Source organism: Bacillus sp. FSL R10-2780, from assembly GCF_038006125.1.
GTDB lineage: Bacteria > Bacillota > Bacilli > Bacillales > Bacillaceae_G > Bacillus_A > Bacillus_A cereus_U.
Map to the genome: position 1 here is coordinate 3,882,564 of NZ_JBBOUQ010000001.1, position 57,671 is coordinate 3,940,234.

Sequence of the window (57,671 nt, forward strand, 5' to 3'; positions counted from 1 at the left end):
GTCCCATACCAATTAAAAAGCGTAAAACGAGGAACATCGCGAGTGTCGTCGTTAAAGCCGTTAAGCCACTACCGATAGAAAATAGTAATAATGTAATAATAAAGACCGATTTCCGTCCTATTTTATCTGATAGTATCCCAAAAACGAGCGCTCCTACAGCCATACCAATTGAGTTAATACTACCTATCCAACCCATCTCTTGAGTACTTAATCCCCACTCTTTTTGCAACGCCACTATTACAAATGAAAGCATTCCAACATCCATTGCGTCAAATAGCCAACCAAGTCCAGCTATACCAAGTAGCTTTCGCTTCGAAATTTCTTTTACCTTGCTCACAAGAAGTCCTCCTTACACAGGTGTCTTTACACATCATTTTACATGTGTGTATTGCATAAGTAAAATACTTTCGTATAAAAAATTCTCCTTCATCATTCCCAAAAAGTAAAATGTTTATCAAAAATAAACAAATAAAAAAAAGTAGCGATGTTCCGCTACTTTTTTGAACGCATTACTTCTTTTAAAAACTCGGCCAGTACTAACTGACGACGCCAGCGTGTTGGATTACTACATAATCTGTAAAACCACTCTAAATGAATAGCTTGTATCCATTTTGGTGCACGCTTTACCTCTCCAGCCCACACATCTAAACTACCGCCTACTCCAACAGCCATTTTCGTTTCTAAAAGATGCTTATTGTTTTGGATAAAGTTTTCTTGCCTTGGGAAGCCAAGTGCAACAAGTAATAGGTCTGGTTTTGCCTCTTGAATACGTGAAACAATATTCTCTTCTTCTTCTTGTTTAAAATATCCATCTTGTGTACCCACGATAGATGCAGCCGAATATGTCTTCGTTAAATGATTAGCCGCGGCTTGTACAACATGTGGTTTTGCACCTAATAAGAAAACAGATACTGATTTATTCTCTTCTGATAACTTTGCAAATAAATTGCTCATTAAATCAAATCCCGCTACCCGCTCTTTTAAAGGTGTACCAAGCATACCACTTGCTTTTACAACCCCAATACCATCAGGTGTAATTAAATCTGTATTTAATAATATTTTATGGAATTTTTCATCCTTTTTTGCGCACATAACAATTTCAGGATTTGCTGTTACCACCTGAAAAGTATGAGCTTGCTCTAATTCTAGTTGCTTCTTTAAATGTTGGATCGTTTCATCCATTGTCATTGTAGAGAAAGGAACACCTAGAATATCAACCGTTTGTACTTCCATATTTAACTATCCTCTCTATCATTAAAGGTTTTTTGTTATTAATTGCTTATATGTTTCTTTCGTATCTTCATATAATTTTTGAAGTGAGAAGTTCATAGTCGCATGCTCATAAATATGCTTGCCCATTACTGATAACTCTCCAGTTTTCCACTTATCATACGCCTCTTCTAATGCCGATGCCAATGCTTTGCCATCACCAGTTGGTACAATCCACCCATAAGTTTCATCTGCAATTAACGGTTCGATTTCTCCCGCTCTAGTCACAATTGATGGTACACGTTGATTTGCCGCTTCTAATAAAACTAATGGAAATCCTTCGCTATGGGAAGTTAACAAATTGACATGTGATGAAGCAAATAATTGTTTCACATCTTGACGATGCCCTAAAAATTCAACTTTATCATTAATCCCTTTTTCAGTAGCTAATGCCTTTAATTCTCCTTCTAACGGCCCATCACCAACTAATAACACTTTAATTTTTTCCAATTTCGTTTGTTGTAACGCATCGAATAAAACTTCATGTCCTTTAACAGGATGCAGACGCGCTACTTGGATTGCCGTAAACACATCTTCGTCAATATTAAACATTTCCTTTTTATTATAGCCATCTGCTTTTTCCTGATCATATTCAATCCCGTTATAAATAACATGCATCTTTTCATTTGAAATACCTAATGCCGCTAAGCTTTTTTTCAACCTATTCGTTACAACAAAAAATAAATCTATATTTTTTAAAGCTTTCAAATTTAACTTAGTGAAAATCCAGCCTTTTAAGCCTTGTTTAGTAAAGTCTTGAAATGGATCACTATGAATTGTCGTTACCCATTTTGCCGCGAATTTCTTCTTTATTAGAGAAACAAAGAAATTCGCCCTAGGACCGTGTGTATGAACTACATCAAATTTTTCTTTATTAATGAATTCACTTATGTTCTTTAAAATGGATAAATCATAGCGAGATTTTTGTGAAAACACATGAACTTTTATTCCTAGCTCTCTTGCTTCTTTCGCAACAATTCCATCCTCAAATACTGCTAATTCTACTTCACCAGTTGGGAACTGATCGAGAAGTGAAATAATATGTGTTTTTCCTCCACCATCTTCTGCTCCTGCATTCATATGCAATATCCTCATATTTTTTCCTCCTTTAAATCCTCGCTACATTTCCATCTATCTTTATTTTACTGTACTAAAAAATAAAAGCTAACAAAAGTTAGCTTTTATTTTTATCATTCAATTTCTAAGTCTACAATTAGATAAGCTAACAACACTACAAAGTAAATCCCAACTCCTGGTGCCGTCAAAATATGTCCTGCGATATATGCAATACCTAGTGCTAATACTAAGCTTGCTGAAATCATTCCATATTTCACATTGAATATTTCCTTAAATCTTGTAACAAATGCTATTAAGATTCTTAAGCCGTAATAAATAAATGGAATCATCATTAACGCAAAACCAATAATTCCGAAATCATAAAACCAATCATGGAAGTCCATTTCAATTAACTTCGGATCTGGTTGCTTTTGTTCATTATATTTATAGTTACCTGCATAACCCATTCCTAATAACTTTTGTGACATTGGCGCTTCTTTAAAGAACTGCTTATGTCTCTCTTCATATACTTGACGTCCACTGAAAATAAGATTTTCTTGATTTTCTTTCTTTTGCTCTTTCTCAAGCTCTTTCTTAACTTCAGCTTCTACCTTCGCCTTTTCTTCTGGTTTCTCAACTTTATGTTGTTGTTTTTCTTCTTTTTTAATTTTCTCTTTAATTTCTTTTTCTTTTTGACCTTGCTGCGCTACATTTTGTTCTGATAAATAGTTGTTATGAATACCCATATTTTGTGCTAATGGCGTCATTTTAAACGTTCCAACAACACCAGCCAATAGGAAAATAGCAATTAATCCATTAAGTACAAGAGACCTTTTGTTTGGATTTCTTCTATCAAATAATAATTGTAGTACAATAATCCCGATTGCTGCCGCTAACGTAGCACCAATTGAGCCCATCCCTACTTTCGTACCAACTTGAATTAAAGAGTAAATCATTAACAGCGATGGAATCCAATATAAAATGTGTTTCACGCTCTTTGTTTTTTGAATAGAATATAGTACCACAATAGGGAAAATAATAGCTAAGATTGACCCTAGTTCATTACCTGCATAGAACCATCCTCGGGAACCAACTTTCATCCACTCATAACTTCCAAAGTCTGTAGAAGTTGTAATAGAAATAACCATAATAGCATTAATAATTAATGTTGAATACACAATGTTATTTCTAACTTTATCGCTAATATTTACTGTCTTCTTCAGTGATTTTAAAGCTAAAATATATGAGCCAAGCATAATATATATATACAATGCTTTTCCAATGAATTTAACTTCTTCTGTGATTACAATAGGACTCTTGATTAACTTGTTATTAATAAATCCTATTCCCAATATAGCTCCTAGTAATACAAGATAAATCAAAAACTTCCTATTTTCTCTTTCTTTTGCCTGAATTAAAATGTAAATACCACCCATTGCCATAATGAGGAATCTCACCATAATTCCAACTGTCGCATTTACTTTTAATAACTCAATGCTAAGAGAGGTTAATAAATCCAAAACAGGCTGTAAAATAATAAAAAAGAGCAAAAAATGCTCAAATCTAACCCTAGCTTGATTTGCTAACATTCCAAGACCTCCATACAAAATCTTTACATTATCTTTTAATCATAGTTTTCTATCGTTTAAACACACCCAGCAATTATAACATAACTCATATTTAAATTGAGAACTATTTTTTATGCCTAAACAAGTCAAATCAAGCATTATTAATAACAGAAAACATTGTCCTTTAACTATCCTTCCCTGCTCCAATAAAAACTATCTAACACACCTTGACTCATTTTCGACAACAACAAAATACTCATTATCATTTTATAATAATATATAAATCACTCCATTTGTAACACCCTTCAACTAATCCACGGTAAAAACTACAAAATTAACCTTTCCGCACTTTTTTCAATTTAATCAATTGCTACTTTCTAAACACTTTCAAACGCTTTCTTTATGTATTTCATCCATTTTTCTACATGTAGCGAAAAGTAATTGTTATTTCCAAAACTTTAGTGTATATTTTTTCTCTGGAACATCTTTAAGAGGAAGGAATTAAAGCCATGTTATTAATCGATATATTTACGTTTCTTGGCATTATCGCCGCTGCCATTTCTGGTACATTAGTTGGTTTGAAAAAAGATCTAGATTTATTTGGTGTCCTTTGTTTAGCTGTAGCTACTGCGCTCGGCGGCGGTATTATTCGTGATATTATGATTGGTAACCTGCCTCCTGTCGCATTTGTAAAACCAATTTACTTTTTCGTAAGTGTACTATCAGCATTATTCACATGTATGTTTTTTGAGCGCATTAATAAACTTCAAGTTGTTATTATGCTTTCTGATGCTGTTGGTTTAGGTGTATTTACAGCTATTGGTGCAAATGCAGCAATGTCACATCACGTTGACGCCTCGTTTTTAGTCGTTTCAATGGGAGTTATTACAGGTATTGGGGGCGGTATTTTACGCGACATTTGTGCTCAAGATATCCCGTATGTATTCCGAAAAGAGATATATGCAATTGCTTCTATTTTAGGAGCAGTTAGTTTCCTAATTACACATGCAATGGGGGCACACGTATTAGCTTTCTATGTTTGTTTATTAATAACATTCGTTATTCGTGTAGTCACCGTAATATATAATGTACATTTCCCAGTTTTCTTTAAAACACATGCAAAAATTAATAAAGGCCATTAAGAGAATTCTACATAGAATTCTCTTAATTTATATACAATTCCACATACTATAGAGTAATTGTATATAAAAATATATAATTACATTAGAATACAAAAATGAAAACGTTTTATAAACAGGGGGAAGAATGATGCTTGGGGTTTTTAAAAAAAATAAAACAAACACCAGTATAATCGAATTAAGCAAAGGCCAACAAATCATATTTAACGTGCCTGCTAATTCTGAACTAAAAACTCAAATGGATATGCTACATATTTCAAAGGAAGATTTACAAATTGTAAAAGTATTACAGCCATTTATTTATGAAGAAATAGATTGGATAACAGAAAAATTCTACACCAACATCACAAAACAACCTAATTTAATTGCTGTTATTGAACGCTACAGCTCTATTCCCAAATTAAAACAAACTTTAAAGACACATATTAAAGAATTGTTCAGCGGGAATATGAATGAAGATTTTATTGAACAACGTGTTAGAATTGCAAAAAGGCACGTACAAATTGGTTTACATAGAAAATGGTATACTGCTGCGTATCAAGAATTATTCCGCTCCGTCATGAAGATTGTGCAAACGAAAATTTCAACGCTAGACGATTTTTCTTATTCTATAAACGTAATAAACAAATTATTCACATTAGAACAAGAACTTGTTATTGCGGCTTATGAATCCGAATATGAAAGAATCCAAAAAGAACATGAAAAAGAAAAAGAACTGACAGCTATGACGATTACACATATTGCAACAGAACTAGCCGCAGTATCTGAAAAAACAAGTTCTTCTATTCAACAGTTAACATCTAAATCAGAAAGTATCGTAGGAATTGCAAAAACAGGTACATCATTAGCTACGACATCAGAAGAAAAGGCCAACAAAGGAAAAGAACAATTAAATCTGCAAAACAAACGGATGGAAAGCATTCAAACGAATATGGAAACTATTATTACTGATACCCGTGAACTTCTTGATATTTCTAACAAAATTAATGAAATCATTGATATTGTAAAATCAATCGCCGAGCAAACAAATTTACTAGCATTAAATGCCGCTATTGAATCTGCACGTGCTGGCGAATTCGGTAAAGGTTTTTCAGTCGTAGCGGGAGAAATCCGAAAATTATCAGAGCAAACGAAAGAATCCATTTTCAACGTTACAAAACTCGTTGAAAAAACGAACGAACAAATTATACACGTCTCTTCTTCCGTGGAACAAATAAGCTCTCTCGTATCTGAAGGGACAGATAGTATGCATGCGACAGATCAATATTTCCAAGAAATCGTAAAAGATATGTCTAACTCTAAAGAACAAAACAAAAAAATTGAAAATGAATTAGAAACTATTTCACAAGTAATGAAGAGTATTCAAGACGATTCCTCGAAAATGGCCTTAACAGCGGATAATTTACAACTAGAACTAAACCGATAGGCAAATCGATACAAAGTGGAGATTCTTCATCTCCACTTTGTATTCATCCTTATCATCCATCTACAAAAAAAGAACCCAAAATGGGTTCTTTTATTTTCTGAAAAAGATTTTTTGGCAATAAAAACAACTCATATAAACACCAAAGCTTTGTAAAATAAACAAAGCTGGCATAATAATATTATAATATGCCATATCAACTCGAAAGAGCCTTAACGATACATATCCGGTAATTAATAATACAAACAACATATATCCTTCATTTTGCTGTTTCTTAATTAGAAAATGTAATAAAGCTATGGCCATAAATAATGTCACCACTATATATATAAGCTTTTCACATTTAAAAATAATAGAATTTATTCCCTCATCTGAAAACTGGTTAATAACTGGTTTTAACAGTTTAAATCTTTCTACTTCCATTTCTTTTAACTCTTGATCAATGTGTTCTTTTACACTTTGAATTTTGGATGTTTTTTCTTCATTTTGACCTTTTCCAATTAAAACAGATTGAACATAAGTCTGATTAGAAATTGTATACTGTGACATTCCCATCATCTTGATACCATAGCTCACACCAAAATGAGTACTATAAAACAGAATAAGTATTCCTATCATTTTTAATAGTAATTTTTGTTTCGTTGCTGATTGAAATAATTCAATTAACAGCACATATACAGCTATAAAAATAGGTAAAAATAACCCCATCGGGAAAATCATATTGCTGAGCGCAAATAAAACGGCTGAAATTACCCACATATAAGGATGATCTAATCCTTTATATAAAAGTATGTAACAAGCACAATAAAATAAAAATATTGCGAGTGATTCTGCCGTTAATACAGAACTCATAAATATATTTGGAATATATAAAGCGTAAAACATTGACGCAATACGACCACACTCTTCCCCAAAGACCATTGAAGCAATGCGATAAATGAAAAATGCAGTTCCTGTACAAAATAAAATATTAAATAGTTGTAAAGCGAATACCGTATCACCAAATATACGGATGATGATCGATTCATAAATAATAAAAGGTAACTGTGCTACATTCTCTATATTATTACCAATTGCAATCTGCTTTGCAGACTCATACATAGCTTTCATATCACCTATCATTGGACCATCTACAAATAGAACTGTGATAAGTCTTACAACTATAGATATGCTTATAAGAAAAATAAGAAATTGCTTATCTGTAAAACGATATTGCAAAATCGACGCTACTAACAAAATAAGAATAACAAAAATCACTAATACGATTGTTATACTTGTTGTACTTCCCCCAAAAAATTGCTTACTTGTTTCAAAAGCCGACCAACAACTATAAACAAAAAATGCGAGCATCGCACCAATCGTTATTTTACTGAAGAAGGACGAAAAATTTGTTTGTATATGATTCATATGTCCATTGCACCTCTACTTCCATTCATAACAAAACGATTCTATCATGAATAGGCACAAGGTTAATAGGGAATTTCTATGACAAATACATAGTCATTACTTTTTCACTTGCAATGTAAGCGAATCCTCTTTTAAACTACATTTTATATACGATAAATTTTCTTTCAGTTACATGAATACAAATACAGAAATTTCAATAAAGTGAAGCTTTAATCCGCGGGGGGTTTGTTCATCTTCCACTGACTATTATCCCGCAAATAGCGGGATAATCCTCTTGGAACACTTTACTTCATTAAATATCTAATATGAGTACTCCACTTACACATGTCACTCTGATTGAAAACAGAAAATAGGGGCTGAATATATGGAAAAGAAATTCATGCGAGAATCAAAAGCAATTAAAACAACACGTGTTTTTCCTAACGATTTAAATAATCACCAAACACTTTTCGGGGGGAAATTATTAGCAGAAATTGATAGTATCGCTTCAATTGCAGCTGCAAGACATAGCCGTAAACATTGCGTAACAGCATCTATCGATTCCGTTGATTTTTTAACTCCAATTCACCAAGCAGATTCTGTTTGTTATGAAGCATTCGTATGTTATACAGGAAAATCTTCAATGGAAGTTTTCGTAAAAGTAATTGCAGAGGATCTACTAGCAGGCGAGCGTAGAATGGCCGCAACATGTTTCATTACATTTGTCGCATTAAAAGACGGAAAACCTTCATCTGTACCACAAGTAATTCCTGAAACAGAGGAAGAACATTGGCTACATACAACTGGTTCAGAGCGTGCAGAAAATAGAAAAAAAGGACGTTTGAAAAGTAAAGAAATGGCTGAAGTGTTAACTTTGAATAAACCTTGGAGTATTTAATAACTGATTTACCTTCCTTTTTTCTAATCAAAAAGGAAGGTTTTTTATATGAAGCATTTGTTTACACGCTTTTCATATAAAATACCTAGAGTTGCGTTATAAAGTTTATATGCGGTAAACTTATACAGATGTTCTTCTGGTTACTCCTATACTTTAAAAGTAACTATAGATATTTTTAATCTATTACACAAATAAAAACATATGTGGAAGGATTCTATTATGCAAAAATCAATTGCTAAAAATATTGTATACAAAATTTTATTAAACGTTTTCAATGTCATACTTCCAATTCTTGTTGGTCCCTATGCTTATCGTACACTAGGTGCCTCTTCAATGGGAAAAGTGAACTTCTCTGAAACAATTTTCACTTACTTTTTTATCTTTGCTGTATTCGGCATTCATCAATATGGATTAAGAGAAATTAGTGCCATTAAAGATAATAAAAAGAAATCTGAACAATTATTTACTAGTTTATTTATATTAAGTATCTTTACTAATTTATTAACATTTGGGGCATACTTACTATTTAGTTACTTCGGATATGCGGAAAAAGGACTGTTTTATATCCTCCTTATATTCGGATTTAACTTTATTGCAAATATTTTTTATGTAGAGTGGTTAAATGAAGCCTACGAAAATTTCGACTTTATTACATTGAAAACCATCATTGTAAAATTAATTTACGTCGTAATGCTCTTTATCTTTGTACAAACTTCTCAAGATTTTTACCAATTTACAGGACTATTAGTACTTTCTAATTTCTTAAACAATATTATTAGTTACATATATATAAGGCGTACTGTAAAATTTGATTTTTCAAATATCACTATCAAAAAACATTTAAAACCATTATTATTAATTGCCATTTTTTCAAATGCGCATATACTTTATACTCATTTGGATCGCTTCTTCCTTGGAGAATACGTAGGTGAAAAATATGTTTCCTTCTATGTAATGGCTTTTCAAATCATGTCTATTATTAACTTACTCATGTTAAGCGTTATACAAGTAACCTTACCAAGACTTTCTTACTTATCTGAAAGTGATGATGAAAAAGCATACGATAAATTATTAAATACAATATCTCAACTTTATTTCATTACCTTATTCCCAGCAGCAATCGGACTTATCATTGTCTCGAATTTAATTGTTGTAATCTATGGTGGAGCACAATATGCAGCTGCTGGACCTACATTGGCTATTTTTTCTGTTTATATGGTTGTGTTAGGTATTCAATCCATTCTTGGAAACCAAATTATGTATATTAAACGTAAGGAACATATACTAGTACGTGCGCTATTAGTATTTGGGGTTATAAATATTATACTTAAAGTAATATTGCTGAAGCTCAATTTATTCACACCAACGACAGCAACTTTGACAACAACAATTGCAACGCTATTGCTTGTTGCGTATATATATTTTTATATCAGAAAATCCTTAAAGGTAAACTATCGCCTGTTTACGATGGCCAACTTTAAATATTTATTATACTCCCTTACATTCTTACCAATTTCTTATGTAGTTCAACTATACGTATCAGGAACAATTCCTTTATTTTTAGCATTAGTTTTCGCAAATGGACTTGCATATACTCTATTGTTATTCCTGACAAAAGATGAAATCTTATTCATGGCTCTTTCTAAATTTACATCCAAATTCAAAAAATCTTAAAGGCGTAATAAAAAGCGACGTGCCATTCACTCTTGAATAGCACGTCGCTTTTCTTATTTTTAACTTTATAAAAACTATTCTCATTGTAATATATCAACATTGGGTTGCATTCCAATTATTTTTTCAGTAAACTTTTCGCAATTATACGTGTCAGAAGGCCTTTATCCATCAATGAAATAGAACAAAATTTAGGAGAAAACAGCATTTTTATATTCCATAAACCATGATGCGTTCCTTTCAGAATCATATCAAGCCATAGAAATTGAAATACTTGTTTAATATTTTGATCCTCTCTGTTGGCCTTACAATATTGTTCTTCTAATTGGCGTTTTACTTCTAGTAGTTCTTCTTTTGTTAATGTATTCCTTGCATATGGTACACGATCAAATTCAATTCCAATGCGAGAGAGAGCCTCTGTAGAAATCTTTGCGGCCATAACCTCTTGATCAGAAGCATTAAGACTACTTACACTTGTTTCTGACCATCGATAATTCAATAGTGGCTCCTCTAAGTTAACTACCTTATACTTCTCACTTAGCCTCTGGAACAACTCATAATCTTCAGCATGTAAATAATTCAAATCATAGTAAATGTTATTTTCTTTTAAAAATTCCGTACGCATCATCACAGATGGATGAATCATACAGCTTCGAACATATAAACAATTTCTAATTAAATCTGGTGAACCTGAAATTTGCCACGGTTTTCGATTCTGATCTATAACCTTAACGCCAGTTCCACAAACCGCAACATCAGGGTGCTTCTCCATATACTGCAATTGAATTTCTAGACGTTTTGGATCTGCTATATCATCACAATCCATCCTAGCAATATACTCTCCTGTTGCTAAATCGATTCCTTTATTTAACGTTTTAATCAATCTTAAATTTTCTTCATTTGTCACTATTCTTATTCGTGAGTCATTATAAGAATTCAACATCTCCATACTACTATCTGTTGATCCATCGTTTATAATCAGCAATTCAAAATTTGTAAAAGTTTGGTTTAAAATACTATCAACAGACTCTCTTAAGTATTTCTCACCATTATATACAGGCATTAGCACCGTAATTTTAGGCATTGTTGACCTCCAAAAAAAGATTTTAAATTTTTTCATATTATATAATAGGTACTTTACACCATTCAAGAAAGGCTCCCCACCTTTCCATTTAAACCGAATACACCTATTTCCCATATATATAACCGTATCCTGTAAGCCACAAATATAAAATTCTTTGTATTTTCCCAGTCTTCACTTAGTATAACAGGTTCCCCTATTAAATATAGCATCTCTACAAATTCTTTCATCTACTTACCCAGTAACCTAATCAGTGTCAACATACTTATTTTTTATTTGTTCGTTCCAGTATACATTAACGCATTGTTCCAATTAATGAACTCCTCCTGTACACCTATAAAAACATAATAACCAAGCAGATTTCCTGTATTTTATCCATAAAGATTTGGAAAATGAATAATGTACCTTTTTGAAATGATAGCATTATACGAAAGAATTTAGTATCATGATTCAAGACACTATTTTGAAATGGACGGAGGACACTATGAGCTTATTAGCAGTCGAGAAATTAGGCCATACATTTGGCGATCGCACATTATTTAAAGATGTATCCATGCGTTTACTAGCTGGAGAACATGTTGGATTAGTCGGAGCAAACGGTGTTGGTAAATCAACATTTATGAATATTATTACTGGTCAACTTATCCATGATGAGGGCCGTGTAGAATGGACACCTGGTACAAATTACGGTTACTTAGACCAACATACAATTTTAACGCCTGGTCGCACAATTCGTGATGTATTAGCTGACGCGTTTTTACCTTTATTTGAAAAAGAAAAAGCTTTAAATGAAGTTGCCGAAAAAATGGGAACTGCAACACCAGAAGAATTAGAGGCACTTCTTGAGGAGATGGCGGAAATACAAGATGCTCTCGAAGCAGGTGGTTTCTATTTACTAGATATGAAAATTGAAGAGGCAGCAAGAGGTCTTGGAATTGATGCAATCGGTTTAGATCGTGATGTTTCAGCACTAAGTGGTGGGCAACGTACAAAAGTATTGCTTGCAAAGCTATTACTTGAACAACCAGAAGTGTTATTACTCGATGAGCCTACTAACTATTTAGACGTTGAACATATTCATTGGTTAACGAATTATTTAAAAGAATATCCACATGCATTCTTATTAATTTCTCATGATACGGAATTTATGAACAAATGCGTTGATGTTATTTTCCATCTAGAATTTACAAAAATGACGCGCTATACAGCGACATACGAAAAATTCCTAGAGTTAGCCGAAATTAATAAAAATCAACATATAAATGCTTATGAAAAACAAAAAGAGTTTATTAAAAAGCAGGAAGACTTTATTGCAAAGAACAAAGCTCGTTATTCAACGACAGGTCGTGCAAAAAGTCGTCAAAAACAACTTGATCGCATGGAGCGTATTGATCGCCCGGAAACAGCAATTAAGCCAGAATTCTCATTTAAAGAGTGTCGTGCAAGTAGCCGTTTCGTCTTTGAAGGCGAAGATGTAGAAATCGGATATACACATCCATTACTACCAAAGCTATCAATGACAATTGAACGTGGTGAAAAAATTGCTATCGTTGGATGTAACGGTGTTGGTAAATCAACATTACTAAAAACAATTTTAGGCAAGATTAAACCATTAAACGGTAAAACAAGCCTTGGTGATTTCCTAGAGCCAGCATACTTCGAACAGGAAGTAAAAGCTGATAACATAACACCAATTGATGACGTTTGGAACACATTCCCTAGCATGGACCAACATCAAATTCGTGCGATGTTAGCGAAATGCGGATTAAAAAATGAACATATCTCTCGCCCACTAAATCAATTAAGTGGTGGCGAACAAGCAAAAGTACGTTTATGTAAGCTAATGGGTGAAGAAAGTAACTGGCTACTATTCGATGAGCCAACAAACCATCTTGATGTTAAGGCAAAAGAAGAACTCCAAAAAGCCCTGAAAGCGTATAAGGGAACAATCCTTCTTGTATGTCACGAACCAGACTTTTATGAAAACTGGGTAACAAAAGTTTGGAACATAGAAGAATGGGCACAAAACAAAAATTAATATATATGGGATAATTGGCCATATTTTTTATGATATAATATACTTTGCGTGATGACACCTTATTCTGTTGTCACGCTTTTTATAGAAACAAGATTTTATTTATGCCGGAGGCAATAGTATGCTTTTTAATTCTTATGAATTCATGCTTTATTTCTTACCTGTAGCAGTAATTGGATATTTTATATTGCAAAAATTCAATCAAAATATCGCGAAATGTTTCTTAGTGGGCATGTCCCTCTATTTCTATGCATATTTTGAAGTGAAATATCTATTACTAATAGGAGTTTCATTATTTACAAACGCCTTTATAGGCCAACAAATCATACAAAAAACGAATAAAAAAACTCGAAAAGTATTATTGACAGTAGGTTTATTGTTTAACATTTCATTACTAGTATATTTCAAATATTCCGATTTCTTCTTAGGCAATATAAATACTATATTTGGAACTGATATACCTTTATTAAAGCTGTTATTGCCTTTAGGAATTAGTTTTATCACCTTCCAAAAAATAGGGTTTTTAGTAGATTGTTATAAGAGAGAATTAACAAAGTTTAACTTTATTGATTTTTGCTTATTCGTAACGTTTTTCCCGCAACTTATTGCAGGACCAATTGTTCATCATAGTAAGGTTCTTCCTCAGTTCCAGGATGAGTCTAAGAGAAGACCTAATATTGAAAATATTGCAAAAGGACTTTATATATTCGGGATCGGCCTTACTAAAAAAGTAGTAATTGCTGACTCACTAGCACAATGGGCCGATTTTGGCTTTAGCAATGTAAATCAACTATCTACGACTGATGCATGGATTTCATCGCTTGCATATACATTACAGCTGTATTTCGATTTTAGTGGATATTGTGATATGGCAATAGGTGCCGCGCTATTATTCAATATTACATTACCAATTAACTTCTTCTCTCCTTATAAATCTTTAAGTATTCAAGATTTTTGGAGACGTTGGCATATGACATTAGGGCGATTTTTCACTCAATATGTATATATTCCATTAGGCGGCAGTCGTAAGGGACAAGTTCGAACTTATGTAAATTTATTTACAATCTTCCTTATTAGTGGGATTTGGCATGGCGCTGGATGGACATTTGTTATTTGGGGTGTGTTACATGGATTGGCTATTGTAATACATCGATTATTTAAAAACTTAGGTGGAAAAATGCCTAAAGTGTTTGCATGGATTTTAACAATGGGATTTGTACATGTAACTTGGGTATTTTTCAGAGCAACTTCAGTAGAAGATGCATTAACCATGTTAAATCGCATGTTCAATGTAAATTACTTGCACATCCAAACAGCACTTATCCAATTCCGTCCAGAAACATTAACCGGTGTTTCTACATTGGATAATTTAATTTATTCAATCGCTAATTTATTCCCATTCCAAGTAACTGGTAGTCAATTTAACTTCCAAACTATCTTATACCTGGCAATTGGAATGGCTATTGTATTATTTACGAAGAATTCTATAGAAAAATTAGAATCTTTTCGTCCCAAACCGATTTATGCTCTTGCATTAGCTAGCATGTTTATACTGTCTTTAATGTATTTAAATCGTGTAAGTTCATTCTTATACTTTAATTTCTAATAACCGTAGGTGAAAAATATGTATAAGCGTTTTATATGTTGGTTTATTATATTCCTATTCATTTTATCTGGAATAGTTTGCTCTATTGTCTATAAGATTGATCCATTATACGTATATAAATTTAAGAAAAACGATTATTTTTATGCTACTGAACGCTATCAAATGCCTGGACTTGTTAAAAATATGGATTATGATACTTTATTTGTAGGAACTTCTATGGGCAGAAATTTCCTTGAACCTGATGCTGATAAATTACTCCATACTACAAGCTTTAACGGCTCTCTTCCAGGTTCAACAGCCAGGGAGCAAAATATGACAGCTCAGTTAGCTACGCATTCAAAAACTGTTAAAACTATTATTTGGGAGCTTAATTTATATTCATTCTCTGGAAAACCTGAATGGGTATCAGAAGGAACTTCACCGTTCCCAACTTACATGTATGATACAAATAAATTGAATGATATCCAATATTTCCTTAGCCCATATTCTCGAAAAACGGCATTACAGAACATGAAATTAAAATTAGATCCAACAAAACTTCCACAGGATCCTCATTGGCTTTATAAATTTGGAGATGACGAGCCAAAATTCTCAGTAGATATAGCTAAAAAGGTTGTCGATGGAACACCTCCTCAACCAACCAGTGAGGGTTGGTATCATGAACAAATGCTTAAATCTTTTGATTCTAATATTATTGAACTTGTAAAACAAAACCCGGAAGTACAGTTTACATTTTTCTATGCGCCGTATCCAGTAACATATCACGTAGTTATGGATAAAAACGATCCAAAGCATACAGAAGAAAATATGTTATTTAAAAAAGAAGTATACAATAAATTAAAAGAACTAAAAAATGTAAAACTCTATGATTTCCAAGATCAAAAAGAAGTTACATATAATCTTTCTAATTATATGTCCGATCAAACGCACTATTACAGATATATAAATGATTGGATTGTAAAACAATTAGCGACAATTGAGCCTATTACTAATAAAAAAGATTATGACCAAAGGCTAACTGATTTCTCTAATGAAATAAAGAATTTCGATACTTCTAAACTAATAAATTCAGATGAAAGACCTAAATAATAAAAAGGGCCCATCACAAATGGTGCCCTTTTTATCTTAGAAATTTATTCCTATTTTAATTTCGCACATTGTAATACTCAGTCAACCTTCGAACAGGAAGTAAAAGCTGATAACATAACACCAATTGATGACGTTTGGAACACATTCCCTAGCATGGACCAACATCAAATTCGTGCGATGTTAGCGAAATGCGGATTAAAAAATGAACATATCTCTCGCCCACTAAATCAATTAAGTGGTGGCGAACAAGCAAAAATACGTTTATGTAAGCTAATGGGTGAAGAAAGTAACTGGCTACTATTCGATGAGCCAACAAACCATCTTGATGTTACAGCAAAAGAAGAACTTAAAAAAGCTATGAAAGCATATAAAGGGACAATTCTTCTTGTATGTCACGAACCCGACTTCTATGAAGGCTGGATAACAAAAGTTTGGAATGTTGAAGAGTGGGCAGAAAAAAACAACTAAATTATTTCATGTCAGTAAAAAAGAGCCGTTCCTAAAAGATATTTAGGGACGGCCCTTTTTTATACACAAAGACTTTTTTCTACCTCTCACAATATAAAGAAATTAAAAATGTAAATTCTATCCTAAATTTTCTATTCTTACATTATGAAGAGAATTTTGGTATCATTTAGATAAAATAGGAAAGGAATTAATTAAAATGGTATTTAGTAACCTTGTCTTTTTATGTTTATTTTTACCTGCTGTACTCATAATTTATTATGCTGTACGCAAAGAACTACAAAATATAGTTTTATTATTTTTTAGTTTAGTATTTTATGCTTGGGGCGAACCCATTTATGTTTTCCTAATGCTGTTCTCAATCTTTGTTAACTATTGGTTTGGTATCTTGTTAGGGAATAGTCGCTTCACAAATGGGCAAAGAAAACTATTATTAACATTTGCAATTGTAATGAACACAGCTATTTTAGGGTATTTTAAATACGCAAACTTTTTAGTGGATAATATTAATTCTATCTTCCATACCAATATTATTCTTGAAAAAATACCTTTACCAATTGGTATTTCATTTTTCACGTTCCATGCGATGAGTTATATTATCGACATTTATAAGAAAAAAGTCGATGCTCAACGAAATATCTTTGATTTGGCTTTATACTTTACTGTATTTCCACAATTAGTAGCAGGACCAATTGTTCGTTACAATACAATCTCTCACCAATTACACCAGCGAACTGTTGATGCCGAAAAATTCTCTGAAGGAGTTCGCCGATTTATTATTGGTTTAGGTAAAAAAGTTTTAATTGCTAACCAATTAGGTGCTATAGCCGATGAGATTTTCGCAATGAATCCTTCTGATATGAGTGTATCATTAGCTTGGATGGGAGCCATTGCCTATACACTACAAATTTACTTTGATTTTTCTGGGTATAGCGACATGGCAATTGGATTAGGAAAGATGTTTGGATTTGATTTTCTAGAAAACTTTAATTATCCATATATCTCAAAATCCATTTCTGAATTTTGGCGTCGTTGGCATATTTCGCTCGGTTCTTGGTTCCGCGATTATGTCTATATTCCTCTTGGAGGAAATCGCGTTACAACTTGGAAAGTTTATCGTAACCTCTTCATCGTATGGGGATTAACCGGTTTTTGGCATGGTGCCAGTTGGACCTTTATGATTTGGGGTATTTATTATGGCGTTCTAATTGCACTTGAAAAAGCAGGACTTGAAAACCTACTTCAAAAATTATGGAGTCCTCTCCAACATATTTACGTTATGTTTTTAGTTATTATTGGATGGGTATTTTTCCGCGCAGATAATTTCAGTTATTGCCTTGAATTTTTAAAATCCATGTTCGGATTTAACGGTCCGTTAACAGATATTAATAGTTATTTCTATATAATGAATTATTGGGGCGTTTTCCTATTAGCTATTATTACTGCAGCACCCGTATTTCCGTGGTTACAAAAAGTGTTATCAACAAAAAGATTTTCTATTTTATCGCCCGTTTATTATTTAAGTATTTTAGTCATTGTTTTAGTATTCCTAACAAATGCAACTTATAATCCATTTATTTATTTCCGTTTTTAAAGGAGGTTCACTATGAAAAAATTTCAAAACCTCACTTTAATAATGGGGTTTCTTACAGTTATTTTTGGAGTGGGTATTTGGACGACAAAAGTTATCCTTATAGATAAAAAGACATTTTCTGAATTTGAGAACAGAAACTTAGCAATTAGACCTGCTGTAAATGCTTCCACTATAAAAACTGGAGAATTATTTAAAGGTATCGAAACATATTTTACAGATCATATTGGACCTAGAGATTTCTTTCTTGAAAGTTATATAAAGTTCCAACTGTCTATGAATCGAACATTTGTAAACAACATTCATGTTACAAACGATCAATTTATTTTTAATAGACCTAATATGGAAAATCATTTAAACGATGTTGATGCTGGGGTTCATGAATTAAATACTTTGAAAAAAGATTTTCCACAAACAGAATTCTATTTTTCTTTAGTTCCTAGTAAGCAAACAGCGTTACAATATAAGCTTCCCTCTTACCTAAATCTTGGGTACGAACAAATACTTAGGGATCACCTTGCTGAGAAGTTGGCAGAAACGAAATTCCCTATTATTGATGTATTACCAATGTTTCAAGAAAGATTTACTAACAAAGAACTAGAACGAATGTATTTAACTACAGACCATCATTGGAATATGGAAGGTGCCTTTTATGCGTATGAGGATACGATGAATTTTATTAATTCTCATTCAAACAAATATAAAGGACAACCAATAAAGAAAGACGACTACACCATTAACTGGGAAAAACCGAAAGGAAAGTTTGTTGGTAGCTGGAATAATCAATTGTACCGCTTAATTGATACTTCATCTGTACAAATTCCATATGTCCATTATAATTCGGGTGAATCTTGGGACGACTACACAGTTTACTATGGTGCTATTAAAGAGGATACCGCTAAGGAATCTATGGCTCAGTTTTACGGAAAAGAAAAAGATATTCCTGCTCCTGGATATGCTAGTTTTTATCAAACGGATTTCCCTGAAATAAACATCATTAATGAAAAGGCAGACAACGATTTACACCTTGTTATCTTAAAAGATTCGTATGCTGATGCTACATATCCTTTATTTGCACGTAATTTTGCTAAAACAACTTTTATTGATCCTCGTTACACGCAAGGAAAAAGTGTGAAACAGCAACTAGAAGAACAAAATGCAGATATTGTATTGTTTATATACAATGACACCAACGTTTATGGTGACATGTATAAATTTCAAAATGTAAAATAAAAACTTATTTTCAACTGTAATCAGTGGGATTAGAATCCCACTGATTACAGTCTCAATTTATATAGTAATATCGGGCTAACCTCAATCTAAAATCATTCAAATCATTATACGCTTCCAAATTCGCTAACATCCCTCGAATAACTGGAATCCTCGGATTTTGAACTCTCATTTCAGATTCTAAAACATCTAAAGTGACTAAAACCTCATCATTTTCCAGTTGGTCTGCTAATGTTCGTTTTAATATAATAATTTCATTTAAAAAATGCTCTTTCACTTGTTCTTTAATAAGCTCTGAGCTACAAAAAAGCTCCCCCATCTTTTCTTCATTTAAAACAGGCTCCTCCGAAGATTCTAGAAGCCCTTCTACTAAATCGTCTACTCTTTTTAAAATAAATGAAGAAACATGAGAGAAATCAATTTCCGGTTCATTTAAAATAATTAATTGTAAATAACCGTGGCATATCCCTTCCACCATAATTACCAAATCTAATAAATATGGACTGACCTTTTCACCATAAATAGACAGTAGGCTATTCCGATAAAATGCATGAGATTCTAACTTCATCCGCACCATAAACTCTTCTACTTCTTTATTAAATGGAATCGCATTTTCTCTTGCATGCATAATAATAAATTCTTTATGTTTTTGCACATCAGTAAACTGAAAATATAATTGTTTTTCAAATTTTTCACGTGGTAATAACGACTCTTTTTCAATATCCAGCATTTTCTTTTGGATTTTGTCATAATAATATCGAAGTGTTGCTAATAAAAGCTCATCTTTCGATTTAAAATACAAATAAAAAGCCCCTTTTGATATACCACAAGCTGTGACGATCTCTTGTACTGATGTTGCATTTACACCCTTAGTCGCAAATAACTTCATAGCCATCTCTATAATTAAGCGCTCTTTTTCTTTCATATCTTCTCTCCTAAACTTAATTTCGCATCTTATGTAAATTTAAATTCAATTTAATCTTATATTAGCAAGTAGCAAGACCCCTACCCAAAAATTTAACGTGACAAAAAAATTATTTTGAGGCCTATTATCTATATAGAAGCTCAATTAATAAAAGCTAATGATTCAGTAAGGAATAGTAAAAAATCTCCCCCCTTACAGTTTAACTTCATTATACCATCTCTTTTCATTGACTACTGACCGACCAGTCAGTTATATTATGTATTAGACTGACCAGTTGGTCAATACAATAAAAAGGGAGCGCAAACATGAACAAACTCATCAATTTCTCATTAAAAAATAAGTTCGCGGTTTGGCTACTAACCATTATTGTTACCATTGCAGGCATTTATTCTGGGATGAATATGAAGTTAGAAACAATCCCTGATATTACAACGCCTATTGTAACAGTAACTACGGTTTATCCTGGTGCTACACCAGAAGAAGTAGCTGATAAAATTTCAAAACCAATGGAAGAGCAACTCCAAAATTTAAGTGGTGTAAACGTTGTTAGTTCATCATCTTATCAAAACGCATCTTCTATTCAGGTAGAATATGATTTTGATAAAAATATGGAAAAAGCCGAAACGGAAATTAAAGAATCGCTCGCAAACGTGAAACTGCCCGAAAGTGTGAAAGACCCGAAAGTCTCACGAGTAAACTTTAATGCCTTTCCTGTTATTTCATTAAGCGTAGCAAGTAAAAATGAATCTTTAGCTGCCTTAACAGAAAATGTAGAAAAAAATGTTGTTCCTGGATTAAAAGGACTTGATGGTGTCGCATCTGTTCAAATCGCAGGTCAACAAGTAGACGAAGTACAGCTTGTCTTCAAAAAAGATAAGATGAAAGAATTAGGTTTAAGTGAAGATACCGTAAAAAATATGATTAAAGGTTCGGACGTATCGTTACCACTTGGCTTATATACATTTAAAGATACGGAAAAATCAGTTGTTGTCGATGGTAACATTACAACAATTAAAGCATTAAAAGAATTAAAAATTCCAGCTATCCCTTCATCACCGAATGGTCAAGGTAATCAAAATGCTGGTGCTGGAACACAAGCACCTCAGATGAATCCAGCCACTATGAACGGCATACCAACGGTTACATTAGAAGAAATTGCTGATATTAAAGAAGTCGGAAAAGCAGAGTCTATTTCTCGAACAAATGGAAAAGAAGCAATTGGAATTCAAATTGTAAAGGCTGCTGATGCGAATACAGTTGATGTTGTAAATGCGGTTAAAGATAAAGTAACAGACCTTGAGAAAAAATATAAAGACTTAGAGATTATTTCAACATTCGATCAAGGTGCGCCTATTGAAAAATCAGTCGAAACAATGCTTAGCAAAGCTATTTTCGGTGCTATCTTTGCGATTGTTATTATTATGTTGTTCCTGCGAAACATTCGAACAACGCTAATCTCTGTCGTTTCTATACCACTTTCTCTATTAATTGCAGTTTTAGTCATAAAACAAATGGATATTACGCTTAACATTATGACACTTGGAGCAATGACAGTCGCTATCGGACGTGTCGTCGATGACTCCATTGTTGTTATTGAAAATATTTACCGACGTATGTCGTTATCAGAAGAAAAATTACGTGGAAAAGATTTAATTCGTGAAGCTACGAAAGAAATGTTTATCCCAATTATGTCTTCTACAATTGTAACAATCGCTGTATTCTTACCTCTTGGGCTTGTAAAAGGTATGATTGGTGAAATGTTCTTACCATTTGCTTTAACAATTGTTTTTGCCCTACTCGCTTCCTTACTTGTGGCAGTTACAATTGTACCGATGCTAGCACATTCCTTATTCAAGAAGGAAAGCATGAGAGAAAAAGAAGTACATCATGAGGAAAAACCAAGCAAATTAGCAAACGGCTATAAACGTATACTTGAATGGGCGTTAAATCATAAAATTATTACATCAAGTATCGCTGTCCTTCTATTAGTTGGTAGTCTTGCACTTGTGCCGATTATCGGTGTAAGCTTCTTACCATCTGAAGAAGAAAAAATGATCATTGCAACATACAATCCTGAGCCAGGTCAAACATTAGAAGACGTTGAAAAAATCGCAACGAAAGCTGAGAAGCATTTCCAAGATAAAAAAGACGTCAAAACAATTCAATTCTCATTAGGTGGCGAAAACCCAATGAGCCCTGGTCAATCAAATCAAGCAATGTTCTTCGTTCAATATGATAACGATACGAAAAACTTTGAAAAAGAGAAAGAACAAGTCGTTAAAGATTTACAAAAGATGTCTGGAAAAGGTGAATGGAAAAACCAAGATTTCGGAGCAAGTGGCGGTAGTAACGAAATTAAGCTATACGTTTATGGAGATAGCTCTGAAGAAATTAAGCCTGTCGTGAAAGACATTCAAAATATCATGAAGAAAAATAAAGATTTAAAAGACGTAGACTCTAGTGTTGCAAAAACATATGCAGAATATACTTTAGTCGCTGATCAAGAAAAGTTAAGTAAAATGGGGCTAACTGCTGCTCAAATTGGGATGGGACTTTCGAATCAACATGATCGCCCTGTTCTAACAACAATTAAAAAAGACAGTAAAGATATAAATGTATATGTAGAAACTGAAAAACAAAACTATGAAACGATCGATGACTTAACAAATCGTAAAATTACAACGCCACTTGGTAATGAAGTTGCTGTTAAAGATGTTATGACTGTAAAAGAAGGTGAAACTTCTAACACAGTAACACATCGTGATGGCCGTGTTTATGCGGCGGTTAGTGCGAAATTAACATCTGATGACGTTTCAAAAGCATCTGCCGCTGTTCAAAAAGAAGTAGATAAAATGGATCTTCCTTCTGGTGTAGATGTTTCTATGGGCGGTGTTACACAAGACATTCAAGAATCATTCAAACAACTTGGCTTAGCGATGTTAGCTGCGATTGCTATTGTATACTTCGTTCTTGTTGTTACATTTGGCGGTGCCCTTGCACCATTCGCAATTTTATTCTCGCTACCATTCACAATCATTGGTGCACTCGTTGCCTTATTAATCTCTGGCGAAACGTTAAGTGTATCTGCGATGATTGGGGCTCTTATGCTAATTGGTATCGTTGTAACAAACGCTATCGTGCTCATTGACCGCGTTATTCATAAAGAAAATGACGGCCTATCAACACGTGAAGCATTATTAGAAGCTGGTGCAACACGCCTGCGTCCTATCTTAATGACTGCAATTGCAACAATCGGGGCTCTTATCCCACTTGCATTAGGATTTGAAGGTAGCGGTTTAATTTCTAAAGGACTTGGCGTAACCGTAATTGGTGGATTAACAAGTTCAACGTTATTAACACTTCTTATTGTTCCAATCGTTTATGAAGCACTAAGCAAATTTAAAAAGAAAAAAGTAAAATAAAAAATAACCTCGCTGACTGCGAGGTTATTTTTTATTCCCAAACAAGATTAGAAAATCACCATATCCTTCTTTTTCTAACTCTTCTTTTTGAATAAAGCGTAGCGCTGCTGAATTAATACAGTAACGAAGGCCATTTGGTCCTGGACCGTCTGGAAATACATGCCCAAGATGTGAATCTCCTTCTTTACTTCTCACTTCCGTACGCGTCATATTATGGCTAACATCCATTTTCTCTTTCACACTAGCTGACATAACTGGTTTCGTAAAACTCGGCCATCCACAGCCGCTATCGAACTTATCGAAAGAAGTAAATAATGGTTCACCCGAAGCAATATCTACATAAAGCCCTTCTTCTTTATGATTCCAATATTCATTTTGAAAAGGCGGTTCAGTTCCATTTTCCTGTGTTACATAAAACTGCATCTCGTTTAATCTTTCTTTTAAATGAGCATTATTCTTTGGCCAATGTTGTTTAATAAAAGTATCTCGTCCTGATCCTTTACGGTATAACTCATAGCGGAATGTGTTTTTCTTATGATAGCCTTGATGATATTCTTCAGCCAGATAAAACGTAGTAGCTGGCAATATTTTTGTAGCAACCGACTTCGAAAAACGTCCACTCTTCTCAATCTCTTCTTTTGAAACCTCTGCCTTTTTATGTTGTTCTTCATTATGATAAAAAATCACTGTTTCATAAGACTGTCCACGGTCGTGGAATTGCCCCCCCATATCAGTCGGGTCAATCTGTCTCCAATATATATTTAACAACTCTTCATACGGCATTTTATTTGCATCAAATGTAATTTGTACTGCTTCATAATGCCCAGTTGTTTCCGAGCACACTTCTTTATACGTTGGATTCTCTTTATGGCCACCTGTATAGCCTGAAACAACCTGTATAATCCCTTCCATCTCTTCAAACGGCGAAACCATGCACCAGAAACACCCACCAGCAAATGTAGCTAATTCCTTCTTTTCATTTATAGCCATTATTTCACCCCAATTGTATATTCTTCTTACAGTATGGCATAGAATACCATACTTTATAAAAGAAAAAGCATCGAATATCGATGCTTTTTCTTACTTTATTTTTTAGAAAAATCCTTCTCAGTTTCATCACTTGTCACATCTAAAACATCTAATAAGAATATGAAGATTGGGATACCGATAATAAGCCCCCATACACCTAAGAAATGCTCAGAAAAAATTAACACCATAAATGTGTAGAAGATTGGTAAATTTGTTTTTTGTGACATAAACTTCGGATTTAATACATAACTTTCAAGCGCATGAATTACTGTTACGATAACTACAATATAAACGACATACATAATACCGCCGATATTGTAAGCAATCATACAGAGTGGGAATAACGAGATAATAACACCCGCCACTGGAATTAAACCAAGCAAGAAAATCATTAACGCTAAACCTAGTAATTGAGGGAATCCTAATATCCATAATGCGATAACAGATAAAACACAGTTAACAATTGCAATTAAAAATTGTGCTTCGATTACTTTTCCGAATGAACGTGCAAATTTCTTTCCGAAATACTCTATTTCGTTATAAAAAATTGCAAGTCGACTTTCTTTAAATTTCGAAGTAAAAGCAACGATACGTGCTTTTTCAAGTAAGAAAAATAAGCTTAAAATTACAGAAAGTAAAACTTGAAGGCCAAATTTCCCAACATTCGTAATAGATTTATACAAAATGTCTACGCCTTGCCCTACATATTTAGAAAGCTCCATATGATTCACAGCATTAACTGCATACTTAATTAATTCACTATCAGGTGGATTTCTTAAAAATACATTGAATTGATAAATCAATTGTGAAATTTGTATTGTTAATACCGGTAAATATTTAAATAGCGTAATGGCAATTCCTGCCACTAACATTACATATAAAAGCGCTATAATAATTTTCCGATTAATTGGCATGAAATGATCTAATTTACGAGAAATAAACTTTTGGAATCGATCCATTAAATACGTCAACATAAACGTAATTAAAATTAAATTTAACATACTTTGCATCCCATACAATATGAGAGCAAGTAATACTAATACGATTAACCTCTGAAATCCTTTGCTTTGAAACAGGTTTTTTATTTGCATAATCGGCGAGTACTCTCTCCTGTCCTATAAAGTAAAACTTTAATAAGTAGCTCTCTCTATTCTCTACTTATAATTATCCTTTAATATTAAAGCCATTGCGAGCAATTGATCTTCAATCCTAACCGCCCATTAATTGTGCTAATATATTATGTTACTTCTTATTTTACAATACAATGACCTATTTCAAAACGCATTATGCTTAGTATTAATGAAGATTTAAGGAAACTTTTATTCTTATAAAAATAGGTCTTACCATTACTGTAACATAAAAAGCAAGCTATCAGTAGAAATCCGTCCTACAAATAGCTTGCTTTTATAATTTTTTAAGTAAGTTATATTACCCAATGAATGGCATAAACATCGGAATGACAACTACTGTTACAACCCCAACTACTGTTACAGCAATACTTGCCATAGCTGCCTCTACTTCACCCATTTCGATCCCTACAGCAACCCCTAATGCATGTCCCGCTGTTCCAAGAGCTAAACCTTTAGCAATCGGATGTTTAACTCTAAATGTTTTTAAGAATAAAGCTCCTAATGCGTATACGATAACTGCATTAAAGATAACTGCAAATGATGTAATTGCTGGAATACCACCGATACTTTCAGAGATTGGTAATGCAATTGCTGTTGTTGCTGCCTGCGGTAACATTGAGTTCATTACAGCTGTATCTAAACCAATTGCTTTTGCGACAATGAACACAACAACCACTGAACAAATAGATCCAACCACGATAGCCGATAAAATTTGCCACCAATATTTTTTTAACTTATCAACTTGTTTATATAATGGAATTGCAAATGCGATTGTTGCTGGTTCTAAGAAGAAACTAATCATCTTTCCGCCCGTATTATATTCCTCAAAGGTAAAGTTACCTACCTTTAAAAATACAATCCCTAATACCATTGCTACGAATAATGGTGTAAATAAGAAGAATCCTTTTGAGTGTTTGAATAAAAACGTTCCGATTCCGTATGCAATTAATGAAACGACGATTCCGAAATATGGAGTCATTGTGCTTGTCATGTTCATTACCTCCTAACCATGTATGGTCTAAAATAGTTACGCGACTTTTCCGTGTTTGCTTCCTTTGTTTACAACTTTCAACTCTTTTGTATCTTTTGTTTCTTTGTCATCTTTACCTAAAATCAATTGTGCAAATAAACCTGTTACAGCAAGTAAAATAATTGTTGCGACAACGATTACAGTTAAAATTTGTACGAAATATTGGCTCATTACACCAAGAGAGTTAATAACTGAAATACCTGATGGGACGAAAAGGAATCCGATAATACCTGTTAAAGCTGTTCCGAGTGATTCAACTTGCTCCAATTTAATAACCTTTAAACATAATAGACTAAATAAAACGACTAACCCGATTACTGATGAAGGCATCGGAATTGGTAAATGGGTTGAGATAATATTAGAAACTAACATAATAGCTGAAAAAACGAATATTTGTGATAGAAAACCATATACTTTTTTTGTGCTCATTTTGGCCACCTCTTTTGATTTGGTACCTTTATTTTATAGGATATAAACATTAAAGTAAGCGTTTACATAACGGGATGTCAAATATATACAGCCAATTACAATAATCATACGGTGAAATACAAAAGCTGCTTCTTAAATACGAAGCAGCTTTTTAAGTTCTTTTGCATATGTACGGCTAACTGGGACTTTGGATCCCTCTTTCATAATTAAGTTATAAGTCGAATTAAACCACGGCTGTATTTCAGAAATATGATTAATATTAGCAACGAAACTACGATGAACACGCATAAAAATTGTTTGTGGTAATTTCTTTTCCAAAATGACAAGCGTATCATGTGTTACATATGTTTCTTTCATTGTTTTTACAGTTACTTTCCCATCTACAAGCCCCACATAAATAATATCTTCAATGTTAACAAGTACAATTGATTCCTCAATCGGTAATGCTAATTTATGCATTTCGGTCGTTACATCTACACTCTTTACATCTTGCTTTGTTTCTAATTTTATTTGCTTTTGTTTTTTATATTTCTTTAATGTCTGTACGATACGTTCTTCATCAAATGGCTTTAAAATGTAATCTAATGCATCTACTTCAAATGCTTGCAGCGCATATTGATCATATGCAGTAGCAAACACAATTGAAGGTGGATTTTTCATTTTCTTTAATATATTTGCGATTTCAAATCCGTTATCATCAGATAACTGAATATCTAGAAAAACAATATCTGGTTTGTTTTTCATTAATTCTTCTAATGCATCCTCTACACAATCCGCCTCACCAATTATCTCTACTTCTTTTGTTTGCTCTAATAAATATTTCAATTCATCCCGTGCTAACATTTCATCATCAACTACTAATACTTTTAACACTCCGTTTTTCCTCCTCTACTTTTTTCGGAATTACAAAGAGGATCTTTGTCCCTTGCTCCAATTCACTTTCAATTTGAAGCATTGTCTCTTTCCCAAATAACCCGATAAGTCGTTCATTAATATTATATAAAGCTGTTCCAGTCCCTTTCTTTGATGGAACTACCATTTTTCCTAATTGCTCTAGACGTTCAATCTTAATCCCTTGTCCATTATCCTTCACTTCAAAGTGAACCATTCCTTCTTTTTCAAACACATGTACCTCGACTTGGCACACTGGCTGCTTTTTCGGAAAAGCATGGCGCAATGCATTTTCAACTAATAACTGAAGCACAAATGGTGGAACTAAAGTCACCTTTAGCGCCTCTTCAATGTACATCTTCACTTCATACTTATTCGGAAATCTCGCTTGCTCTAACGATAAATATGCATGTACATGATTCAACTCTTGTTCTAATGGAATAAGTAATTGTCGTGCCCCTTGCAAATTACAACGAAAATAAACGCTAAGCTGCAATAATAATTTTCTCGCCTTCTCTACATCTGTTCGGCATAAAGCTGATACTGTATTAATTGCATTAAATAAAAAATGCGGATTGATTTGTGCTTGCAGCGCTTTTATTTCGGCATCTTGCAATAACTTACTTTGTAACTCAGCTTCACCTAACTCAAGCTGTGTGGAGAATATTTTCGCTAGCCCTTCCGCTAACTCTTCTTCAACACGACTTAATTGATTAGAGTTTTTAAAATAAAGTTTTAATGTTCCTATCGTATTTCCATGTGAAGTTAATGGAATAACAACTGCCGCTTGTAATGGACACCCTTCATGTTGACAATTAATAATCTCACGTGATTTCGCCTTCATTATTTCCCCTGTTTTTAATACTTCTTTTGATAAACCTGTTATTAAACTGTGTGAAGGAATATGATGATCTGATGCTAATCCAACGTGAGCTAAGATTTTCTCTGTATCTGTTAAGGATACCGCATCCGTTCCCGTAAAGCGGTGAATAATTTGTGCCACATGTTTACAAGACTCTTCTGTTAACCCTTGGCGGAAATATGGTAACGTCTTATCAGCAATTCGTAATACTTTATGCGTCTGCAAAGCTTTTGCGTTTTCTTCTTGTCGTAAAATGGCTAGTATCATCGAAAGTAAAATAAAACTGCCAAAACTATTTACAAGAATCATCGGTAGCGCAATTGTTTTCACAACACTAAGTCCATCTTCTATAATTAATAGAATCATAAGCATTTCTAAAGTAACGATAAAAACACTTAAAACCGCAGAAAATTTAGGTGTAATAGTACGGTTATATTTTTTGAAGATGTATCCAATATAACCTGTTATAATCCCAGCCAAAATTGATGAGATTGCACAACTTACTGCCGTGGTCCCGCCAAGCATATAACGATGAATACCCGCAATAGAACCTACTCCAATTCCGACGATAGGACCACCTAGCAACCCACTAATTCCCACACCCATAATTCGTGTATTCGCAATTGTGCTGGATGATGAAACACCTTGTAACCAATTTTCATTCATAATAGTATTTCCTGCTATTTCAATCCCTGTGTAATTGCTCACAATTGTAAACACTGAAAAAATACAAATAAGCTTAAACTTATCTACATATCCGTCTTGCTTATGAAGAAGACGCCGGAACGTTTTAATATGAGAAAGTAAAAATCCTAAAATAACAATAAGTCCGACGCGTTCAATCATCATAAGTACTAAATTTAGCATCTGTGATTCATTCCTTTTTATATTAGTTAGTTTTATTATGGGAAAATAATGAAGTGGGCGTCAAGAAGAATGAAATGTTTTTTGAAATATTTTACACATAACAATCTCTCCTTTATTTGACAATCTAACAGAAGAGTGCTAAAAATAAAGTAATATAATACAGTCCTTTAACCCAACCCCGTGAGGTTGAGAAGGAAGTCGGAATATAATATACGTATGTTCTTTTTTAGGGGATACGTATGCTTTTTTGGCCTTCTCATCATATCAGGTGAGAAGGCCTTTTGTTATTCTTCCATAGCGACTGTAGAAGAAAATAAGGAGGAGTAATAATGAACATTACTACTGATGTACAATCATCAACAGAGGAGACGAAAGAGAAAAGATATAAAACATTATTTGGTTCTGCGCTAGGATACGCTGCAGAAGGACTAGATATGTTGCTCTTATCTTTCGTACTTGTCTACATTCTAAAAGAATTTCACCTTAGCCCTGTCGAGGGAGGGAACTTAACATTAGCCACAACAATTGGGATGTTAATTGGTTCCTATTTATTCGGATTTATTGCTGATTTATTCGGTCGTATTCGTACAATGGCCTTTACAATCTTACTATTTTCACTAGCAACCGCACTTATTTATTTCGCAACAGATTATTGGCAATTATTAATTCTTCGCTTTTTAGTTGGAATGGGCGTTGGTGGTGAATTCGGGATTGGAATGGCCATCGTAACAGAAACATGGTCTAAAGAAATGCGCGCTAAAGCGACATCAGTTGTTGCACTTGGCTGGCAATTTGGCGTCCTGGTTGCTTCACTCCTTCCAGCATTTATCGTCCCGCATTTTGGATGGAGAGCTGTTTTCTTATTTGGACTAATTCCAGCTTTACTAGCTGTCTATGTACGTAAAAGTTTAAGTGAACCGAAAATATGGGAACAAAAACAACGCTACAAAAAGGAATTGTTACAAAAAGAAGATGAAGGTAATTTAACGACTACTGAAGCAGAACAACTAAAACAAATGAAAAAGTTCCCACTTCGAAAGTTATTTGCAAGTAAAAAAGTAACAATAACAACAATTGGTCTTATTATCATGTCATTTATCCAGAACTTCGGATACTATGGAATTTTCACATGGATGCCAACTATTTTAGCGAATAAATATAACTATACATTAGCAAAAGCAAGCGGTTGGATGTTCATTTCTACTATTGGTATGCTAATTGGAATTGCAACCTTTGGTATTCTAGCCGATAAAATTGGCCGCCGCAAAACATTTTCATTATATTATATTGGCGGTACTATATACTGCCTCATTTACTTCTTCCTATTCACAGATGCGACATCATTGTTATGGGGAAGTGCCCTACTTGGATTCTTTGCAAATGGAATGATGGGAGGATTCGGAGCGATTTTAGCTGAAAATTATCCTGCTGAAGCTCGCTCTACGGCAGAAAACTTTATTTTTGGCACAGGGCGTGGGTTAGCTGGATTTGGACCGGTTATTATTGGATTACTCGCTACGGGCGGCAATCTACTTGGAGCGTTGTCCCTAATTTTTATTATCTATCCAATCGGATTGATTACGATGCTATTATGTGTACCCGAAACAAAGGGAAAAGTGTTAGATTAAGCATAAAAGAGGAAGCATCTCACTTAAGATGCTTCCTCTTTTCAATGTTTGTTTATTATTTACTTTGATTTACTAGCTTTCTGGAATAAGAAAGCTGTTTTATCTTTTTCTTCTACAATTCCTTGCTTTAATGCTAATTCCCCTGCAACTTTAGGTGCTAGCCACAGCATCGGGAATAATAGAATTGATACAGGAACAGCCGTCACTACAATAAAGGATTGTAGTGCATTAATACTTCCCTCACCCATATATAAAAGAATTGCTGCAACTGCGCCCATAATAAGCGACCAAAAAATTCGCAAGCTAATTCTAGGATCTCCATCTCCGGTCACTGCCATTGAAATGGAATAGGCCATTGAATCTCCTGTTGTCACTACAAATAAAATTGTTAATAAAAGAAATGCTGGTCCGATAACATTAGAAAGTGGTAATTGTTGCGTAATTGCAATCATAGCTGCTGGCATACCAGATTCACTTAATGCCACCGAGATAGAGCCTGGCTTCATTAACTCATAAAACACACCAGATCCGCCCAGTATAGTAAACCAAAACGTTGTAATAATAGGTGCGATAATTCCAATTGCAACGATTATTTCTCGAATCGTTCTTCCTCTTGAAATTCGGCTCACTAAAATTGCCATCATCGGTCCATATCCAATAAACCATCCCCAGAAGAAGATTGTCCACGACCCTAACCAGCCTGTATCACCACGATATGTGCTTATTGGAATAAATTCATGTATATAAAATCCAAACGAAGAAACAAATGAATCAATAATAAATCCACCTGGTCCAAATAATAATACGAATGCCATTAATAAAATTGCTAGTCTAACATTTAAATCACTTATAATTTGAATCCCTTTATCAATCCCCGTTACCGCAGATATAGTAGAAACAGCTACTACACAAACAATAATGGCTAATTGAGTAGTAAACACATCAGGAATTCCAAACAATGCTTGTAATCCGTAACTTGCTTGTAGTCCTAAAAATCCAATTGGACCAATTGTCCCTGCAGCTACCGCAATAATTGCAAACACATCGATCATTGTTCCAAGCCAACTCTTTCGCAATTTCTCCCCAAAAATAGGATATAAAAGCGTTCGAGGTTTTAACGGCATACCTTTATGATAATGCCCATACATCATAACTACTGCACTAATTGTCCCTAAAATCGTCCATGCTAAGAAACCCCAGTGCATATAACTTTGTGCTAAAGCAGGCATGACTGCTTCTTGCGTTCCAGCGGATACACCTTCATGTATTGGCGGAACTGTCATAAAATGATACATCGGCTCTGCTGCTGCCCAGAAAACACCACCGCCAGCAAGTAGCGTAGCCATAATAATTGCTAACCATTTCGCCGTACTAATCTCAGGCTTATCTAGCCCCCCGAGTTTAACCCTCCCATATTTTGAAAAGGCCATACCCATCGCAACGACAAATGTACCAATTAATAAAACTTGCCAAAAAGCACCAAAATATTTAATTGAAGCTGTAAAACTGCTATTAATGACTCCCTCTACGTAACTTTTATTTAAAATAACTGCAATTACAAATAATAAAAGTGAGCCACCACTAATAAGAAATACAGGCCAATCAGTTTTTTGACTCTTCATCCTCATTTACCTTCCTCCTTCCTCAGCAATCTAAAAAAACAACTTCATTATGTTTTATTGTTTATATTCCACACACAATAATTATATAAGTATAATGTTTTAGTGATTTCACACACTTATGTTGTCCCTAAAAATATGCTAAATCCTTTATTTTAAAAGAATATTCTATTCCTCTTACATAAAAACGCAAAACAAAAGACCTTATATTTCTATAAGGTCTTCGAAACAGAAATTTGATTATAACACAAGGAAATGGCCGTTTCAAAAAAGGGCGTGCTAAAAGAGCTAGAAGTAAAGGCTTCCAACTGCTATCTAATAGGAATTAAAAAAAATTTAAATTTCACGATTGATACCTTTATATTACAAACTACTTATGGAAGAAATTAGGAGAGATAATGTCATTTGGATACGGTTTATGATAAATATGAGTTGCAGCAGGTGATAACGGAGGAATTAACCATACCCAGTTGCCAGTTACAACCCGTCCACAAGCAACTTCTTGCTTCTCAAACTGCTGAAATTGCTGGGCGGCAGTATGGTGATCTACAATGCTAACCCCTTGTTTTTTGAAAGAATGTAAAACAGCTATATTTAACTCAATTAACGCTTTGTCTTTCCATAACGTACTATTTCTAGAAGTATCTAAATTCATCATCTCTGCAACTGCTGGAAGCAAATTATAACGGTCATGATCCGCTAAATTACGAGCACCAATTTCAGTCCCCATATACCATCCATTAAACGGGGCTGCTGTATAAGAAATACCACCAATTTCTAAACGCATGTCTGAAATCATCGGTACCCCATACCATTTTACTTCTAGTGATGAAATTGGGTACTCTGGATGTTCAATTGGTACCTCTTTCACTTCTTTTTTAGGAATTTCTTTATATACAGGATCCTTTCCATCAACAGAAAATACAAGCGGTAATACGTCAAAATGTGTACCTTCTCCTTGCCACCCAAGACCTTGACATAAATCAGTAAATGCGGCGGAGTGTGAGTCACCAATCACTCCCATTTCCGTTTTGTATCCTGCATATCGAATTAATTGATGATTATAAAGTCGTATATTATTCTCTTCACCTTGATATTGCTTAAAAATCGTAATTGTCGGTTTAACTTTCCCATCATTCGTCGCATATTTAATATGATGAATTAATGCATTATATACACCTTCTTCATCATTTACTTCACGCGCATCTAATATGTGCATCTTACTCCAAAATAATCTCCCAATGCATCTATTACTATTACGCCATGCCATTCGTGATCCATGAACAAGCTCTTCAAATGTATGCTCATACGTTCCAGTCTTTTCTATCTCTATTAAAATTTCGTTCATACGCTCTTTTATTAATTTCTCTTTATTAAGTTCCTTATAGCAAACGGTAATAAAATTACTTGCTTCCTCTATTAATTGTTTCGTTTTGCTCATAAACAATCTCCTTCTATCTCAACAAGACACTACTACTTTACAGTATAAGCAAAAAGGATAAGAGTCACAAACGAAATCAAAAGTGTTACTTTTATCGTAATATTTTTCAGAAAATTTTTATATTTTTTGTTGACTTCCGAAAAAAACAAGTGTATTTTTGACTTAAGTAAAATATTTTTACCTAGAACAACTTTTCAGGTAGAAAGGAGGTAATTTCACGTATTCATTTCAATTGCCCAACCTTTCATATGACTATGATGAACTAGATCCATATATTGGTATGATACATTAGTATTCATCATGCATGTAAGGTAAATTTGGTGATGTAAAACTAGTATTGTTGAAATCCTCCAGAATCCCCTGGATTGCCACCGGGGGATTTATGATTATTTCAGTATATTTATGTAATGCTGTAACACATTTTTGATTTCTGTATTTAATTCTCGGAACGGAAATCCTAATTCGCGAGCCTTTCTATTATGTAACGTACAATTAATTATTTCATTATAAGGTGCTATATTCTCTCCCGCTTCTTGAATAAGAGCTTTTGTCCCACTGTTGTCTTCTATGAAACGAATAACTTCTTCCATGGAAATCACTCCGTTACTACAAGCATTAATTGGACTTTCTATATTTTCCATTCCGCACCATGCTAAAAACTCTCCTGCTTCTTTTTCATGTATGAACGATAACTGTCCATCTACATCATCGACAACAATACACTCTTGTTTCACAACATTTTCAACGTAAAATTGTAATCTCTTCGTATAATCATTTTCTCCAATAACGACGGGAAATCTTACCGCAACGACTGGGAATGCTGCCTGTTGAAACAACACTGCTTCCGCTAATTTCTTTCCCTCACTATAAGTGAAATCCCCTCTATCTCCATACGTAATCGAATATTCATACGGGTTGAACTCTTCTTCTTGCAAGTTTAATGCAGGCTCATATACCGCCATTGAGGATGTCATAACATATTTTTTCACTCTACCACGTAATACTTTACATATAACTTTCGCGGCGTTCGGGCTATAACATAAGTTATCGTATACAATATCATAACTTTTACCTTCTACGCGCTCTTCCAGTAATTTCTCGTCTTCTCTATCTACTACAATTCTTTTTACCGTATCCCCAAAAGAATCCTCCGTAAATCCTCGTGTTGCAATTGTTATATCGTGCCCCTCTTGTAAAAGTGCTTCTACTAATTGCTTACCAAAAAACCTTGTTCCCCCTAGAACCAACACTTTTTTCACTTTCGTCATCCCCTATTTTGTAAAATACTACCTTAATTATAAACATGAATATAAATAAAAGCATGGAATCATTATACAGATTCCATGCTTTCTTACATACGATACTTTAACGTACTCGATATTTAAAAATACAATAGCAGCAATATAAAATAGAAATTACTGATACATAAACCCATAGTTCATATACGAATCCCTCTCCCCATACTCCCATAAAATAAAAGAGTGAAGGCAACGTCAATGTTACCCATGATTGTACAAAAGCAATTCTGCCAAGATATTGATTGATATTCTTTTTTTGTGCATTTAACACAAAGAATAAATACCAAAGTAATGCCCACATAAACCATGTTAACGCATTAACAACATCGTGGAATTGAACAAATGAAACAACCATATAGAATAAAGCAATAATTGCTACCCAAATACAGAACCAACCTAGTCCACTACTATCCATTCCTTTAATAAAAGTAACGCCTACATATAAATAAGTTAAACCAAATAAAAAAGTAGCTGCATATGAATATACCGTCCAATTACTTTGATCAGAAATCATAATCAAATAGAACGGAATGATAATTTGTAATGCCCCCACAAATAAATTAAAGACACCTGCACTTTTCATCTCTACTTTTCCTAATATGACAAGACTATTTAAAAATAAAGCTGCACCTGAAAGTAATAATCCTACGTAACCCATATATATTCGTGTGAAAATCTTTCCCTTTCACACTTTTAACCTCCCCACAATATAAAGTAATCCTTTATCCCGCATTAACGGGCAGTAAAACTCCCACCTCAAAATTCAGCTGGAGCAAAGAAGTTAGGTGGGAGATCAACTGCCCGTAAAAGCCCGATTGGTTCAACTAATAATCAGTGGGGGATGAACAAAACCCCCACTGATTAAAGTTTCACTTTATTATTTTTCTTCCTATTTAAAACTACATACATAATTTTTAACCTGAATAAGTCAGACTTCCTACCTTAAAAAAGAACAGATTTAAAACGCTTTCAATAATAAATAACCCTATCAGAACATTAAATAGGATTCCTTGATTATAAACGTACTCTAACCATGATACAAGTATTGGAATTCTTTTCAATATTACGTTTTTTATTTCTATGAAAAATTAGTAGGATGATGCATTTCCCCTACCTCACTCTACTAATTTCTAGCATAGAATATTATAAAGTGAAACTTTAATCAGCCCTCACCAATCGGGCGTTTACGGGCAACCTAACTTCTTTGCTCCACCTGGATTTTGAGGTGGGAGTTTTACTGCCCACAAATAGCGGGATAAAATAGGCTGGTCAGTCATAGTCAATCTTGATAGTCTCTTATTCCGAACAATTGCTATTTATCATAAATATCATTCGGATTAATTGTGGGAATAAATCCATTTATAGAACTATATTTTTTAGATACGGTATTTGGAGTAACGGTAAACGTTACAATTTTATTACTTTGTTGTTTAAAATAGCGCATCCAATTTTGACTCCATTCATCTTTCGCAATAACTTGTTTATTGAAGTCTTCCCACAATACACCATGTATAAAATTCAAGGATGTATTTTTGATTGTTTCAAATCCCCAATTCTGTATAAGAAGCAGGTTGGAATCAACACTTTTAATTTCTTTTAATAAATTTACATATGCTTCTCGAAATTTCCCTTGTGTAGCTGGCTGATCATAAAAATAGTCATCAATATCACCAGCCGTATCTAAAAACACCCCATCTATGCCTTTGCCAATAATTTGCTGTTTTACTTTATTAACAACAATCCCACGGTAATGTTCATCAGCTAAGTTCATAATATATGTATTCCACTGCTCAATCTTCATTTTCTTACCGTCTCTATAATAATAGTCTGATTCAATTACTTGCGATTTATGCCACACTTCTAATTCTAAAACACTAACATAACCAAGGACTACCGTTCCTGATTTTTTTAATTGCTGAACCTGTTCTTTCGTAAATGCATATGGCTCTATAATAACCATGTCATACTTTGAAAGTCTCTCAATTACTTGCTCATTTGCTTCACCATAATAAATTTTATAACTTCGTACATTTTTTAAAGCTGGTTCCACAACATTTGCTTGTGCGGATGTACTTGAGGAAAAAATAAAAGAAAATATAGCTAAAAAGCATATAGAACGTTTCCACTCCATAGTAATATTACCCCCTATACAACTGTAATTTTCTATCGTTTAAATTTTAACATCTTTAAATACTAATACAAACATAGTAATTCCATAACATTTTACATTTTTTTAAACTCGATATTTTTATGAAAATCCCAATAAATACAATTCATTAACAAAAATTAGAATTTATTTCACTTGAATTTACTACATCCCTGTTGATAAAATGATTTGGGCTTTATATATTATATATCTCAAAATAATTCTTTTAAATTATGTATTTTATTTCAGTGTACTATTCCTTAAAATTAAATTTGCAAATGAAAGAAGGAATTTATTTATGTACTATAAGCAATCCAATTCATTCCAAAAAATGATTGAACCTACAGTTTTATTTGTTGCACTATTTTTTCTCTCAATACTAACTGATTTTCTAACACCAACGTATGAATACTTCTTAATCTTATTTATTACATTAATTATTTCTAGCCGGTATGGCATATCTATTGCCCTTTTCGCCTTTCTGGAAGCAATGATTTATATTTTTATAAGCGGTATATATAAAGAAAATGATATATTGCTGTACTTTTATTCATTAGATTACTGGATAAGTTGGATTTTCTTACTTGTTATTAGTTTATGTTGTGGACTAATGAGTACTGCACAAAAAGAACGTTATGAAGATGTACATATGATAAATAATGAGCTGAAAGCCGAAAATAAAGAATTAAAATATGTTGTGAAACAATTGGATGAAACACGTATTACACTACGTTCTCGTGTACTTGAATCAAATAACCACTTATCTAAAATGTATCATATGTTTAAAGCTTTAAATCATACACATCCTGAAATTGTACTCGATGAAGGAATAAATGTATTAAAGATGTACTTTGGAGCAAAAAAAATTGGTATCTATCACGTCGATAACAATAAACAATCGCTTCGTATTAAATTAAGATCAGAAACTGGTAAAAGTACATTATCTCAATCCATTTTTGTTAAAAACGCTTCGTTAGTCATCAAAAATGCTCTAGCACATAATCGACCTTTTTTCCGTACAGATGAAGATTTTCAAGATGCTCCACTTTTAGTTGGTCCCGTCCTATTCCAAGATGATGTACAATACGTCATTATATTAGACGAAATCGAGTTTTCAAAAGTAACTTCTGAGCAATTCGAACTTTTCACATGGTATTTACGCTGGATGGGTGATCGTTTACAGAACGCTTCTAATCTTTGGCTATCGAGTCAAGAGGATCGCACATTCCCTAAAACAAGCATTTATTATGAAGATGAATTTGAACATTTACTAAAAATAGAAAAAAAACGTTACGAAACATTATCTTATCCATATTCCTATTTTGAGTTCAATGCTCCGCAAGATTCTTTAGAAATGATAAATTCTATTTTAAAAGATCATTTACGTGATATCGATATATTCGGTTATAGTACGACCGGACAAAAAATTATGATTTTATTACCTGGCACTGAAGAAAAGTTTTTACTACAAGTTCAAACTCGTATACAAAATGCTCTTTCTTCTAAAGGAGTGATATTCTAATGATTTTACTCCTTCTTTATTTTATTTATGCTATTTTGGTTTTTCTTTTATTTCGATTTACGAAAAGTTTAATTGCTAAAGATAAAAAAGGAATTATTGAATTTTGCTTGATTATCTCTCTTCTTTTCCCGCTTATCGGACTTATTGTATCAGTAATCATGTTATTACTTAATATAAGACGATCAAAAACCGATTGGTTACAGCAATACTCTGAGTATGTTTCCTTTCAAGTTGATAATTACGAAGATATTTTAGAATCAGCAAAACAAGATATGGACTTAATTTCATTTTCTTCTGGATTAGAACTAGATAAGCCTGAATTACATAAACAACTCATTGTACAGTTAAGCTCCTCCTCTATTTCTAATGAAGGAGGCTTATTGAAAGAAGCAATTCACCATAAAGATCCTGAAACTGTACATTACGCAGCAACTACTATTAATTTACTAAATGAACGGTACGAAAAGCAGATCGAATACTTAAATAAGCAATTTCTACAAAATCCACAAAATGAAATTGCAAAAGAATTGGTTTCTAACTATTTAAGATATATAGACAGCGGTCTTCTTTCTAATCAGCAAAAAGAAAAAATAATCGATGAATTTATGAATTTTATTACACAAGGTGTAGAACTATTCCCTAACGAACCTCTTTACCCTTTCCATCTTGGAAATCTGTTTCTACACACAAAACAATATGCAAAGTCTGAAGAACAATTTTTAAATCTTATTCATTTCTATCCTGAATCATATTACGGCTATGTTGGATTACTTGAAATATATTATGAGCAACAGTTATGGGACGAGCTCTATAACTTAATCAATAATCTAACAGATGTAAAAAGAGTTCATATACTACCGCGTAAATATCAATTATTTGTAAGGCAGTTTGGAGGCGCACACATTGAAAAAGGGGATTAATATATATATCGGGATTATTAGTATCATTTTATTTCTCTTAATTTTATCCATCCTTATATATCGAACAGAAAATTTTTATCAAAAGTTTTCTGTTCCTAAAACTAAAGAAACAGATACTGTTAAAACACTCAAAGCAAAAGATGTAACTCAAAATGGACAAAAAATGCAATTATACGTTTTAAAAACGGATAATACATTAGGGCAACAAGTCGAATTTAATACGAAGAAGGCAATGGATTACGCACACCTACACTATAAAGATATTACAGCTAATGAAATTAAGGGACTTACTCCTTCTCCCTATACAGGGATTATTATTACAGGTGAAATAATGGAGCAACTTCCACAAGCTGATATTCAAAATTTTGTACAAATGGGCGGAAGGATTATTATCGCAAACCGACTTGATTCAGATCCTTCCTGGAACACATTATTTGGTATTACAAAAAAAGAAGGTTTCAAAGATGCGAAAGGATTAACCTTTGAAGAAGTTTTATTCCCTGGTTATCCAGATCTCCCAAGTTCTTCTCCATTGTTTACTCATAGCTCAATGAATATTACGCTAGATGAGAATACAACTAATACTTGGATTACAGCGGAAGATACTCCCATCCTCTGGACCAATGACTACGGTGAAGGAAAAGTCTTATATTGGAATACAACAGCATTGAACGATAAATTAGGTAGAGGTATGTTCGTTCAATCACTGGGTACTATTTTCCCGACTTTCGCTACAGCACAACTTGGAGCGGAGATTATGTATATCGATGACTTCCCATCTCCAATTCCAAGTGGAGAACTAAAAAACTTAACAACAGAAAAAATTTCTGTTGAAGAATTTTATAAAAAACATTGGTGGAAAAATATGAAGGATATCTCTGAAGAGCTTGATATTAAATATACGGGTGTTGCAATTGGGACATACCAAAATAAAGTAACGCCACCTTTTGAAGATTTCACAGGTAAAAATAGAAATACCTATTTATTATTTGGGAGAGAATTATTAAGTCACGGCGGGGAAATAGGCATTCATGGCTATAACCATCAACCTTTATTATTACCACCGGACCCAGTAGATAAAGCACTTGAATATGTTCCATGGAATTCAAAAGAGGATATGGAGAGCTCCTTAGATGCTCTACAAAAACTCGTGTATAACTTCTTTCCAAATGAAAAGTTAAAAACCTATGTACCACCATCCAATATTATAAATACAACTGGATTAAGTGCATTAAACGACGCAGTTCCAACTATAGAAACAGTTGCTTCTCTATATGTGGGGAGTACAAGTAACGGCAGTTTAATTCAAGAATTTGGACCAGATGAACATAACAAAAACATTTATCACTTCCCGCGTATTACGAGTGGCTATGCTATCACAGATGAAGAGCAATTTATCTTAACTGATGTTACCGCAAATTTAGGGGTTATCTCACATTTCGTCCATCCGGATGATATCCTTGATGAAAAACGCTCGGGTAACTTAACATGGGAAGAATTATTTAAGGCTTATAAAACGACAATTAAAGAAATACGAGAAAGATATCCTTATATAAAAAGTATGACCCAAAGTGAAGCAACTGCTTCTATGAAAATTTATCAAACTGGTGACCTAGATGTCTCTTATGAAGATGATGCTGTTCACATTGCATATAAAGGGTTATCAAATCATACTTCAACAATTATACGTGTAGAAGAAGGTAAGAAGATACAACCTGGCTCATTCTCTTACGGTACAGTTAAAAAGCTTGATTCCCAAATTTATAGCGTTACGTTAACGAAAGCCAGCGCTACGATCCCAATTAAAGGAGAATAACAGATGAGAATAGGTTTGGTCGTTGAAGGCAGCTACCCCTTTGTAAGTGGAGGGGTAGCAAGCTGGGTTCAAATGATTATCCAGCAGTTTAAAGAACATGAATTTACGATTTTTGCGATAGTCCCTCAAGTAAAAACAGAAGATGAATATCAATATGAAATTCCAAGCAACGTAAAAGATATCATTATGATTCCTTTGCAATCAGAAAATGAAGCAAAACATATAAAAACTAATTTAACTGAACAAGAAGTGCAGACACTTCAAAAATGGTTTACATTTCAAGCCAACGATACAACAGCATTACAAATATTAGGGAATAAACAAAAGCTAGGAACACTCCATTCCTTCTTCGAAAGCCGTGAGTTTTATGAGATTGTTAAAGAAAGCTATTTATATGAAGAAAGTAGTGGATCCTTCTTAAATTACTTTTGGATGTGGAGATCTATGTTCACACCAATCATTCAAATTTTACAAATTGATTTTCCTGAACTAGATCTTATTCATTCTGTATCGACAGGATATGGTGGATTACTTGGTGCTGCAATTAGTGCCAAGTCCGATATACCATTTATTCTAACTGAGCACGGTATTTACTCCCGGGAGCGTGAAGAAGAAATACTACAATCTACTTGGATACCAATTGAATACAAAAAAAGATGGGTTTCTTTCTTTCATCACTTGTCTCATCAAGCATACGAACAAGCTGCTGATGTAATTACGTTGTTCGGCCGAAATAGTGCATATCAAAAAGAATTAGGTGCCCCGGCTCATAAACTAAAAATCGTTCCAAATGGCGTTACTTTATCTGACTATAAAGGGTTACGTAAACCAAAATACAATTCGGATAAACTCATCATTTCCGCTATTATACGAGTTGTGCCAATTAAAGATGTAAAAACAATGATTTATGCAGCTAAATTATTATTGGAAAAAGACATTCCATTTATATTTTACTTGCTAGGTCCTGATACGGAAGAAGCAGAATATGCTCAGGAATGTCGTGATTTAATTCAACAATTAGGATTAGAAGAGCATGTAATAATGACCGGCAAAGTAAATATTAAAGATTACTTAAAACAAACAGATCTTCTCGTATTAACAAGTATATCTGAAGGACAACCATTAGCTATGTTAGAAGGAATGGCAGCAGGATTACCATGGGTTGTTACAGATGTCGGCTCTTGTAAGGAATTAATTTACGGACAAGATGGAGATCCTTACGGACAATGTGGATTTGTTGTACCACCTGTATCTCCTGAACAAGTTGCCATTCATTTAGAGTGGTATTATCGTCACCCTGAATCCATTCAACAATTTGGTGATAATGGGCGCAATCGTATTGAAGCGCACTATCAATTATCAGGCGTCGTTGATAGTTATCGTAAGCTTTACTTAGAAAGAGGTAAAAAAACATGGCAGGAATAGGATTTCGTTTACAAAAATTATTCCAAGAAGACTACTATTCTTCAAGAATAAAGGCGTACGGATTTTCATTATTTGTTACAGCTGGTCCGTGGTTAGTCGTTATTTTAGCAGTAACAGCTATTCGATACATTTTAAGTTTGTTCCATTCTATTCCAACCGAAGAACAGCGCCTTTTCACAATTTCAATTTCATACTGCTTTATTTTTTCTCAAATCATATATGGTGCCTTGCAACTCATCGTAACTAGATATGTGGCTGACCTTTTATACGAGCAAAAAGCTGATAAAGTATTTTCTTCCTTTTTAGGAATGACGAAAATCACACTTTTCTTAGCTATTATCTTATGGCTTTTGTTTGCAATTTTTACACCATTAGCCTTGTATTATAAAATCGTGATGCTATTTTTATTTTTAGCTTTAAACATCATTTGGATTCAATCCATTTATTTAACAGCAGCTAAAGATTATCAGTCCATCGCTCTTGCATTTTTAATTGGTTCCATTTTCTCCTTATCTGGAATTGCGCTTATCGCTTACTGGCATCCAACACTTGGAATAGAACATGGATTTGCCCTATTACTTTTAATTTCTTTTACAATCGGGACCTTCATTACATTAGTGTGGTTAAGTATAGTTATTGTACGAATGTTTCCAAATAGTGATGCTACCGAACAATTTACCTTCCTTTCTTACTTAGATAAATATCCGGAACTATTTTGGTCAAGCTTACTTTACAATATTGGCATTTGGGTATGTAACTTTGTTATTTGGTTCGGAGAAGGGCGAGGAAATATTGAAAACACGTTTATTTATCATCAAATGTATGATACCTCTGTTTTCTGGGCTTATTTAAGCATTATCCCAACCTATATTTTCTTCGTAGTATCCATTGAAACAAGGTTTTATGAACGGTATAAGAAGTTCTTCGGTTCAGTTAACAATGGGGCGACATTAAATACAATTTTACAATTAAAAGAATCAATGAACTTTGTCCTAAAGCAAGAAATGGAACGCATACTTCGTAATCAAGGTATTTTTTCTTTACTTATTATTTTTATAATATGGATGTTTAGTTCACAATCTGGGAACGTGACACTTGAATACTCTATTTTGCAACTGACTATAATTGGTGCTTATGCAAACGGGATGGTCCTTGTTATCACGTTACTACTCTTATATTTTGAAGATCGTAAAGGGGCATTTCGAACATCAGCCCTGTTCTTTTTTGCAAACCTATTATTAAGTCTTCTTCTACTTCCATTTGGATTCAATGGTTACGGTATTAGTTTTGCACTCGGATCTTCTATTACATTCTTATATGCTATTTCTAGACTCTTTACTTATATTAAAGATATTGATTACTATACATTTTGTCAGTCAAACGCTCCTATAAAACGACGAACTTTCTTTACTACATTTGCTAATAAACTTAATGGAAAATAAACAGATAAAAAATGACCTCTTGCTTATGCAAAGGTCATTTTTTTTATCTGTTTATTAAACTTCTAGATAGCCATTTTTGTTATTTGATTGCCATCTCCAAGAGTCTGCACACATCTCTTCTAATCCGAGTTTTGCTTCCCATCCTAATTCACGCTTCGCTTTCGATGCATCTGCAAAACATACTGCAACATCACCAGGGCGACGATCCGTAATTTTATAAGGAACTTCCTTGTCTGAAACCTTTTCAAATGCTTCAACCATTTCCAATACACTATAACCAGTACCTGTACCGAGATTATACGCATCTATCCCAGTAGTGCCAAGTACCTTTTCAAGCGCCTTTACATGGCCACTCGCTAAGTCTACAACATGAATATAATCACGGACACCCGTGCCATCTTTTGTTGGATAGTCATTTCCAAATACACTTAATTCCTTTAGCTTACCTACTGCTACTTGTGTTACATATGGCATTAAGTTATTTGGAATTCCACTTGGATCTTCTCCAATACGCCCACTTTCATGCGCACCAAATGGGTTGAAATAACGAAGTAATGCGATACTCCATTCTGCATCCGCAAATGCTACATCACGCATAATTTGTTCAATCATTAATTTCGTTTGACCATATGGATTTGTTGCACTTAATGGAAACTCCTCCGTAATTGGTGATGTTTCTGGGATACCATACACTGTTGCAGATGAACTGAAGATCATCTTCTTCACATCATGCTTCTGCATCACTTCACATAGCACTAATGTGCTTGTAATGTTGTTATGATAATACGTTAATGGGATTGCTACTGATTCCCCTACGGCCTTAAAGCCTGCAAAGTGAATAACAGCTTCAATTGTATTTTCTTCAAAAATCGTATCCAGTGCTTCTCGATTTAAAATATCTTCTTTATAAAACTTAAACTGTTTTCCTGTTATCTCTTTCACTCGATTTATAGACTCTACTGAGCTATTCGAAAGATTATCTACTACTATAATTTCGTAACCGTTTTTTAGTAATTCTACGCATGTATGACTACCAATATATCCTGCTCCACCTGTTACAAGTATTGCCATAATTATAGTCCTCCATATTTCATTCATTATAAACTTATCAAAGTATATCACATATTTCTTATCATATGTTTATTATGCGAACACAGAAACTTACATTTTATCCCATACTTATTTTGTACAATATACGATTCCAATTAGGTAATAAAAAAACGCCACATAACAGACATCGCGTGGCGTTTTTTTATCAAATTACGTAACAATATACACTTAGAAAATGTGCAAGACTACCTAACAATACAAAAACATGAAAAATTTCATGGTGTCCCATATATTTAAACTCCAACCATTTTGGCTTCGCACCGTAAATAAACCCACCAATTGTATAAAAAATGCCTCCAAGTACTAAGAAAATAATACCTCCTGTACTTAAATTCTCAGCTAGCGGTGCAAAGAATAGAACAATTAACCAACCCATCAGAAGATAAATTGCTGTCGATAACCATCTTGGACAATTAAACCAAAACATTTTAAAAACAATACCCAAAATCGCAGTTGCATAAACTAAACAAAATAATAGTAAACCATTTGCCGAGTTTAATGTAATTAAGCAAAAGGGTGCATATGTACCTGCAATTAATATAAAAATCATAGAATGATCTAGTTTCCTAAAGAAATAAATAACACGTTCACTGGCTACAACACTATGATACACAGCTGACGCCATATAAAGGACCATCATCCCGATACCAAATAAAATAATGGCTGTAATTGCAGCAACAGATGGCATCTTAACAGAAACCTTCACAAGCATAGCTAATAATGCAATAAATGATAATACAGCTCCTCCTAAGTGAGTAAATGCATTAACTGGTTCTCTTACATAAGCATTCATATAAACACCCCTCATATAATTACATGTAGTTTTCATAACTACATGTAATTATATACATATTATTCGTGCGGGTCAACATTTACAATTCATTTGTTTCGTAATACCATATTTAAAGATATACTAAACATTAAGTTCCACTAAGTTATAAAAGTGAGGGGTTCTACGTGGAAAATATAAATAAATTACTTGAATCATTACATTTAGAAAAAAGTATTAAACTTGAGGATATCCCAAATGTCGACTTATATGTAGACCAAGTTGTCCAACTATTTGAGAATACTTATGCGGATACAACGAGAACTAATGATGAAAAAGTATTAACAAAAACGATGATTAACAATTACGCAAAAGGGAAATTATTCATCCCTATCAAAAATAAAAAGTATTCAAAAGAACATATGATTTTAATCAGCTTAATTTATCAATTAAAAGGAGCTCTTTCCATTAATGATATAAAAAGCTCCTTAGAAAATATAAATGCACCGTTAATAAACGATGATACATTCGAATTAAATACTCTATATAAAGATTACCTTTCTCTTACTGACACCAATGTGGACAGCTTTAAGCAAGACGTGAATAACCGTGTTAAGGAAGTAAACGAGGTTTCTTCCTTAGAAGATCCAAAACTAGAAAAATTTTTATTACTAACATCCTTCGTGACTATGAGTAATATGTATAGACGTTTAGCAGAGAAACTAGTTGATGATCTCAAAGAATCGTAAACAAAAAACTATCCACCTGTTAGAGTGGATAGTTTTTTTGTTTACTTAATTGCTTCATGAACCTTTAATTGTTTCCCTTTAATCGTTGTGTTTTTCATGATTTTTAAAACAAGTGGTCCTTTTCCGTTTAATATTTCAACGTAAGAAACATTGTCTTGTATTGTAATAATTCCTATATCTTCTGCCGTAACACCTTTAATTTTAGCAATTGTACCGACGAAATCTACCGCCCTAATTTTCTTTTTCTTCCCGCCATTAAAGTACAATTTCATAATTCCTTTGTTTAGGTCTGCATTTTTATCTTTCTTTATAATTGGTTTAGCATGTATCTTTTCCTCAAATAATGCTTTCCCCTTCATAACTTCTTCTTTTGAAGGTGCAAGTGCCTTTGGAATTTCAAAGCCAATGTACTCCTCAATCTCTTCTAAAAATCTATTTTCATACGGCGTCATGAATGTAATAGCTTTCCCGTTATTACCAGCTCGTCCCGTTCTTCCCGTACGATGTACATAACTTTCTTTTTCTAATGGAATGTCATAGTTAATAACATGTGTAATATTATCAATATCAATTCCTCTAGCAGCTACGTCTGTCGCTACTAAATAACGGAACTTTCCTTTTCTAAAATCGTCCATAACTTCAAAACGATCTTCTTGTACCATACCACCATGTATTTTGTCACAAGGATAGTTAACCCGCTTTAACTGTTGAAATACGTGATCTACATTTTCCTGCGTACGACAAAAAATAATACAACTATCTGGATTCTCAATCGTTGTTACATCTTTAAGAAGTGAAAGCTTCTCCTCTTCTCTCATCTCAAAAAGTGTATGTTCAATTTTATCTGTTGTAATCCCGGCAGCCTTAATTTCAATATGCGTTGGCGAATCCATATACTTACGAGATAACTTTTCAACATCTTCTGGAAGTGTTGCTGAAAATAGCATTGTCATTCGTTTTTTAGGTAATTCGTCAATAATTGCCTCTACTTGATCGATAAAACCCATATTCAGCATTTCATCTGCTTCATCAATAACTAAATACTTCAAACACTCTAAAGAAAGGGTACCTTTTTCAATATGATCTAACACACGGCCAGGAGTCCCAACTACAATATGTGTTTTTTGCTTTAGCTCTAATTTTTGACGTGCAAATGGGGATTTACCATAAACTGCAGCGGCCTTAATTCTCTTGAAGCGACCTATATTCGTAATATCTTCTTTTACTTGCACCGCAAGCTCTCTCGTCGGTGTTAAAACTAAAGCTTGTGGCTTATTCTCTTCCCACTCCACCATTTCACAAAGTGGTATGCCAAATGAAGCGGTTTTTCCACTTCCAGTCTGTGATTTCACGACAAGGTCTTTCTTTTGCAAGGCAACTGGAATAACCTCTCCTTGCACTTCCGTTGGATGTTCATATCCTAAACCAGTAAGTGCTCTTACAATTTCCTTACTTAATGCATAATCGGTAAAACTTCTTTTACTCATGTATTAACCTCTTTTTATTCTGTATTATTTTCTTTTTTCGCTTTTCCTATCAATGAATTATCATATACGTTATTATCACCTTTTTCATTATACTTGAAAGCTCACATAAAAAGGCGAATCATTGGTGATTCTCCTTACTAAACAAAAGGATTTTCTATTTCAAAAAATTTATAAAATTATTATTTCATATATTGCTCAACTAGCTGATAGCACCTTTCCTTCGTACTATTTACATTCGATGAAATACTTGCTAAACCTGACAATGTTCCCTGTCCGGATTCATTCCAAGCTTCCTCGGCCTTTTGATCTCGATACGTAATCCATTCACGCTGTTTCTCTCTCAAGGTGTTCATTTCATTTATAGGAAGTTGCATTTTCAAAACACCATAAATCTCATTTAAAGCTTGATCCCATGCATCGTACCTTCTAACTTCTCCTTCTTTCATTTCAGTTGTAATTCCGTTCTCATATAAATAATCGAGTTTCTTCAAACTCTCCTCAATACTATTTAATTTAGTAATATACTCTGCCTTCTGGCCGACAATAACACTTTCTTTCTTAGGCTCTTCTACTTTCGGCTTCTCTTCATTTTTATTTTCTTCCTTACGGTTCTCATCTTTTGTTTTATCTACATCTACTGTCCTCGGCACACTCTGTATAATTTGTTCATTCGCATTTTGATAATATACTTTAAACTGTTCTTTCCCTTTCGTTTCCCTAATAATTACATTCAGTTGCTCTTTTACATCCGCAAACTTCTGCTCGTTTTTCAACTCCTCTACTTTAGTGAACATTTGCTTATATTTTTCTTTCTCATCTTTTTGATTAGCTAAAACTTCTCGTTTTTCTTTTACTTGTTTGGCTAATATAACTGAACTAGCAAAATCATTTTCAATTTCCCTCAATAACGAAATTGCTCGGTCTATATTACTTTCCTGTAATGCTTCAATCATTTTATTCGTTTGATTCATCTTCAGCCTTATTTTCCGATCATCCTTCTTTTCTTTTAATGCTAATTCAAAAGATGCGACTGCTCTATCGTATTCTTTATTTTCCAATGCTAAATCTCCTTGTTTCTTTGCCTTATCAAAGGCATCATTATTGCTACATCCGGCAACAACCAACAAAGTTATTCCTATTGTTAGTATTAGCTTTTTCATAGTATTTCCCCAGCCCCCTCGCTCAAAATAAGAAGCATACATACAATCTTATGCAATTATCGCAACTTTCCTTACTTTTTTATAAACGAACGTTACGCATAATAAATCTATTTAAATTCGTTTTTAACGTTATTTTTAAAATATATTGGCTTCTTTTTCAAAAAATGTTAAGAAAATCTTTGACTTCTTACTGAAAATGATATAAATTATCCTATGGACGAACATTTTTAATCAATAAAAATAAAATATTCGTATTTTAGGGGTGCAAATGATGGAAAACGTATTTGATTATGAAGACATTCAATTAATTCCTGCAAAATGTATTGTAAATAGCCGATCTGAGTGTGATACAACTGTCACTTTAGGAAAACATAAATTTAAATTACCTGTCGTACCTGCAAATATGCAAACGATTATTGATGAAAGAATCGCAACTTATTTAGCTGAAAATAATTACTTCTACATCATGCATCGTTTCCAACCAGAGAAACGAATTTCATTCATTAGAGATATGCAATCACGTGGATTAATTGCTTCAATCAGCGTTGGTGTTAAAGAAGACGAGTACGAATTCGTACAACAATTAGCTGCTGAGCAACTTTCACCTGAATACATTACAATCGATATCGCACATGGTCACTCTAATGCTGTGATCAACATGATTCAACATATTAAAAAACATTTACCAGAAAGCTTCGTTATCGCTGGAAACGTTGGAACTCCAGAAGCGGTAAGAGAATTAGAAAACGCTGGTGCTGATGCAACAAAAGTTGGTATTGGACCTGGTAAAGTTTGTATTACTAAAATTAAAACAGGCTTTGGAACTGGTGGTTGGCAGCTAGCTGCACTTCGCTGGTGTGCAAAAGCTGCAAGTAAGCCAATTATCGCTGACGGTGGTATTCGTACACATGGCGACGTAGCTAAATCAATTCGATTTGGAGCAACTATGGTTATGGTCGGTTCTCTATTCGCTGGTCATGAAGAGTCTCCAGGGGAAACAATCGAAAAAGATGGCAAACTTTATAAAGAGTACTTCGGCTCAGCTTCTGAATTCCAAAAAGGTGAGAAGAAAAACGTTGAAGGTAAGAAAATGTTCGTTGAGCATAAAGGTTCTTTAGAAGACACTTTAATCGAAATGGAACAAGATCTTCAATCCTCTATTTCTTACGCTGGTGGAACAAAATTAGACGCAATTCGTACTGTAGATTATGTAGTCGTGAAAAACTCTATTTTCAACGGCGATAAAGTATATTAATTCTTAAATTTAACTCGAAGGACAAGCATTATTTATGCTTGTCCTTCTTTTTGCATGTAAAAAACAGGCGAATATTTTATCTTTACTGAATTTTCTAGTATTATATTTTTAGATACTTAAAATAAGGGGGATATATTAAATGAAACATGTAATTGAGAAACGTCCTATTCGCGAAGAAGTTCCTACTGAACTAAAATGGGATCTTTCTGACTTGTATAAGTCTGATGATGAATGGCACACTGCACTAAATGTATTAGAAAATGATATAAAAAGACTCGATGCATTTAAAGGACAATTACACACTGGCCCCGCTACCTTATTAAATTGCCTACTTTTAGAGGAAAAGCTTTTAATGCAGTTAACAAAACTTAGCACATATGCATATTTAAAAGAATCCGCTGATCGTACAGATCCAGTTATTCAAGCGAACTCTTCCAAAATTTCCGCTTTAGGGACGAAAGTACATGCTGCACTATCCTTTATTCATAACGAAATCCTCTCATTTGAAGAAGGAACAATTGAAAAATATTTAACTGCGGAAACAAAACTCGAACCTTTCCGTAAATCGTTACTCGAAATACTTAAAAAGAGGCAGCACACTCTCTCACCTGAAACAGAAGAAACTCTTGCTGCACTCGGCGAAGTTCATAGTTCCCCCTACAAAATTTACGGCATGACTAAATTAGCCGATATGGATTTCCCTCCTATACAAGATGAACAGGGAAATGATTTGCCTGTATCATTTGCATTATTTGAAAGTAAATATGAATTTTCTTCAAGCGCATATATACGTAGAGAAGCGTATTCATCATTTGTTTCCACATTGAAACGATATAAAAATACAGTTGCAACAACATATGCTACTGAAGTAAAAAAACAAGTGGCGCTTTCTCGTTTACGCAAGTACGAGTCCGTTACCCATATACTTTTAGAACCTCAAAAAGTTCCACTTGAAATGTATAACAATCAACTAGATATTATTTATAACGAATTAGCGCCTCATATGCGCCGTTTTGCAGATTTAAAAAAGAAAGTATTAGGGCTTGACCAAATGCTTTTCTGTGACTTACACGCACCTTTAGATCCTGAATTTAATCCAACAATCACATACGAAGAAGCTGGTAAATTAATTCAAGAATCTTTAAAAGTATTAGGACCTGAATATAGTACTATTATTGAAAAAGGATTTAAAGAGAGATGGGTAGACCTTGCAGATAACGTAGGAAAATCAACAGGTGCCTTCTGCTCTAGTCCATACGGTTCTCACCCATATATTTTAATTACATGGCAGGGTACGATGCGCGGATGTTTCACATTAGCTCATGAATTTGGACATGCTGGTCATTTTTATTTAGCAAATAAAAATCAGCGCATTATGAATGTACGTCCTTCTATGTACTTTGTTGAAGCTCCATCAACGATGAATGAATTACTGTTAGCTCAGCATTTACTTGCGACAACGGAAGATAAGAGAATGCGTAGATGGGTTATTCTGCAACTACTCGGCACGTACTACCATAACTTTGTTACCCATCTACTTGAGGGAGAATATCAAAGAAGGGTATATGCTATAGCAGAGGAAGGACAAGCACTTACAGCCACCACTTTAACTGAACTAAAAACAAATGTCCTTTCTACATTCTGGGGAGATTCAGTAGAAATTGATGAAGGTGCTGGTTTAACATGGATGCGTCAACCTCACTATTATATGGGCTTATATTCTTACACATATTCAGCAGGCCTAACTGCATCTACCGCTGTAGCCCAAATGATTAAGGAAGAGGGACAGCCTGCTGTTGATCGCTGGCTCAACGTACTCCGAGCAGGCGGTACGATGAAACCACTCGAATTAATGAAACACGCCGGAGTAGATATGTCAAAACCAGATGCAATCCGCAAAGCTGTTTCTTACGTTGGTTCCTTAATTGATGAATTAGAGCGTTCTTATCAAGAATAAAAATAAGCCCTCACTTTGAGGGCTTATCCTATATTCACTTTCCAAACCTTTTACGGTATCCACATTTTCTACAAAGTTCTTCAACCGCAACCCTTTTCGAAAATCCGTCTACAATATTTTGTGCCCTTTCACCTTCTATAATGTTAGAAAATGAATCATCATTAATATTCCCAAGATTAATAATGCCTTCACCGTCTAAACAACAAGGTATAACCGTTCCATTTGCTAAAATACCAGCTTGATTTCGAAGACCATGACAGAAACCTTTTCCATCATCCTCTTCTTCATGTAATGCTGGCCACTGGAATTCATAGTCTTGATTAATAAAGACACGTTCCGCAATTTTTATACCTTTTCCTGGTGTAAGCTTCTCTTCAATTTGATAGGATAGATCAAACTCATTTTCAATTATGGATAATAAATCCCTATTTTTCTGGATTTCAGCATTTGTTTTATTATCCTGAGTTAAATTCCATAATCTTAGTGAAACAATTAAATCCGATTGACTCGTTGCCTCTCTAATGAAAGAAAGTATACTTCTTACATAGCCCTCTTTATCTTGCGAACCTGGGTGTCCATCAAAACTGTGTAGTGAAAAATTCATTTGTCTTAACGCAGGTTTATTTAACAGTCTATGCCTTCTCTTATTAATTAACGTTCCGTTCGTTGTAATATTAACTTTAAACCCTTTTTCATGGCTTAAATCTAATAGTTGATCTATTTTTGGATGGAGCAACGGCTCACCCTTCACGTGCAAATAAATGTAGTCTGTGTGGGGTTTAATTTGGTCTAATCTTTTAGCAAAATCCTCCACAGAAATGAATTGCTTCTGCCTTTCCGTCGGCGGACAAAAGCTGCACGCAAGATTACATACACTCGTAATCTCCAAGTAAAACTTCTTAAACTTCTTCACCTTTAATTCCTCACTTCTCTGACTACTTATACTTTTTCCTCTTCATATTACAGCATATTTTTTTAGAAATAGAAACATACTTATTTTAGGAAATCTACATACCATCTATTAATATTTAAAAGACCATCGGTGATTTTTGTCCAATGGTCTTTCTCACTATTAGTTACCTTTAACCTCTTTTACATATTCCCATGTTTCACCTTGGTTTTTGGACTGATAAAGTATACTACTATTACCATTGTAGTCTCCATCCTCTCCTTGACCCACTAGCATGTTAAAAACTCCATCCTTCTCATAAGGCATATTAGGAAAATCAAACGGATTTATTAACTGTCCACTTTCTAGTTTCACTTCATAATTCGTATAGCTCACCTTTTTAAAAGTTATACCACCATCATCTGTACGGTATAGCCTCCCTTCATTACCAGAGGGTCTGGCTGCCCTTAAAAATCCGAGCTTTTCATTAAAAAAGATGATTCCTGATGCACTACCAACCGTTTCATTGAACGGATCTTCATTTATAACTCCCCATGTTTCCCCACCATCAATCGTCTTGCTTAGTGAATAAAAGGTACTCCCTAATGCTTTATCTGTAACATTTAGTTTATAACCCACTTCTTTTGAAAAGTAAAATTGCTCATTATTAGTTAGATCCTTCTTTTTCTTTTTAGAACTACTTTCCTTACTCCAATTTGGGTCACCTAGTAAATTATATCTAGCAGGTACTATCTCTTTCTCTTTTCCGGGGATAAATATAGATACCGTATATCCAATTATTTCGGATTTTGCTTCTTCAAGCTTCTCTAATTTCCCATCTTTATTAATATTAATAATTCCTTCTCTATTGTAACCCCAGTTTCTTTTCCCATAATAAACCAGCCCATATTTATCTTCATTCCACTTACTGACAGTTTGTTTAACTGGAATGGCTTGAACTGTTTTAATTAAAGGTTTTACTAATTTATCTTCATTATAATCAGCGTTAATATACCCATTTAGTCCTACAAAAATATCTTTTGATTTATTTTTATTATAAGATATTAAGTAGCTTTCCTCTTTTCCAGCAGCATTTTTTCCATAAAGAAAAGTATCAAATGATGTAATTGTTCCATCTGAGTTAAATTCCAAAGCAAAACCATCCGACATATATAACTTCTTTGGCAAAGTATATTTCTTATTTATATCTTCAAAAATACCCTCTACACCATACTTATATATATTATCACGCTCAAGTTCAACTGATCTTTCGTTTTTTACGCTTTCTATAAACCATGCTAGTCTACCACCATAATTTGTTGCACTTTTATAAATTTTCATCCCATAAAAAAGCGTTATAAAAATAATGATGATAACGGAACAATATTTCCATCCTTTTATATTTATTAATTTGGACGATTCATGTTCCCCATTTTTTATAACTTTAATTGTAGTAACTATAATGATAAGGATTAAAAATACTACACATAGTAACAGAATATAAATATTATTATTCATTCTCCCATACATACATAACAAAGCTAACTCATAACAAAAAATCCAGTACCCAATTATTAATAATGGATTTTTTAGTAATGATATAAGTACTTTTTTCATATTTCCCCTAACTATGTTAAGCCCCCCTAATTACATCTAATACTTCTTTTTTCCTATATTGATTATGCTTTATTTCACCAAATACTTACATCTCCCCTTTTAATTATGTATCGACTAAATCTAAAATAATGAATTACATATAGAAAAAAGCACTCTATCCTGTAAAGATAAGTGCTAATTTTTTGATCATATTTTTATTACATATACAACCAATTATAATTTATTTTAATAAATAGGGCATTATTAACTTTCAATTATTACCCACTATTTATGATACGGTTCCCCACGATTAATACGAAACGCTCTATACACTTGCTCAAGCAATACTAATCGCATTAATTGATGTGGTAATGTCATCTTTGAGAAAGAAAGAGATTCATTTGAACGCTTCATTACTTCAGAACTAAGCCCCAGTGATCCACCAATTACAAATGTGATTTTGCTCTTTCCATATGTAGCAAGACGATCTAAGCTTACTGCAAATTCTTCTGATGATTTTTGTTTCCCTTCTATTGCTAACGCAATGACGTGCGTATCATCAGAAATTTTATCCAGTATACGTATGCCCTCTTTTTCTTTTACAATTAACATTTCTGCTGCACTTAAATTTTCTGGTGCCTTTTCATCTGGTAACTCAATTACTTCTACTTTTGCGTAAGAAGATAATCGTTTTAAGTATTCTGCTATACCTTGTTTTAAGTATTTTTCTTTTAATTTTCCGATTGAAATAATCGAGATATTCACATCTATTCCCCACCTTACAAACACGTTATCCACAGGACTTATCCACATATCCACAAATGTTACCCACATATTGTGTGAGAATCTGTGTTCGATACAACATATGTCGCCTCATTTTGACAAAATTCACATGTTTTTTTCTCTTCTTTAGAGTTATCCACATTGTTAATAACCGGTGCAACTTCACACTCATCCACAATGATATCTAATGCTAATTCAACATGTTCTAAACAACAAGGTAAATTCATATTCTTCACCTCACTTTTCTACAATAGAAAACAGGAGGTAGGCCCTCCTGTTTTTAATACTTTTGAATGCCTAATTTCACCGTTGTTGTCGCTCGTTTTGTACCACGATAAAACGTAAGAGTCATTTTATCATTAATTTTTTTATTATATAAGGCCGTGCGGAACCCAATAATATCGTGCACCGCTTTTCCATCTACCGCCACAATAACATCATGTTCTCTAAGACCCGCATCCGTACCTGGCGAAGGACTTTTCACATCTAAAATGCAGACTCCTTCTGTTACGTTACCTGGTAATTGTAACGTTTTTGACCAATAGTAACTCGGAATCTCATTTAATG

At 33.6% G+C, this 57,671-nt stretch carries 46 protein-coding genes and 3 pseudogenes (2 of these 49 cut by a window edge); 21 read left to right on the forward strand and 28 right to left on the reverse strand.

Features of this window, described 5'->3' with window-relative positions; genetic code table 11:
• From NSQ47_RS20245 to NSQ47_RS20260, 4 genes are all read right to left on the reverse strand, one after another.
• Positions 1 to 337: the 5' end (the start) of an MFS transporter gene (locus NSQ47_RS20245; RefSeq protein WP_341037865.1), read on the reverse strand. 863 nt of this gene lie to the left of the window's left edge; 337 of the gene's 1,200 nt are visible here — the first part of the coding sequence; it begins with the start codon at positions 335 to 337; its stop codon lies off the left edge, out of view.
• A gap of 155 nt (positions 338 to 492) precedes the next feature.
• Complete coding sequence (locus NSQ47_RS20250; protein ID WP_341037869.1) at positions 493 to 1,233, reverse strand: WecB/TagA/CpsF family glycosyltransferase; 741 nt, start codon at positions 1,231 to 1,233, stop codon at positions 493 to 495.
• Between the two features lie 21 nt (positions 1,234 to 1,254).
• Positions 1,255 to 2,364 carry a glycosyltransferase family 4 protein gene (locus tag NSQ47_RS20255; protein WP_341037871.1) on the reverse strand — a complete coding sequence of 370 codons (1,110 nt, stop codon included), beginning with the start codon at positions 2,362 to 2,364 and terminating at the stop codon, positions 1,255 to 1,257.
• Between the two features lie 95 nt (positions 2,365 to 2,459).
• Entirely contained in the window at positions 2,460 to 3,914 is a 1,455-nt protein-coding gene (locus tag NSQ47_RS20260; protein ID WP_341037873.1) for an O-antigen ligase family protein, read from the reverse strand.
• Between the two features lie 488 nt (positions 3,915 to 4,402).
• On the opposite strand from NSQ47_RS20260, the gene NSQ47_RS20265 reads away from it, so the two are divergent.
• The 3 genes and pseudogenes from NSQ47_RS20265 to NSQ47_RS28250 all read left to right on the forward strand — a co-directional run bounded on the left by NSQ47_RS20265 (position 4,403) and on the right by NSQ47_RS28250 (position 6,458).
• Positions 4,403 to 5,035, forward strand: a complete 633-nt coding sequence (locus NSQ47_RS20265; protein ID WP_000924380.1) for a trimeric intracellular cation channel family protein — start codon at positions 4,403 to 4,405, stop codon at positions 5,033 to 5,035.
• Between the two features lie 241 nt (positions 5,036 to 5,276).
• Positions 5,277 to 5,654, forward strand: a pseudogene (locus tag NSQ47_RS28245) (protoglobin family protein); the annotation flags it as partial.
• Entirely contained in the window at positions 5,652 to 6,458 is an 807-nt protein-coding gene (locus NSQ47_RS28250) for a methyl-accepting chemotaxis protein (protein ID WP_414429079.1), read from the forward strand. The pseudogene NSQ47_RS28245 and the gene NSQ47_RS28250, both read left to right, overlap by 3 nt.
• A 90-nt stretch (positions 6,459 to 6,548) precedes the next feature.
• On the opposite strand, the gene NSQ47_RS20275 is transcribed toward NSQ47_RS28250, so the two are convergent.
• Positions 6,549 to 7,862 (reverse strand): ArnT family glycosyltransferase, encoded by a 1,314-nt coding sequence (locus tag NSQ47_RS20275; protein WP_341037877.1) that lies wholly within the window; start codon positions 7,860 to 7,862, stop codon positions 6,549 to 6,551.
• A gap of 364 nt (positions 7,863 to 8,226) precedes the next feature.
• On the opposite strand from NSQ47_RS20275, the gene NSQ47_RS20280 reads away from it, so the two are divergent.
• A complete protein-coding gene (locus NSQ47_RS20280; protein WP_071743997.1) occupies positions 8,227 to 8,739 on the forward strand; it encodes an acyl-CoA thioesterase in 513 nt (170 codons plus the stop codon).
• Positions 8,740 to 8,958: 219 nt separating this feature from the next.
• Positions 8,959 to 10,413: an oligosaccharide flippase family protein gene (locus tag NSQ47_RS20285; RefSeq protein WP_215580307.1), complete on the forward strand. Its 1,455-nt coding sequence runs from the start codon at positions 8,959 to 8,961 to the stop codon at positions 10,411 to 10,413.
• Positions 10,414 to 10,528: 115 nt separating this feature from the next.
• Here NSQ47_RS20285 and NSQ47_RS20290 read toward each other — a convergent pair whose 3' ends face one another.
• Positions 10,529 to 11,494: a glycosyltransferase family 2 protein gene (locus tag NSQ47_RS20290; protein ID WP_341037880.1), complete on the reverse strand. Its 966-nt coding sequence runs from the start codon at positions 11,492 to 11,494 to the stop codon at positions 10,529 to 10,531.
• Positions 11,495 to 11,936: 442 nt separating this feature from the next.
• On the opposite strand from NSQ47_RS20290, the gene NSQ47_RS20295 reads away from it, so the two are divergent.
• The 6 genes and pseudogenes from NSQ47_RS20295 (at position 11,937) to NSQ47_RS20320 (ending at position 19,510) form a co-directional block, all read left to right on the forward strand.
• Positions 11,937 to 13,529, forward strand: coding sequence for an ABC-F family ATP-binding cassette domain-containing protein (locus NSQ47_RS20295; RefSeq protein WP_341037882.1), 1,593 nt, complete (start codon positions 11,937 to 11,939; stop codon positions 13,527 to 13,529).
• A 118-nt stretch (positions 13,530 to 13,647) separates the two neighbouring features.
• Positions 13,648 to 15,132 (forward strand): MBOAT family O-acyltransferase, encoded by a 1,485-nt coding sequence (locus tag NSQ47_RS20300; protein WP_341037884.1) that lies wholly within the window; start codon positions 13,648 to 13,650, stop codon positions 15,130 to 15,132.
• Positions 15,133 to 15,150: 18 nt separating this feature from the next.
• Positions 15,151 to 16,221, forward strand: a complete 1,071-nt coding sequence (locus tag NSQ47_RS20305; RefSeq protein ID WP_341037886.1) for a hypothetical protein — start codon at positions 15,151 to 15,153, stop codon at positions 16,219 to 16,221.
• 81 nt (positions 16,222 to 16,302) lie between these two features.
• Positions 16,303 to 16,689, forward strand: a pseudogene (locus NSQ47_RS20310) (ATP-binding cassette domain-containing protein); the annotation flags it as partial.
• A 196-nt stretch (positions 16,690 to 16,885) separates the two neighbouring features.
• The gene (locus NSQ47_RS20315) at positions 16,886 to 18,280 is read left to right on the forward strand and encodes an MBOAT family O-acyltransferase (RefSeq protein WP_341037888.1); all 1,395 of its coding nucleotides are present in this window, start codon (positions 16,886 to 16,888) and stop codon (positions 18,278 to 18,280) included.
• A 12-nt stretch (positions 18,281 to 18,292) separates the two neighbouring features.
• Positions 18,293 to 19,510, forward strand: coding sequence for an alginate O-acetyltransferase AlgX-related protein (locus NSQ47_RS20320; RefSeq protein ID WP_341037890.1), 1,218 nt, complete (start codon positions 18,293 to 18,295; stop codon positions 19,508 to 19,510).
• 52 nt (positions 19,511 to 19,562) lie between these two features.
• Here NSQ47_RS20320 and NSQ47_RS20325 read toward each other — a convergent pair whose 3' ends face one another.
• Positions 19,563 to 20,432 (reverse strand): TetR/AcrR family transcriptional regulator, encoded by an 870-nt coding sequence (locus NSQ47_RS20325; protein ID WP_215580312.1) that lies wholly within the window; start codon positions 20,430 to 20,432, stop codon positions 19,563 to 19,565.
• Between the two features lie 305 nt (positions 20,433 to 20,737).
• Between NSQ47_RS20325 and NSQ47_RS20330 the strand changes: the two genes are divergently transcribed.
• On the forward strand, positions 20,738 to 23,854 hold the full coding sequence (locus tag NSQ47_RS20330; RefSeq protein ID WP_341037892.1) for an efflux RND transporter permease subunit: 3,117 nt from the start codon (positions 20,738 to 20,740) through the stop codon (positions 23,852 to 23,854).
• 24 nt (positions 23,855 to 23,878) lie between these two features.
• Here NSQ47_RS20330 and msrB read toward each other — a convergent pair whose 3' ends face one another.
• From msrB to lytS, 7 genes and pseudogenes are all read right to left on the reverse strand, one after another.
• Positions 23,879 to 24,331, reverse strand: a complete 453-nt coding sequence (gene msrB, locus NSQ47_RS28255; RefSeq protein ID WP_372343026.1) for a peptide-methionine (R)-S-oxide reductase MsrB — start codon at positions 24,329 to 24,331, stop codon at positions 23,879 to 23,881.
• A gap of 45 nt (positions 24,332 to 24,376) precedes the next feature.
• Positions 24,377 to 24,844: pseudogene (gene msrA, locus NSQ47_RS28260) on the reverse strand (peptide-methionine (S)-S-oxide reductase MsrA); the annotation flags it as partial.
• A 95-nt stretch (positions 24,845 to 24,939) separates the two neighbouring features.
• Positions 24,940 to 25,974 (reverse strand): AI-2E family transporter, encoded by a 1,035-nt coding sequence (locus NSQ47_RS20340; protein ID WP_002198704.1) that lies wholly within the window; start codon positions 25,972 to 25,974, stop codon positions 24,940 to 24,942.
• A 337-nt stretch (positions 25,975 to 26,311) separates the two neighbouring features.
• Positions 26,312 to 27,004 (reverse strand): antiholin-like protein LrgB, encoded by a 693-nt coding sequence (gene lrgB, locus NSQ47_RS20345; RefSeq protein WP_002113184.1) that lies wholly within the window; start codon positions 27,002 to 27,004, stop codon positions 26,312 to 26,314.
• Positions 27,005 to 27,040: 36 nt separating this feature from the next.
• The gene (lrgA, locus tag NSQ47_RS20350; protein ID WP_002113185.1) at positions 27,041 to 27,472 is read right to left on the reverse strand and encodes an antiholin-like murein hydrolase modulator LrgA; all 432 of its coding nucleotides are present in this window, start codon (positions 27,470 to 27,472) and stop codon (positions 27,041 to 27,043) included.
• 132 nt (positions 27,473 to 27,604) lie between these two features.
• Positions 27,605 to 28,345, reverse strand: coding sequence for a LytR/AlgR family response regulator transcription factor (locus tag NSQ47_RS20355; protein ID WP_002113186.1), 741 nt, complete (start codon positions 28,343 to 28,345; stop codon positions 27,605 to 27,607).
• Positions 28,323 to 30,092: a two-component system sensor histidine kinase LytS gene (gene lytS, locus NSQ47_RS20360; RefSeq protein WP_070129268.1), complete on the reverse strand. Its 1,770-nt coding sequence runs from the start codon at positions 30,090 to 30,092 to the stop codon at positions 28,323 to 28,325. Before lytS ends, NSQ47_RS20355 begins: the two co-directional genes overlap by 23 nt.
• A gap of 329 nt (positions 30,093 to 30,421) precedes the next feature.
• Here lytS and NSQ47_RS20365 point away from each other — a divergent pair, with 329 nt between their 5' ends.
• Positions 30,422 to 31,720, forward strand: a complete 1,299-nt coding sequence (locus tag NSQ47_RS20365) for an MFS transporter (protein ID WP_002113188.1) — start codon at positions 30,422 to 30,424, stop codon at positions 31,718 to 31,720.
• Positions 31,721 to 31,779: 59 nt separating this feature from the next.
• Here NSQ47_RS20365 and NSQ47_RS20370 read toward each other — a convergent pair whose 3' ends face one another.
• The 5 genes from NSQ47_RS20370 to NSQ47_RS20390 form a co-directional block, all read right to left on the reverse strand.
• Positions 31,780 to 33,348, reverse strand: a complete 1,569-nt coding sequence (locus NSQ47_RS20370) for a BCCT family transporter (protein ID WP_078180468.1) — start codon at positions 33,346 to 33,348, stop codon at positions 31,780 to 31,782.
• Positions 33,349 to 33,709: 361 nt separating this feature from the next.
• The gene (locus NSQ47_RS20375) at positions 33,710 to 34,780 is read right to left on the reverse strand and encodes a nitric oxide synthase oxygenase (RefSeq protein ID WP_002159684.1); all 1,071 of its coding nucleotides are present in this window, start codon (positions 34,778 to 34,780) and stop codon (positions 33,710 to 33,712) included.
• 386 nt (positions 34,781 to 35,166) lie between these two features.
• Complete coding sequence (locus NSQ47_RS20380) at positions 35,167 to 36,048, reverse strand: NAD-dependent epimerase/dehydratase family protein (RefSeq protein WP_341037897.1); 882 nt, start codon at positions 36,046 to 36,048, stop codon at positions 35,167 to 35,169.
• A gap of 97 nt (positions 36,049 to 36,145) precedes the next feature.
• Positions 36,146 to 36,736, reverse strand: coding sequence for an AmiS/UreI family transporter (locus tag NSQ47_RS20385; RefSeq protein ID WP_000542579.1), 591 nt, complete (start codon positions 36,734 to 36,736; stop codon positions 36,146 to 36,148).
• Between the two features lie 654 nt (positions 36,737 to 37,390).
• Complete coding sequence (locus NSQ47_RS20390; protein ID WP_341037899.1) at positions 37,391 to 38,209, reverse strand: putative glycoside hydrolase; 819 nt, start codon at positions 38,207 to 38,209, stop codon at positions 37,391 to 37,393.
• 313 nt (positions 38,210 to 38,522) lie between these two features.
• Here NSQ47_RS20390 and NSQ47_RS20395 point away from each other — a divergent pair, with 313 nt between their 5' ends.
• Genes NSQ47_RS20395 through pelG form a run of 5 tightly spaced genes read left to right on the forward strand, consistent with a single transcriptional unit; the run spans position 38,523 to position 45,349 of the window.
• Entirely contained in the window at positions 38,523 to 39,746 is a 1,224-nt protein-coding gene (locus NSQ47_RS20395; RefSeq protein WP_341037901.1) for a nucleoside-diphosphate sugar epimerase, read from the forward strand.
• Entirely contained in the window at positions 39,746 to 40,666 is a 921-nt protein-coding gene (locus tag NSQ47_RS20400) for a tetratricopeptide repeat protein (RefSeq protein ID WP_002113196.1), read from the forward strand. The genes NSQ47_RS20395 and NSQ47_RS20400 overlap by 1 nt, the downstream gene beginning before the upstream one ends.
• Positions 40,650 to 42,482 carry a DUF2194 domain-containing protein gene (locus tag NSQ47_RS20405; protein ID WP_341037904.1) on the forward strand — a complete coding sequence of 611 codons (1,833 nt, stop codon included), beginning with the start codon at positions 40,650 to 40,652 and terminating at the stop codon, positions 42,480 to 42,482. The genes NSQ47_RS20400 and NSQ47_RS20405 overlap by 17 nt, the downstream gene beginning before the upstream one ends.
• A gap of 3 nt (positions 42,483 to 42,485) precedes the next feature.
• A complete protein-coding gene (gene pelF, locus NSQ47_RS20410; protein ID WP_002113198.1) occupies positions 42,486 to 43,907 on the forward strand; it encodes a GT4 family glycosyltransferase PelF in 1,422 nt (473 codons plus the stop codon).
• On the forward strand, positions 43,895 to 45,349 hold the full coding sequence (pelG, locus tag NSQ47_RS20415) for an exopolysaccharide Pel transporter PelG (RefSeq protein WP_341037907.1): 1,455 nt from the start codon (positions 43,895 to 43,897) through the stop codon (positions 45,347 to 45,349). Before pelF ends, pelG begins: the two co-directional genes overlap by 13 nt.
• A 54-nt stretch (positions 45,350 to 45,403) precedes the next feature.
• On the opposite strand, the gene galE is transcribed toward pelG, so the two are convergent.
• Together galE and trhA are read right to left on the reverse strand one after the other, a co-directional pair.
• Positions 45,404 to 46,420, reverse strand: coding sequence for a UDP-glucose 4-epimerase GalE (galE, locus tag NSQ47_RS20420; protein ID WP_078180452.1), 1,017 nt, complete (start codon positions 46,418 to 46,420; stop codon positions 45,404 to 45,406).
• A 184-nt stretch (positions 46,421 to 46,604) separates the two neighbouring features.
• Positions 46,605 to 47,252, reverse strand: coding sequence for a PAQR family membrane homeostasis protein TrhA (gene trhA, locus NSQ47_RS20425; protein ID WP_341037912.1), 648 nt, complete (start codon positions 47,250 to 47,252; stop codon positions 46,605 to 46,607).
• Between the two features lie 164 nt (positions 47,253 to 47,416).
• On the opposite strand from trhA, the gene NSQ47_RS20430 reads away from it, so the two are divergent.
• Positions 47,417 to 47,977: a DUF1836 domain-containing protein gene (locus NSQ47_RS20430; protein WP_341037914.1), complete on the forward strand. Its 561-nt coding sequence runs from the start codon at positions 47,417 to 47,419 to the stop codon at positions 47,975 to 47,977.
• Between the two features lie 41 nt (positions 47,978 to 48,018).
• Here NSQ47_RS20430 and NSQ47_RS20435 read toward each other — a convergent pair whose 3' ends face one another.
• Entirely contained in the window at positions 48,019 to 49,464 is a 1,446-nt protein-coding gene (locus NSQ47_RS20435) for a DEAD/DEAH box helicase (RefSeq protein ID WP_341037917.1), read from the reverse strand.
• Positions 49,465 to 49,643: 179 nt separating this feature from the next.
• On the reverse strand, positions 49,644 to 50,624 hold the full coding sequence (locus tag NSQ47_RS20440) for a lysozyme inhibitor LprI family protein (RefSeq protein ID WP_341037918.1): 981 nt from the start codon (positions 50,622 to 50,624) through the stop codon (positions 49,644 to 49,646).
• A 271-nt stretch (positions 50,625 to 50,895) separates the two neighbouring features.
• Here NSQ47_RS20440 and guaC point away from each other — a divergent pair, with 271 nt between their 5' ends.
• Both guaC and pepF read left to right on the forward strand, forming a co-directional pair.
• Positions 50,896 to 51,879: a GMP reductase gene (guaC, locus tag NSQ47_RS20445; protein WP_002068771.1), complete on the forward strand. Its 984-nt coding sequence runs from the start codon at positions 50,896 to 50,898 to the stop codon at positions 51,877 to 51,879.
• 139 nt (positions 51,880 to 52,018) lie between these two features.
• Complete coding sequence (gene pepF, locus NSQ47_RS20450) at positions 52,019 to 53,836, forward strand: oligoendopeptidase F (RefSeq protein WP_341037920.1); 1,818 nt, start codon at positions 52,019 to 52,021, stop codon at positions 53,834 to 53,836.
• Between the two features lie 34 nt (positions 53,837 to 53,870).
• Here pepF and NSQ47_RS20455 read toward each other — a convergent pair whose 3' ends face one another.
• The 5 genes from NSQ47_RS20455 to NSQ47_RS20475 form a co-directional block, all read right to left on the reverse strand.
• Positions 53,871 to 54,749, reverse strand: coding sequence for a radical SAM/SPASM domain-containing protein (locus NSQ47_RS20455; protein ID WP_078180440.1), 879 nt, complete (start codon positions 54,747 to 54,749; stop codon positions 53,871 to 53,873).
• 159 nt (positions 54,750 to 54,908) lie between these two features.
• Entirely contained in the window at positions 54,909 to 56,342 is a 1,434-nt protein-coding gene (locus tag NSQ47_RS20460; protein WP_341037923.1) for a WD40/YVTN/BNR-like repeat-containing protein, read from the reverse strand.
• A 264-nt stretch (positions 56,343 to 56,606) separates the two neighbouring features.
• A complete protein-coding gene (gene rlmH / locus NSQ47_RS20465) occupies positions 56,607 to 57,086 on the reverse strand; it encodes a 23S rRNA (pseudouridine(1915)-N(3))-methyltransferase RlmH (RefSeq protein WP_002113213.1) in 480 nt (159 codons plus the stop codon).
• A 59-nt stretch (positions 57,087 to 57,145) separates the two neighbouring features.
• Positions 57,146 to 57,331, reverse strand: a complete 186-nt coding sequence (locus NSQ47_RS20470) for a CxxH/CxxC protein (RefSeq protein WP_002035001.1) — start codon at positions 57,329 to 57,331, stop codon at positions 57,146 to 57,148.
• Between the two features lie 53 nt (positions 57,332 to 57,384).
• Positions 57,385 to 57,671, reverse strand: the final stretch of a protein-coding gene (locus NSQ47_RS20475) for a S1C family serine protease (protein ID WP_341037925.1). 901 nt of this gene lie beyond the right edge of the window; 287 of the gene's 1,188 nt are visible here — the last part of the coding sequence; the start codon falls outside the window, past its right edge; its stop codon occupies positions 57,385 to 57,387.

Excerpts from the sequence above, each read along its gene's own strand:
- NSQ47_RS20385 (WP_000542579.1), bottom strand. The coding sequence starts at position 36,736 with ATGGGTTACGTAGGATTATTACTTTCAGGTGCAGCTTTATTTTTAAAT.
- pelF (WP_002113198.1), top strand. The coding sequence starts at position 42,486 with ATGAGAATAGGTTTGGTCGTTGAAGGCAGCTACCCCTTTGTAAGTGGA.
- trhA (WP_341037912.1), bottom strand. The coding sequence starts at position 47,252 with ATGAATGCTTATGTAAGAGAACCAGTTAATGCATTTACTCACTTAGGA.
- NSQ47_RS20325 (WP_215580312.1), bottom strand. The coding sequence starts at position 20,432 with ATGAAAGAAAAAGAGCGCTTAATTATAGAGATGGCTATGAAGTTATTT.
- NSQ47_RS20470 (WP_002035001.1), bottom strand. The coding sequence starts at position 57,331 with ATGAATTTACCTTGTTGTTTAGAACATGTTGAATTAGCATTAGATATC.
- NSQ47_RS20255 (WP_341037871.1), bottom strand. The coding sequence starts at position 2,364 with ATGAGGATATTGCATATGAATGCAGGAGCAGAAGATGGTGGAGGAAAA.
- NSQ47_RS20370 (WP_078180468.1), bottom strand. The coding sequence starts at position 33,348 with ATGAGGATGAAGAGTCAAAAAACTGATTGGCCTGTATTTCTTATTAGT.
- NSQ47_RS20285 (WP_215580307.1), top strand. The coding sequence starts at position 8,959 with ATGCAAAAATCAATTGCTAAAAATATTGTATACAAAATTTTATTAAAC.
- NSQ47_RS20250 (WP_341037869.1), bottom strand. The coding sequence starts at position 1,233 with ATGGAAGTACAAACGGTTGATATTCTAGGTGTTCCTTTCTCTACAATG.
- NSQ47_RS20440 (WP_341037918.1), bottom strand. The coding sequence starts at position 50,624 with ATGAAAAAGCTAATACTAACAATAGGAATAACTTTGTTGGTTGTTGCC.
- NSQ47_RS20460 (WP_341037923.1), bottom strand. The coding sequence starts at position 56,342 with ATGAAAAAAGTACTTATATCATTACTAAAAAATCCATTATTAATAATT.
- NSQ47_RS20340 (WP_002198704.1), bottom strand. The coding sequence starts at position 25,974 with ATGCAAATAAAAAACCTGTTTCAAAGCAAAGGATTTCAGAGGTTAATC.
- galE (WP_078180452.1), bottom strand. The coding sequence starts at position 46,420 with ATGGCAATACTTGTAACAGGTGGAGCAGGATATATTGGTAGTCATACA.
- lrgA (WP_002113185.1), bottom strand. The coding sequence starts at position 27,472 with ATGAGCACAAAAAAAGTATATGGTTTTCTATCACAAATATTCGTTTTT.
- pelG (WP_341037907.1), top strand. The coding sequence starts at position 43,895 with ATGGCAGGAATAGGATTTCGTTTACAAAAATTATTCCAAGAAGACTAC.
- NSQ47_RS20290 (WP_341037880.1), bottom strand. The coding sequence starts at position 11,494 with ATGCCTAAAATTACGGTGCTAATGCCTGTATATAATGGTGAGAAATAC.
- NSQ47_RS20295 (WP_341037882.1), top strand. The coding sequence starts at position 11,937 with ATGATTCAAGACACTATTTTGAAATGGACGGAGGACACTATGAGCTTA.
- NSQ47_RS20320 (WP_341037890.1), top strand. The coding sequence starts at position 18,293 with ATGAAAAAATTTCAAAACCTCACTTTAATAATGGGGTTTCTTACAGTT.
- pepF (WP_341037920.1), top strand. The coding sequence starts at position 52,019 with ATGAAACATGTAATTGAGAAACGTCCTATTCGCGAAGAAGTTCCTACT.
- NSQ47_RS20275 (WP_341037877.1), bottom strand. The coding sequence starts at position 7,862 with ATGAATCATATACAAACAAATTTTTCGTCCTTCTTCAGTAAAATAACG.
- NSQ47_RS20380 (WP_341037897.1), bottom strand. The coding sequence starts at position 36,048 with ATGACGAAAGTGAAAAAAGTGTTGGTTCTAGGGGGAACAAGGTTTTTT.
- NSQ47_RS20400 (WP_002113196.1), top strand. The coding sequence starts at position 39,746 with ATGATTTTACTCCTTCTTTATTTTATTTATGCTATTTTGGTTTTTCTT.
- lrgB (WP_002113184.1), bottom strand. The coding sequence starts at position 27,004 with ATGACAAGCACAATGACTCCATATTTCGGAATCGTCGTTTCATTAATT.
- NSQ47_RS20305 (WP_341037886.1), top strand. The coding sequence starts at position 15,151 with ATGTATAAGCGTTTTATATGTTGGTTTATTATATTCCTATTCATTTTA.
- NSQ47_RS20300 (WP_341037884.1), top strand. The coding sequence starts at position 13,648 with ATGCTTTTTAATTCTTATGAATTCATGCTTTATTTCTTACCTGTAGCA.
- NSQ47_RS20265 (WP_000924380.1), top strand. The coding sequence starts at position 4,403 with ATGTTATTAATCGATATATTTACGTTTCTTGGCATTATCGCCGCTGCC.
- NSQ47_RS20260 (WP_341037873.1), bottom strand. The coding sequence starts at position 3,914 with ATGTTAGCAAATCAAGCTAGGGTTAGATTTGAGCATTTTTTGCTCTTT.
- NSQ47_RS20390 (WP_341037899.1), bottom strand. The coding sequence starts at position 38,209 with ATGGAGTGGAAACGTTCTATATGCTTTTTAGCTATATTTTCTTTTATT.
- NSQ47_RS20375 (WP_002159684.1), bottom strand. The coding sequence starts at position 34,780 with ATGAGCAAAACGAAACAATTAATAGAGGAAGCAAGTAATTTTATTACC.
- NSQ47_RS20365 (WP_002113188.1), top strand. The coding sequence starts at position 30,422 with ATGAACATTACTACTGATGTACAATCATCAACAGAGGAGACGAAAGAG.
- NSQ47_RS20435 (WP_341037917.1), bottom strand. The coding sequence starts at position 49,464 with ATGAGTAAAAGAAGTTTTACCGATTATGCATTAAGTAAGGAAATTGTA.
- lytS (WP_070129268.1), bottom strand. The coding sequence starts at position 30,092 with ATGCTAAATTTAGTACTTATGATGATTGAACGCGTCGGACTTATTGTT.
- NSQ47_RS20330 (WP_341037892.1), top strand. The coding sequence starts at position 20,738 with ATGAACAAACTCATCAATTTCTCATTAAAAAATAAGTTCGCGGTTTGG.
- NSQ47_RS20315 (WP_341037888.1), top strand. The coding sequence starts at position 16,886 with ATGGTATTTAGTAACCTTGTCTTTTTATGTTTATTTTTACCTGCTGTA.
- guaC (WP_002068771.1), top strand. The coding sequence starts at position 50,896 with ATGGAAAACGTATTTGATTATGAAGACATTCAATTAATTCCTGCAAAA.
- NSQ47_RS20280 (WP_071743997.1), top strand. The coding sequence starts at position 8,227 with ATGGAAAAGAAATTCATGCGAGAATCAAAAGCAATTAAAACAACACGT.
- NSQ47_RS20395 (WP_341037901.1), top strand. The coding sequence starts at position 38,523 with ATGTACTATAAGCAATCCAATTCATTCCAAAAAATGATTGAACCTACA.